Source organism: Escherichia sp. B1147, assembly GCF_001660175.1.
In the GTDB taxonomy this organism is placed as follows: domain Bacteria; phylum Pseudomonadota; class Gammaproteobacteria; order Enterobacterales; family Enterobacteriaceae; genus Escherichia; species Escherichia whittamii.
Map to the genome: position 1 here is coordinate 57,084 of NZ_LFHY01000018.1, position 57,671 is coordinate 114,754.

Annotated in this window: 55 protein-coding genes (2 of these 55 cut by a window edge); 30 read left to right on the top strand and 25 right to left on the bottom strand. The window is 50.2% G+C overall.

What is annotated here, in order from left to right:
• Both A9180_RS19075 and A9180_RS19080 read right to left on the bottom strand, forming a co-directional pair.
• A protein-coding gene (locus A9180_RS19075) for a glycyl radical protein (RefSeq protein WP_064530122.1) crosses the window boundary here: on the bottom strand, window positions 1–1,928 show its 5' portion. It extends 505 nt beyond the left edge of the window; 1,928 of the gene's 2,433 nt are visible here — the first part of the coding sequence; the start codon lies at window positions 1,926–1,928; the stop codon falls past the left edge of the window.
• A 5-nt stretch (window positions 1,929–1,933) separates the two neighbouring features.
• Window positions 1,934–2,833 carry a glycyl-radical enzyme activating protein gene (locus tag A9180_RS19080; protein ID WP_064530123.1) on the bottom strand — a complete coding sequence of 300 codons (900 nt, stop codon included), beginning with the start codon at window positions 2,831–2,833 and terminating at the stop codon, window positions 1,934–1,936.
• 129 nt (window positions 2,834–2,962) lie between these two features.
• Here A9180_RS19080 and fsa point away from each other — a divergent pair, with 129 nt between their 5' ends.
• On the top strand, window positions 2,963–3,625 hold the full coding sequence (gene fsa / locus A9180_RS19085; RefSeq protein ID WP_064530124.1) for a fructose-6-phosphate aldolase: 663 nt from the start codon (window positions 2,963–2,965) through the stop codon (window positions 3,623–3,625).
• A 189-nt stretch (window positions 3,626–3,814) separates the two neighbouring features.
• On the opposite strand, the gene moeB is transcribed toward fsa, so the two are convergent.
• A complete protein-coding gene (gene moeB, locus A9180_RS19090) occupies window positions 3,815–4,564 on the bottom strand; it encodes a molybdopterin-synthase adenylyltransferase MoeB (protein WP_064530125.1) in 750 nt (249 codons plus the stop codon).
• Window positions 4,564–5,799 carry a molybdopterin molybdotransferase MoeA gene (gene moeA, locus A9180_RS19095; protein WP_064530126.1) on the bottom strand — a complete coding sequence of 412 codons (1,236 nt, stop codon included), beginning with the start codon at window positions 5,797–5,799 and terminating at the stop codon, window positions 4,564–4,566. The genes moeB and moeA overlap by 1 nt, the downstream gene beginning before the upstream one ends.
• 203 nt (window positions 5,800–6,002) lie before the next feature.
• On the opposite strand from moeA, the gene iaaA reads away from it, so the two are divergent.
• The 7 genes from iaaA (at window position 6,003) to A9180_RS19130 (ending at window position 16,098) form a co-directional block, all read left to right on the top strand.
• The gene (gene iaaA, locus A9180_RS19100; RefSeq protein ID WP_064530127.1) at window positions 6,003–6,968 is read left to right on the top strand and encodes a beta-aspartyl-peptidase; all 966 of its coding nucleotides are present in this window, start codon (window positions 6,003–6,005) and stop codon (window positions 6,966–6,968) included.
• Complete coding sequence (gene gsiA, locus A9180_RS19105; protein WP_064530128.1) at window positions 6,955–8,826, top strand: glutathione ABC transporter ATP-binding protein GsiA; 1,872 nt, start codon at window positions 6,955–6,957, stop codon at window positions 8,824–8,826. The genes iaaA and gsiA overlap by 14 nt, the downstream gene beginning before the upstream one ends.
• A gap of 19 nt (window positions 8,827–8,845) precedes the next feature.
• A complete protein-coding gene (gsiB, locus tag A9180_RS19110; protein ID WP_064530129.1) occupies window positions 8,846–10,384 on the top strand; it encodes a glutathione ABC transporter substrate-binding protein GsiB in 1,539 nt (512 codons plus the stop codon).
• A gap of 17 nt (window positions 10,385–10,401) precedes the next feature.
• Complete coding sequence (gsiC, locus tag A9180_RS19115) at window positions 10,402–11,322, top strand: glutathione ABC transporter permease GsiC (RefSeq protein ID WP_064530130.1); 921 nt, start codon at window positions 10,402–10,404, stop codon at window positions 11,320–11,322.
• 2 nt (window positions 11,323–11,324) lie between these two features.
• Entirely contained in the window at window positions 11,325–12,236 is a 912-nt protein-coding gene (gene gsiD, locus A9180_RS19120) for a glutathione ABC transporter permease GsiD (RefSeq protein ID WP_064530131.1), read from the top strand.
• A gap of 177 nt (window positions 12,237–12,413) precedes the next feature.
• A complete protein-coding gene (locus A9180_RS19125; protein WP_064530132.1) occupies window positions 12,414–14,762 on the top strand; it encodes an EAL domain-containing protein in 2,349 nt (782 codons plus the stop codon).
• Window positions 14,763–14,769: 7 nt separating this feature from the next.
• On the top strand, window positions 14,770–16,098 hold the full coding sequence (locus A9180_RS19130) for a GGDEF domain-containing protein (protein WP_064530133.1): 1,329 nt from the start codon (window positions 14,770–14,772) through the stop codon (window positions 16,096–16,098).
• A 47-nt stretch (window positions 16,099–16,145) separates the two neighbouring features.
• Here the strand turns inward: A9180_RS19130 and rimO are convergent, their stop codons facing one another.
• The 3 genes from rimO to A9180_RS19145 all read right to left on the bottom strand — a co-directional run bounded on the left by rimO (window position 16,146) and on the right by A9180_RS19145 (window position 20,171).
• A complete protein-coding gene (gene rimO / locus A9180_RS19135; RefSeq protein WP_001558886.1) occupies window positions 16,146–17,471 on the bottom strand; it encodes a 30S ribosomal protein S12 methylthiotransferase RimO in 1,326 nt (441 codons plus the stop codon).
• A gap of 127 nt (window positions 17,472–17,598) precedes the next feature.
• Complete coding sequence (locus A9180_RS19140) at window positions 17,599–18,834, bottom strand: oligosaccharide MFS transporter (RefSeq protein WP_064530134.1); 1,236 nt, start codon at window positions 18,832–18,834, stop codon at window positions 17,599–17,601.
• 254 nt (window positions 18,835–19,088) lie between these two features.
• Window positions 19,089–20,171, bottom strand: a complete 1,083-nt coding sequence (locus A9180_RS19145; RefSeq protein WP_064530135.1) for a LacI family DNA-binding transcriptional regulator — start codon at window positions 20,169–20,171, stop codon at window positions 19,089–19,091.
• Window positions 20,172–20,404: 233 nt separating this feature from the next.
• Between A9180_RS19145 and A9180_RS19150 the strand changes: the two genes are divergently transcribed.
• The 3 genes from A9180_RS19150 to yliI all read left to right on the top strand — a co-directional run bounded on the left by A9180_RS19150 (window position 20,405) and on the right by yliI (window position 24,173).
• Window positions 20,405–22,459: a beta-galactosidase gene (locus A9180_RS19150; RefSeq protein ID WP_064530136.1), complete on the top strand. Its 2,055-nt coding sequence runs from the start codon at window positions 20,405–20,407 to the stop codon at window positions 22,457–22,459.
• A gap of 104 nt (window positions 22,460–22,563) precedes the next feature.
• Window positions 22,564–22,947: a biofilm formation regulator BssR gene (gene bssR, locus A9180_RS19155; RefSeq protein WP_064530137.1), complete on the top strand. Its 384-nt coding sequence runs from the start codon at window positions 22,564–22,566 to the stop codon at window positions 22,945–22,947.
• 110 nt (window positions 22,948–23,057) lie between these two features.
• The gene (yliI, locus tag A9180_RS19160; RefSeq protein ID WP_064530138.1) at window positions 23,058–24,173 is read left to right on the top strand and encodes an aldose sugar dehydrogenase YliI; all 1,116 of its coding nucleotides are present in this window, start codon (window positions 23,058–23,060) and stop codon (window positions 24,171–24,173) included.
• Here the strand turns inward: yliI and gstB are convergent.
• Complete coding sequence (gstB, locus tag A9180_RS19165; protein WP_064530139.1) at window positions 24,170–24,796, bottom strand: glutathione S-transferase GstB; 627 nt, start codon at window positions 24,794–24,796, stop codon at window positions 24,170–24,172. The genes yliI and gstB overlap by 4 nt on opposite strands.
• Before the next feature lie 246 nt (window positions 24,797–25,042).
• On the opposite strand from gstB, the gene dacC reads away from it, so the two are divergent.
• Window positions 25,043–26,245: a serine-type D-Ala-D-Ala carboxypeptidase gene (gene dacC, locus A9180_RS19170; protein WP_064530194.1), complete on the top strand. Its 1,203-nt coding sequence runs from the start codon at window positions 25,043–25,045 to the stop codon at window positions 26,243–26,245.
• Window positions 26,246–26,292: 47 nt separating this feature from the next.
• Here dacC and deoR read toward each other — a convergent pair whose 3' ends face one another.
• Together deoR and ybjG are read right to left on the bottom strand one after the other, a co-directional pair.
• Window positions 26,293–27,051: a DNA-binding transcriptional repressor DeoR gene (gene deoR, locus A9180_RS19175; RefSeq protein WP_064530140.1), complete on the bottom strand. Its 759-nt coding sequence runs from the start codon at window positions 27,049–27,051 to the stop codon at window positions 26,293–26,295.
• Window positions 27,052–27,108: 57 nt separating this feature from the next.
• A complete protein-coding gene (gene ybjG / locus A9180_RS19180) occupies window positions 27,109–27,705 on the bottom strand; it encodes an undecaprenyl-diphosphate phosphatase (RefSeq protein WP_064530141.1) in 597 nt (198 codons plus the stop codon).
• Window positions 27,706–27,990: 285 nt separating this feature from the next.
• Here ybjG and mdfA point away from each other — a divergent pair, with 285 nt between their 5' ends.
• Window positions 27,991–29,223, top strand: a complete 1,233-nt coding sequence (gene mdfA, locus A9180_RS19185; RefSeq protein ID WP_064530142.1) for a multidrug efflux MFS transporter MdfA — start codon at window positions 27,991–27,993, stop codon at window positions 29,221–29,223.
• Window positions 29,224–29,263: 40 nt separating this feature from the next.
• On the opposite strand, the gene ybjH is transcribed toward mdfA, so the two are convergent.
• The 3 genes from ybjH to A9180_RS19200 form a co-directional block, all read right to left on the bottom strand.
• On the bottom strand, window positions 29,264–29,548 hold the full coding sequence (gene ybjH, locus A9180_RS19190) for a protein YbjH (RefSeq protein WP_074399644.1): 285 nt from the start codon (window positions 29,546–29,548) through the stop codon (window positions 29,264–29,266).
• An 84-nt stretch (window positions 29,549–29,632) separates the two neighbouring features.
• The gene (gene ybjI, locus A9180_RS19195) at window positions 29,633–30,448 is read right to left on the bottom strand and encodes a 5-amino-6-(5-phospho-D-ribitylamino)uracil phosphatase (protein ID WP_064530144.1); all 816 of its coding nucleotides are present in this window, start codon (window positions 30,446–30,448) and stop codon (window positions 29,633–29,635) included.
• Window positions 30,448–31,656: an MFS transporter gene (locus A9180_RS19200; RefSeq protein WP_064530145.1), complete on the bottom strand. Its 1,209-nt coding sequence runs from the start codon at window positions 31,654–31,656 to the stop codon at window positions 30,448–30,450. Before A9180_RS19200 ends, ybjI begins: the two co-directional genes overlap by 1 nt.
• 83 nt (window positions 31,657–31,739) lie before the next feature.
• Here A9180_RS19200 and rcdA point away from each other — a divergent pair, with 83 nt between their 5' ends.
• A complete protein-coding gene (gene rcdA, locus A9180_RS19205) occupies window positions 31,740–32,315 on the top strand; it encodes a DNA-binding transcriptional regulator RcdA (protein ID WP_064530146.1) in 576 nt (191 codons plus the stop codon).
• A 135-nt stretch (window positions 32,316–32,450) separates the two neighbouring features.
• On the opposite strand, the gene A9180_RS19210 is transcribed toward rcdA, so the two are convergent.
• The gene (locus A9180_RS19210) at window positions 32,451–34,136 is read right to left on the bottom strand and encodes an aspartate:alanine antiporter (RefSeq protein ID WP_064530147.1); all 1,686 of its coding nucleotides are present in this window, start codon (window positions 34,134–34,136) and stop codon (window positions 32,451–32,453) included.
• Window positions 34,137–34,403: 267 nt separating this feature from the next.
• Here A9180_RS19210 and A9180_RS19215 point away from each other — a divergent pair, with 267 nt between their 5' ends.
• Complete coding sequence (locus A9180_RS19215; RefSeq protein ID WP_064530148.1) at window positions 34,404–34,781, top strand: inner membrane protein YbjM; 378 nt, start codon at window positions 34,404–34,406, stop codon at window positions 34,779–34,781.
• Between the two features lie 30 nt (window positions 34,782–34,811).
• Here the strand turns inward: A9180_RS19215 and A9180_RS19220 are convergent, their stop codons facing one another.
• Window positions 34,812–35,069, bottom strand: coding sequence for a GrxA family glutaredoxin (locus tag A9180_RS19220; RefSeq protein WP_064530149.1), 258 nt, complete (start codon window positions 35,067–35,069; stop codon window positions 34,812–34,814).
• Between the two features lie 159 nt (window positions 35,070–35,228).
• On the opposite strand from A9180_RS19220, the gene A9180_RS19225 reads away from it, so the two are divergent.
• From A9180_RS19225 to A9180_RS19290, 13 genes are all read left to right on the top strand, one after another.
• A complete protein-coding gene (locus A9180_RS19225; RefSeq protein ID WP_064530150.1) occupies window positions 35,229–35,516 on the top strand; it encodes a DUF1418 family protein in 288 nt (95 codons plus the stop codon).
• Window positions 35,500–36,222, top strand: a complete 723-nt coding sequence (gene nfsA, locus A9180_RS19230) for a nitroreductase NfsA (RefSeq protein WP_064530151.1) — start codon at window positions 35,500–35,502, stop codon at window positions 36,220–36,222. Before A9180_RS19225 ends, nfsA begins: the two co-directional genes overlap by 17 nt.
• 60 nt (window positions 36,223–36,282) lie before the next feature.
• Window positions 36,283–37,185 (top strand): 30S ribosomal protein S6--L-glutamate ligase, encoded by a 903-nt coding sequence (rimK, locus tag A9180_RS19235; protein WP_064530152.1) that lies wholly within the window; start codon window positions 36,283–36,285, stop codon window positions 37,183–37,185.
• An 87-nt stretch (window positions 37,186–37,272) separates the two neighbouring features.
• On the top strand, window positions 37,273–37,749 hold the full coding sequence (locus A9180_RS19240) for a YbjN domain-containing protein (RefSeq protein WP_000203025.1): 477 nt from the start codon (window positions 37,273–37,275) through the stop codon (window positions 37,747–37,749).
• 350 nt (window positions 37,750–38,099) lie between these two features.
• Window positions 38,100–39,212, top strand: coding sequence for a spermidine/putrescine ABC transporter substrate-binding protein PotF (gene potF, locus A9180_RS19250; RefSeq protein WP_064530154.1), 1,113 nt, complete (start codon window positions 38,100–38,102; stop codon window positions 39,210–39,212).
• A 94-nt stretch (window positions 39,213–39,306) separates the two neighbouring features.
• Window positions 39,307–40,440, top strand: coding sequence for a putrescine ABC transporter ATP-binding subunit PotG (potG, locus tag A9180_RS19255; protein WP_064530155.1), 1,134 nt, complete (start codon window positions 39,307–39,309; stop codon window positions 40,438–40,440).
• 9 nt (window positions 40,441–40,449) lie between these two features.
• Window positions 40,450–41,394, top strand: a complete 945-nt coding sequence (gene potH, locus A9180_RS19260) for a putrescine ABC transporter permease PotH (protein ID WP_064530156.1) — start codon at window positions 40,450–40,452, stop codon at window positions 41,392–41,394.
• Entirely contained in the window at window positions 41,391–42,236 is an 846-nt protein-coding gene (gene potI / locus A9180_RS19265; protein ID WP_064530157.1) for a putrescine ABC transporter permease PotI, read from the top strand. Before potH ends, potI begins: the two co-directional genes overlap by 4 nt.
• A 59-nt stretch (window positions 42,237–42,295) precedes the next feature.
• Window positions 42,296–42,784, top strand: coding sequence for a YbjO family protein (locus tag A9180_RS19270; protein ID WP_064530158.1), 489 nt, complete (start codon window positions 42,296–42,298; stop codon window positions 42,782–42,784).
• A gap of 40 nt (window positions 42,785–42,824) precedes the next feature.
• Window positions 42,825–43,952: a 23S rRNA (uracil(747)-C(5))-methyltransferase RlmC gene (gene rlmC / locus A9180_RS19275; protein WP_064530159.1), complete on the top strand. Its 1,128-nt coding sequence runs from the start codon at window positions 42,825–42,827 to the stop codon at window positions 43,950–43,952.
• Window positions 43,953–44,231: 279 nt separating this feature from the next.
• Window positions 44,232–45,575: a PTS sugar transporter subunit IIC gene (locus A9180_RS19280; RefSeq protein ID WP_064530160.1), complete on the top strand. Its 1,344-nt coding sequence runs from the start codon at window positions 44,232–44,234 to the stop codon at window positions 45,573–45,575.
• 21 nt (window positions 45,576–45,596) lie between these two features.
• Window positions 45,597–45,917, top strand: a complete 321-nt coding sequence (locus A9180_RS19285; RefSeq protein WP_064530161.1) for a PTS sugar transporter subunit IIB — start codon at window positions 45,597–45,599, stop codon at window positions 45,915–45,917.
• 11 nt (window positions 45,918–45,928) lie between these two features.
• Window positions 45,929–47,410 carry a sulfatase gene (locus A9180_RS19290; RefSeq protein ID WP_064530162.1) on the top strand — a complete coding sequence of 494 codons (1,482 nt, stop codon included), beginning with the start codon at window positions 45,929–45,931 and terminating at the stop codon, window positions 47,408–47,410.
• Window positions 47,411–47,460: 50 nt separating this feature from the next.
• On the opposite strand, the gene artJ is transcribed toward A9180_RS19290, so the two are convergent.
• The 6 genes from artJ to A9180_RS19320 all read right to left on the bottom strand — a co-directional run bounded on the left by artJ (window position 47,461) and on the right by A9180_RS19320 (window position 52,074).
• Entirely contained in the window at window positions 47,461–48,192 is a 732-nt protein-coding gene (gene artJ, locus A9180_RS19295) for an arginine ABC transporter substrate-binding protein ArtJ (protein ID WP_064530163.1), read from the bottom strand.
• Between the two features lie 280 nt (window positions 48,193–48,472).
• Window positions 48,473–49,141 (bottom strand): arginine ABC transporter permease ArtM, encoded by a 669-nt coding sequence (artM, locus tag A9180_RS19300; RefSeq protein WP_000464489.1) that lies wholly within the window; start codon window positions 49,139–49,141, stop codon window positions 48,473–48,475.
• Window positions 49,141–49,857: an arginine ABC transporter permease ArtQ gene (gene artQ / locus A9180_RS19305; protein ID WP_064530164.1), complete on the bottom strand. Its 717-nt coding sequence runs from the start codon at window positions 49,855–49,857 to the stop codon at window positions 49,141–49,143. Before artQ ends, artM begins: the two co-directional genes overlap by 1 nt.
• Before the next feature lie 6 nt (window positions 49,858–49,863).
• Window positions 49,864–50,595, bottom strand: coding sequence for an arginine ABC transporter substrate-binding protein ArtI (gene artI, locus A9180_RS19310; RefSeq protein WP_064530165.1), 732 nt, complete (start codon window positions 50,593–50,595; stop codon window positions 49,864–49,866).
• 17 nt (window positions 50,596–50,612) lie between these two features.
• The gene (gene artP / locus A9180_RS19315; RefSeq protein WP_000027211.1) at window positions 50,613–51,341 is read right to left on the bottom strand and encodes an arginine ABC transporter ATP-binding protein ArtP; all 729 of its coding nucleotides are present in this window, start codon (window positions 51,339–51,341) and stop codon (window positions 50,613–50,615) included.
• Between the two features lie 217 nt (window positions 51,342–51,558).
• Entirely contained in the window at window positions 51,559–52,074 is a 516-nt protein-coding gene (locus tag A9180_RS19320; protein ID WP_064530166.1) for a lipoprotein, read from the bottom strand.
• Between the two features lie 125 nt (window positions 52,075–52,199).
• Between A9180_RS19320 and A9180_RS19325 the strand changes: the two genes are divergently transcribed.
• Window positions 52,200–52,523, top strand: coding sequence for a heavy metal-binding domain-containing protein (locus A9180_RS19325; protein ID WP_001160732.1), 324 nt, complete (start codon window positions 52,200–52,202; stop codon window positions 52,521–52,523).
• Complete coding sequence (gene amiD, locus A9180_RS19330; RefSeq protein ID WP_064530167.1) at window positions 52,520–53,350, top strand: N-acetylmuramoyl-L-alanine amidase AmiD; 831 nt, start codon at window positions 52,520–52,522, stop codon at window positions 53,348–53,350. The genes A9180_RS19325 and amiD overlap by 4 nt, the downstream gene beginning before the upstream one ends.
• On the opposite strand, the gene A9180_RS19335 is transcribed toward amiD, so the two are convergent.
• From A9180_RS19335 to poxB, 4 genes are all read right to left on the bottom strand, one after another.
• Complete coding sequence (locus tag A9180_RS19335) at window positions 53,347–54,360, bottom strand: NAD-dependent epimerase/dehydratase family protein (RefSeq protein WP_064530195.1); 1,014 nt, start codon at window positions 54,358–54,360, stop codon at window positions 53,347–53,349. The genes amiD and A9180_RS19335 overlap by 4 nt on opposite strands.
• A 99-nt stretch (window positions 54,361–54,459) precedes the next feature.
• Window positions 54,460–55,890, bottom strand: coding sequence for an SDR family oxidoreductase (locus A9180_RS19340; protein WP_064530168.1), 1,431 nt, complete (start codon window positions 55,888–55,890; stop codon window positions 54,460–54,462).
• Between the two features lie 10 nt (window positions 55,891–55,900).
• Window positions 55,901–56,902, bottom strand: coding sequence for a low-specificity L-threonine aldolase (gene ltaE / locus A9180_RS19345; RefSeq protein ID WP_064530169.1), 1,002 nt, complete (start codon window positions 56,900–56,902; stop codon window positions 55,901–55,903).
• Window positions 56,903–56,939: 37 nt separating this feature from the next.
• Window positions 56,940–57,671: the final stretch of a ubiquinone-dependent pyruvate dehydrogenase gene (gene poxB, locus A9180_RS19350; RefSeq protein ID WP_064530170.1), read on the bottom strand. 987 nt of this gene lie beyond the right edge of the window; 732 of the gene's 1,719 nt are visible here — the last part of the coding sequence; its start codon lies off the right edge, out of view; its stop codon occupies window positions 56,940–56,942.

The window sequence follows — 57,671 nt, forward strand, 5'->3', positions numbered from 1 at the left end:
TACTGTTTCAGTTCGTCGATATAGGTCTGATAAGCGCGAGCCAGCAGCGTATCGACGCTATCATCGTCATTGCCGTACTTCGGCGCGCCGTTAATAAGACGCTGACGCAACTGCTCGTGAGTCAGACCGTCGAAGTCTTCCGCCAGTGCGGTAGCCAGTTGTTGCTGACCAATCGCACCCTGTTCAAATACCAGTTTCTTCACTGCCGCCAGGCTGTTGCCGAGGTTAGCAATACCGACCTGTAAGCCAGATACCCAGTCATATTTTGCGCCACCTTGCTTAATACTCTTCGCCCGCTCAATACAGTCATCCACCAGCGCCGAGCAGAGAATATCGTGCACGTTTTCTTCCAGCATGGTATCGACGACATATTCGATTTCGATTGATTTGCGGGTGTAGTAACGGATTTGTGTATCCCACGCGTCCATTACTTCATCGAAGTTGTTGAAGTTACCCGCTGACAACGCTTTTTCTTGTGGCAGGAACACTTTGCCGCTGGTGGCATCACGACCGCCTTCCAGCGCCGCCAGCATTACGCGGGCGAAGTTGATAAAGCTCATGCCGGTGCAGCGATAGCCCCATTTACCGCCGACGGCGGTTTCGATACAGCCAATCGCTGCGTAGTCGTAAGCGTCCTGCGGTTCAATACCGAGTTTGATAAATTCTGGGATCACGATTTCATCGTTGTTGAACGCGGGCATCCCGAAGCCGCAGCGGATCACCTGCACGCAGGCGTCGAGGAAATCGTTGCTCATTCCCGCGTGGTAGCGCACGCTGAGGTTAGGCTGCGTCGAACGTAGGCGACCGCAGGATTCGAGGATCGCGTAAGAGAGTGGATTCACTGCGTCCATCGGCTGACCATCAACCAGATTTTGCCCACCAATGGTGACGTTCTGATACAGCGGGCTTCCCGCAGAGGCTTTTGAGTGCGAGCCGGAGCGGATCTTGTTCACTTCCAGCAGTTTCAGCCAGCAACTATGTAGCATTTCGATGGCGTGTTCACGATCCAGCGTCTGGTTGAGTTCAACGTCGCGACGATAGTACGGATAGAGATACTGGTCCATACGACCAAACGACACCGAGTGACCGTTAGATTCAATCTGCAAAATCAACTGGATGAAGTAGCACAGTTGCAGCGCCTGCCAGAAAGTCTGCGGCGGCTGGTGGGCGATAAGGTCGCAGTTTTCTGCTATCGCCAGCAGTTCATCGCGACGGCTTTCGCGGGTTTCGGTGGCGGCCATTTCACGCGCCAGAGCAGCGAAACGTTCAATGTGTTCACTGACGGCCACCAGTACGATATCTATAGCTTTCAGGAACTGCTCGCCATGCAAATCTTCCAGCACTGTCAGGTTAATACGCGAGCGACGCTCCGCCACTTTCTCGCGCAGACCATCAAGCCCTTTTTCCAGCAACAGCGGGAAATTGACTGCCAGGTGCGCGTCGCCGGAAGTCATATTGCCTTCCGCTTTAATGATTCCGGTCGCCAGTAGGCCTTTTTGCTCATCGGTAAACATGCCATAGCAGCGATCCTGTACGGTCTGACCGCGCCACCACGGGCATACTTCATGCAGAACACGTTTGTTCTCTTCGCTCACTGCAAAACCAGCGCCGGGACGATCCGCCAGATCATCAATCTCTTTTTCGATCCACGACACGGTATATTCCGGGAAGATCGGCGCGGCGCGAACTTCGCTTGCCTGGTTGCCGATGATCAACTCATCGTGTTTGATCCAGATGGTGCGGTTAGCCAGGTGGTGTGCCAGCGCCAGCGCGCGACGTACCGGGATTGGCTTATCGAGATGTTGTTGATACATCTCGGTATAGTGCTGCGCGCGTTCGGTACAGACCGGCGGTTTCACAATATGCACCAGCGCGTTTTTGTGCGCTTTAATGCGGTCGCTGAGGGTGTCCAGTTTCAGTGTTGTCATGATTGTTATCCTCGTAAGGTCGCGGTTAACCCTTTCTGGCAGGCATACTGCTGGGCAAAGTCGAGCAGTTCTGGCGCATCAAGCGGTTTTTCCGGGGCGTCATAGGGCAGATTAAGTAAGTGATATTTGTTGATGCCCAGCGTGTGGTAGGGCAAGAAATGGATTTCGTTAACGTGCAGTTCACTGGCGGCAAAATCAGTAATGGCTTTCACCGCGGCTTCATCGGCATTAAAGCCTTGAATCAGTGGCACGCGAATAATGATTTTTTTGCCCGCCGCCGCGAGTTTTTTCAGGTTATCCAGTACTCTCGCAGCATTGCCGTCGGTCCACTGTTTAAACGGCACGTCGGCAACGTGTTTTAAATCGGCAAGAAACAGATCAATATACGGCAGAGAAGGGGCGATATATTTCCACGGCACATGCAGACAGGTTTCTACCGCAGTATGAATACCAGCCTCGTGGCTGGCTTGCAGTAGTGCCATTGCCATTTCCGGCTGCATAAACGGCTCACCACCGGAAAGCGTTAAGCCACCGCCGCTGCGATCGTAAAACGGTTTGTCGCGCAGAACGGTCGCCATGATCTCCTCAACGCTTTTCGCTTCACCGCACACGGTTAATGCCTGAGTCGGACAGCAGTCGGTCAGTGCCGTCAAATGTTCAGGCGTTAATTTTTCCCTATGAATAAGCAAGCCATTCAGCGCGCGCTCAATCACTTCCGGCGCGGTCTTCGAGCATAGTTCGCAACCTTCCAGGCACAGACGCGCGTCATATAGCAGGTCCTGCGTGCGGGCGCGGCTTTCCGGGTTCTGACACCAGCGGCAGCCCAGTGAGCACCCCTTAAGAAAAACTACCGTGCGGATACCGGGACCGTCGTGGGTCGAATAGCGCTGAATATTGAAAATCATAGAAGCCCTCTCTTTTCGTTCAAGCATTAAAATACTTTCGAATGAAAGTTAGATTGATGTGCGTCAACTGTTCAGAGAGTTTTCTCGTGATAGTCTGCATTCAGACAAAAGTAGATTTAGAGGATGACTATGGAACTGTATCTGGATACTTCAGACGTCGCCGCAGTGAAGGCGCTGGCGCGTGTTTTTCCGTTGGCGGGCGTGACCACTAACCCAAGTATTGTGGCGGCAGGTAAGAAGCCTCTGGAAGTTTTACTTCCTGAGTTACATGAGGCAATGGGCGGACAGGGGCGTTTGTTTGCCCAGGTCATGTCTACTACTGCTGAAGGTATGGTGAATGATGCGCGTAAACTGCGCTCTATTATTACGGATATCGTGGTTAAAGTACCTGTGACTGCCGAAGGGCTGGCAGCGATTAAGCTATTAAAAGCGGAAGGTATTCCGACGCTGGGTACGGCGGTGTATGGCGCAGCGCAAGGGCTGTTGTCGGCGCTGGCAGGTGCGGAGTATGTTGCGCCTTACGTCAACCGAATTGATGCCCAGGGCGGAAGTGGTATTCAGACGGTGACCGACTTACACCAGTTGCTGAAAATGCATGCGCCACAGGCGAAAGTGCTGGCAGCCAGTTTCAAAACCCCGCGTCAGGCGTTGGACTGCTTACTGGCAGGATGTGAATCAATCACGCTGCCGCTGGATGTTGCGCAACAGATGATTAGCTATCCGGCAGTTGATGCCGCTGTAGCGAAGTTTGAGCAGGACTGGCAGGGGGCTTTTGGCAGAACGTCGCTTTAACAGGGCGCTTGTCATCCTCATAAATTAATTATGACCTGGCGGAGGGCAACAATGCCCGATGCGGCGCTGTCGCGTCTTATCAGGCCTGGAAATCTGTGTTCGAACCGTAGGTCGGATAAGGCGTTTACGCCGCATCCGACATCAGGAACACATTGCCGGATGCGGCGCCTGGCGCGTAACAGATGGCAATTACTGCCCGCACACCTCACATCCCGGATTGCGCATCAGTTTCATTTCACGGAACTGACAGGTCATCGCATCGTACATAACGATTTTTCCGCTGGCAGGTTTGCCATAACCGGCCAGCAGTTTAATCGCTTCCATTGCCTGTAATGAACCAATCACCCCAATCAACGGTGCCATCACGCCCGCTTCTACGCAGGTTAACGCGTTTTCGCCAAACAGACGACTCAGACAACGGTAACATGGCTCGCCATCCTGGTAAGTAAAAACGGTGATTTGACCTTCCATACGAATTGCCGCGCCGGAAACCAGCGGCACCTTTGCGGCAAAACAGCCTGCGTTAAGTTGATTACGTACCGCAACGTTATCCGTACAGTCGAGCACCAGATTGTGCTTTGCAATCAACGCAGCAAGTTCAGCGTCATCAAGCAGCGCATTTACCGGCGTAATAGAAATATGCGGATTGATACGCGCCAGGGCGTCACGGGCGGATTCCACCTTCGGTTGCCCGACCGTGGCATCACTGTGCAGCGTCTGGCGTTGCAGATTTGAGAGCGAAACCGTGTCGAAGTCGAGCAGCGTCAGGTTGCCGACGCCTGCGCTTGCCAGATATTGCGAGGCAGCACAGCCGAGGCCGCCCAGGCCGACGACCAGCACACGCGCCTCTTTCAACGCCTCCTGACCGTCAAAATCAAAACCACGCAGGATGATTTGCCGGTTGTAGCGCAGCATCTCCTGATCGCTGAGTTCCGCCATTACAGGCCTCCGAACAACGCGTTAAAGGGCTCGACTTCCACCCATTCGCCCGCTTCAACATTGCCGCGATCGCGTTCCAGTACGATAAAGCAGTTGCCGAGGCTAAAGGAGCTAAATATATGTGAACCCTGATGCCCGGTGGTCGTGACTTCTAGCTCGCCGTCGGCGTTGCGTTGCAGCACGCCGCGCTGGAAATCAAGACGTCCGGGGGATTTCTTCAGGCGAGAAGCCGTGCGTACACGCTGACGCGCAGGCAGGCCGCTGGCGGTATTGCCGCTTAATTTTGCCAGTAACGGTTGTACCAGTTGGTAGAAAGTCAGCGTCGCTGAAACCGGGTTGCCCGGCAATCCGCAGAACCAGCTATTAGAGAGTTTACCAAACGCGAACGGTTTGCCAGGTTTAATCGCCAGCTTCCAGAATGCGATTTCGCCCAGCTCTTCGAGAATGGTTTTGGTGTAATCCGCCTCACCGACCGAAACACCGCCGGAACTGATCACCACATCCGCCTGGCTGTCTGCTTCAATAAATGCCGCACGTAACGCGTTCGGGTCGTCACGGATAATCCCTAAGTTGATTACCTCGCAACCTAACTGTTCCAGCATCAGATGCACGGCCAGACGGTTGGTATCGTAGATTTGCCCGTCGCCCAGTGGCTGACCGGGTAGCTGGAGTTCATCGCCCGTGGAAAATAGCGCCACTCGCACTTTACGAATCACCGGAACTTCGGCAATCCCTAGCGAAGCAATCACTGGCAGTTCAGCGGTAGTCAGGCGAGTGCCTGCAGGGAAAACTACTGCGCCCGCAGAAATATCTTCACCGCGATGACGAATATTTTGCCCGCTACGCACTTCAGCGGTAAAACGCACGCCATTGTCCGTGAGTTCAGTCTGTTCCTGCATTACCACCGCTTCACAGCTTTCCGGCACCGGCGCGCCAGTCATAATGCGAATGCAGGTGCCAGCGGGCCACTCGCCATGATAAGGCTGACCGGCAAACGACTTCCCGGCAACGGGCAGCGGTTGTCCGGAGGCGATATCGGCCAAACGTACCGCGTAGCCGTCCATTGCAGAGTTATCAAACCCTGGGACATCCAGCGGCGAAATCACATCGCTCGCCAGAATACGGCCAAAACACTGTACCAGTGGCAGCGTTTCCTGGGCGGTCAGTGGGGTAACGCGAGAAAGCATCTCATTAAGCGCGGTGTCGAGCGACATCAATCCGGTGGTAAATTCCATGAAAACACTCCTGCGGAGGCAAAATCGAATTCGCCTATTATGTCAGAAAAACGTTTCAGACTGTATGCCACCTCGGTCGTAGAGCAGACGCTCGCCTTTACATGCGATATACATCTTTCTATATTCAAAAATTGAATGAGTAATTCATAAAAATTCTGATATTTATAGCAAAAGTGGCGAGCCACCCTTAATGGACGAAGACTATGGGCAAAGCAGTCATTGCAATCCAAGGCGGCGCAGGCGCAATTAGCCGCGCACAGATGAGTCTGCAACAGGAATTACGCTACATTGAGGCGCTGTCTGCCATTGTTGAAACCGGACAGCAAATGCTCGAAGCAGGCGAAAGCGCGCTGGATGTGGTGACAGAAGCGGTGCGCCTGCTGGAAGAGTGTCCGCTCTTTAACGCTGGAATTGGCGCCGTTTTTACGCGTAATGAAACCCATGAACTGGATGCCTGCGTGATGGATGGCAACACACTGAAAGCGGGGGCGGTGGCGGGTGTTAGCCATCTGCGCAACCCGATTCTTGCAGCCCGTCTGGTAATGGAGCAAAGCCCGCATGTGATGATGATTGGCGAGGGGGCGGAAAACTTTGCTTTTTCTCATGGCATGGAGCGCGTCTCGCCGGAGATTTTCTCCACGCCTTTGCGTTATGAACAGCTGCTGGCGGCGCGTGAGGGAGGGGAAACCGTCCTCGACCATCGCGGCGCTCCGCTGGATGAAAAACAGAAAATGGGTACGGTGGGAGCCGTGGCTTTGGATTTACACGGCAATCTGGCGGCAGCTACGTCCACGGGCGGAATGACCAATAAATTACCCGGGCGAGTGGGCGACAGTCCTTTAGTTGGAGCCGGATGCTACGCCAATAACGCCAGTGTGGCGGTTTCTTGTACCGGTACGGGCGAAGTCTTCATTCGCGCGCTGGCGGCGTATGACATCAGCGCGTTAATGGATTATGGCGGTCTAAGCCTCGCGGAAGCCTGCGAGCGGGTGGTGATGGAAAAACTCCCTGCGCTTGGCGGCAGCGGTGGCTTAATCGCTATCGACCACGAAGGTAACGTTGCGCTACCGTTTAATACTGAAGGAATGTATCGCGCCTGGGGCTACGCAGGCGATACACCAACCACCGGTATCTACCGTGAAAAAGGGGACACCGTTGCCACACAGTGATGAACTTGATGTCGGTGAAGTACTGGCGGTCGATAATCTCAATATTGCCTTTAGGCAGGACCAGCAGAAAATGGCTGCAGTGCGCAATCTTTCTTTTCGTTTGCGACGCGGTGAGACGCTGGCCATTGTCGGGGAATCAGGTTCCGGTAAATCCGTCACAGCACTGGCATTGATGCGTCTATTGGAACAAGCAGGCGGTCTGGTGCAGTGCGATAAAATGCTGTTGCGGCGACGCAGTCGTGAAGTGATTGAGCTTAACGAGCAGAGTGCCAGGCAAATACAGCATGTGCGCGGTGCAGATATAGCGATGATTTTTCAGGAGCCGATGACCTCGCTGAATCCGGTATTTACCGTCGGCGAACAGATTGCCGAGTCAATCCGTTTGCATCAAAACGCCAGTCGTGAACAGGCGATGGTAGAGGCGAAGCGGATGCTGGATCAGGTTCGCATCCCGGAAGCACAAACCATTCTTTCGCGTTATCCGCATCAACTCTCCGGCGGAATGCGCCAGCGAGTGATGATTGCAATGGCGCTGTCATGTCGTCCGGCGGTGCTGATTGCCGATGAGCCGACCACCGCGCTGGATGTCACCATTCAGGCGCAGATCCTGCAATTAATCAAAGTATTGCAAAAAGAGATGTCGATGGGCGTCATCTTTATCACTCACGACATGGGCGTGGTGGCGGAGATAGCCGATCGGGTGTTGGTGATGTATCAGGGCGAAGCGGTCGAAACGGGCAGCGTCGAACAGATTTTTCATGCGCCAGAGCATCCTTATACCCGCGCGCTGTTGGCTGCCGTACCGCAGTTGGGGGCGATGAAAGGGCAAGATTATCCTCGCCGTTTCCCGCTGATATCGCTTGAACATCCGGAAAAACAGGAATGGCCTGTCGAGCAGAAAACGGTGGTTGACGGCGAACCTGTTTTACAGGTGCGTAATCTGGTGACCCGTTTCCCTTTACGTAGCGGCTTACTGAATCGCGTAACGCGAGAAGTGCATGCGGTTGAGAAGGTCGGTTTTGATCTCTGGCCGGGCGAAACGTTGTCGCTGGTGGGCGAGTCCGGGAGTGGCAAATCAACCACCGGTCGAGCGTTGCTGCGCCTGGTTGAATCCCAGGGCGGCGAAATCATCTTCAAAGGGCAGCGAATCGATACCCTTTCACCTGGCAAACTGCAGGCATTGCGTCGCGACATCCAGTTTATTTTTCAGGATCCTTACGCCTCGTTGGACCCGCGCCAGACGGTTGGCGATTCGATAATGGAACCGCTGCGTGTGCACGGTTTATTGCAGGGTAAAGAAGCTGCTGCACGCGTTGCGTGGTTGCTGGAGCGCGTTGGCCTGTTACCTGAACATGCGTGGCGTTACCCGCATGAGTTTTCCGGCGGTCAGCGCCAGCGCATCTGCATTGCTCGCGCGTTGGCGCTGAATCCGAAAGTGATCATTGCCGATGAAGCCGTTTCAGCGCTGGATGTTTCTATCCGCGGGCAAATCATCAACTTGTTGCTCGATCTCCAGCGTGATTTTGGCATCGCCTTTTTGTTTATCTCCCATGATATGGCCGTTGTAGAGCGGATCAGTCATCGCGTGGCGGTGATGTATCTCGGGCAAATCGTTGAAATTGGTCCACGGCGTGCGGTCTTTGAAAATCCGCAGCACCCTTATACACGTAAGTTACTGGCGGCAGTTCCGGTCGCTGAACCGTCCCGACTACGACCGCAGCGCGTGCTGCTGTCAGACGATCTTCCCAGCAACATTCATCTGCGTGGCGAAGAGGTTGCAGCCGCCTCGTTGCAATGCGTCGGGCCGGGGCATTACGTCGCACAACCACAATCAGAGTACGCATTTTTGCGTAGATAACATTCAGGCGGAGAATAAAATGGCAAGAGCTGTACACCGTAGTGGGTTAGTGGCGCTGGGCATTGCCGCAGCGTTGATGACATCTTGTGCATTTGCTGCCAAAGATGTGGTTGTGGCAGTGGGATCGAACTTCACTACGCTCGATCCATATGACGCGAATGACACGTTGTCGCAGGCAGTAGCGAAATCTTTTTATCAGGGGCTGTTCGGTCTGGATAAAGAGATGAAACTGAAAAACGTACTAGCGGAGAGTTATACCGTTTCCGATGACGGCCTTACTTACACCGTGAAATTGCGCGAAGGGATTAAGTTCCAGGATGGCACCGACTTCAACGCAGCGGCGGTAAAAGCGAATCTGGACCGGGCCAGCGATCCGGCGAATCATCTTAAACGCTATAACCTGTATAAGAATATTGCCAAAACTGAAGCGCTCGATCCGACAACGGTGAAGATTACGCTCAAGCAACCGTTCTCCGCGTTTATTAACATCCTCGCTCACCCGGCGACAGCGATGATTTCACCTGCGGCGCTGGATAAATATGGCAAGGAGATCGGTTTTCATCCGGTGGGAACCGGACCGTATGAACTGGATACCTGGAATCAGACCGATTTTGTGAAGGTTAAAAAATTCGCTGATTACTGGCAGCCAGGCTTGCCCAAACTGGACAGCATCACCTGGCGTCCGGTGGCGGATAACAACACCCGCGCGGCAATGCTGCAAACCGGTGAAGCGCAGTTTGCTTTCCCCATCCCTTATGAACAAGCAGCGCTACTGGAAAAGAATAAAAATATCGAGCTGATGGCCAGCCCGTCGATTATGCAGCGTTATATCAGCATGAACGTGACGCAGAAACCATTCGATAACCCAAAAGTGCGTGAGGCGTTGAATTACGCTATCAACCGTCAGGCGCTGGTGAAAGTGGCCTTCGCGGGATATGCCGTTCCTGCCACTGGTGTGGTGCCACCGAGTATTGCCTACGCGCAAAGTTATAAACCTTGGCCTTACGATCCAGCTAAAGCGCGCGAACTATTGAAAGAGGCGGGATATCCCAACGGTTTCAGTACCACACTGTGGTCATCACATAATCACAGTACCGCGCAGAAAGTGCTGCAATTTACCCAGCAACAGCTAGCGCAGGTGGGGATTAAAGCCCAGGTAACGGCGATGGATGCCGGGCAGCGAGCGGCGGAAGTTGAAGGTAAAGGGCAGAAAGAGAGCGGTGTGCGAATGTTCTACACTGGCTGGTCGGCTTCGACTGGTGAAGCTGACTGGGCGCTATCGCCGCTGTTTGCCTCGCAGAACTGGCCGCCGACGCAGTTTAATACCGCGTTTTACAGCAATAAGCAGGTGGATGACGAGCTTGCCCAGGCGCTGAAAACCAACGATCCGGCGGAAAAGGCGCGCTTGTATAAGGCGGCGCAGGATACCATCTGGCAAGAGTCGCCGTGGATCCCGCTGGTGGTAGAAAAACTGGTGTCGGCCCACAGTAAAAAACTGAGCGGTTTTTGGATCATGCCAGACACCGGCTTCAGCTTTGAAGATGCGGATTTGCAATAAGCAACGCAGGGAGTGTAATGCTTAATTACGTTATCAAACGCTTACTGGGGTTGATTCCGACGCTGTTTGTCGTCTCGGTGCTGGTGTTTTTATTTGTCCATATGCTGCCCGGCGATCCGGCGCGATTGATTGCTGGACCCGAAGCTGATGCGCAGGTTATAGAACTGGTGCGTCAGCAGCTGGGGCTGGATCAGCCGCTGTATCACCAGTTCTGGCATTACATCACCAATGCTGTGCAGGGGGATTTTGGCCTGTCGATGGTGTCGCGTCGCCCGGTTGCCGAGGAGATTGCCAGTCGCTTCATGCCTACGCTGTGGTTGACCATTACCAGTATGACCTGGGCGGTGCTGTTCGGTATGGCGGCTGGTATTATCGCCGCCGTCTGGCGTAACCGTTGGCCGGATCGATTAAGTATGACCATCGCGGTATCAGGGATTTCATTTCCGGCATTTGCGCTCGGAATATTGCTGATTCAGGTTTTCTCTGTTGAACTTGGCTGGTTGCCTACCGTAGGTGCAGACAGTTGGCAGCACTACATATTACCTTCTCTGACGCTCGGCGCGGCGGTGGCTTCAGTGATGGCGCGTTTTACCCGCGCCTCGTTTGTCGACGTTTTAAGTGAAGATTATATGCGTACCGCGAGGGCGAAAGGGGTGAGCGAAACCTGGGTTGTCCTCAAACATGGTCTGCGCAATGCCATGATCCCGGTGGTCACCATGATGGGATTGCAGTTTGGCTTTTTGCTCGGCGGCTCCATCGTAGTGGAGAAAGTATTTAACTGGCCCGGACTTGGGCGTTTACTAGTCGATTCGGTAGAAATGCGTGATTACCCGGTGATTCAGGCAGAAATTCTGCTCTTCTCGCTGGAGTTTATTCTTATCAACTTAGTGGTGGATGTGCTTTACGCCGCCATTAACCCGGCTATCAGGTACAAGTAAGGATGCGATTATTTAACTGGCGACGTCAGGCGGTGTTAAACGCTATGCCACTGGTAAAAACTGACCAGGTACGTACACCGTGGCATGAGTTCTGGCGACGTTTTCGCCGTCAGCATATGGCGATGACCGCCGCACTGTTCGTCATTTTGTTGATTGTGGTGGCTATTTTCGCCCGCTGGATCGCCCCCTATGATGCTGAAAATTATTTCGATTATGACAACCTGAATAACGGGCCTTCTTTGCAGCACTGGTTTGGCGTCGACTCGCTGGGGCGTGATATTTTCAGCCGTGTCCTGGTTGGCGCGCAAATCTCGCTTGCGGCGGGGGTGTTTGCTGTCTTTATCGGTGCGGCTATCGGTACGCTATTGGGCTTACTGGCGGGATATTACGAGGGCTGGTGGGATCGGCTGATCATGCGTATTTGCGATGTGCTTTTTGCATTCCCGGGCATATTACTGGCGATTGCTGTCGTTGCGGTGTTAGGAAGTGGCATTGCTAACGTGATTATCGCTGTAGCCATCTTTTCCATTCCGGCTTTTGCCCGCCTGGTGCGCGGCAACACGCTAGTGTTGAAACAGCAAACTTTTATTGAATCGGCGCGCAGTATTGGTGCCAGTGATATGACCATCTTGTTGCGCCATATCTTGCCCGGGACTGTCTCTTCCATTGTCGTCTTTTTCACTATGCGTATTGGCACTTCGATCATCTCGGCTGCCAGCCTTTCATTTCTCGGCCTGGGGGCGCAGCCGCCGACACCAGAATGGGGAGCTATGCTCAATGAAGCGCGAGCGGATATGGTCATCGCCCCGCATGTGGCGGTTTTCCCGGCACTCGCTATCTTCCTGACCGTGCTGGCTTTCAACTTGCTGGGCGATGGCTTACGCGACGCGCTGGACCCGAAAATTAAAGCATAATCACAGCAGAATATTGCTTAATAATGTAATGGCGTCATAGGAAATTATTGCTATACGCAAGTGTTGTAACTTTCTGCCGATTTTGTAGAATCAGATTAATGGGTAAATATGCTGCTTTAAAAGTCTATTTATGCAGCGAGGCAGCGTGCTGATAGTTATTTTGTTACGTGTATTAACATGCTTAGTTTATACGAAAAAATAAAGATAAGACTGATTATTTTATTTTTGTTGGCTACGCTGTCATTTATTGGTCTTTTTTTCATCATTAACTATCAGTTGGTATCGGAAAGGGCGGTAAAACGTGCCGATAGCCGCTTTGAACTTATTCAAAAAAATGTAGGTTATTTTTTTAAAGATATTGAGCGTTCGGCCTTAACGTTAAAGGATTCGCTGTATTTATTGAAAAACAGTGAGGAGATTAAACGTGCCGTCATTCTGAAAATGGAAATGATGCCATTTCTGGATTCGGTAGGATTGGTACTGGATGATAATAAATATTATCTCTTTTCACGTCGGGCGAATGATAAGATCCTTGTTTACCATCAGGAAAAAGTAAATGGGCCGCTTGTCGATGAGGCAGGACGCGTCATCTTTGCCGACTTTAACCCGTCGCAGCGGCCCTGGTCGGTGGCATCAGACAACTCGGTCAGTAGCTGGAATCCGGCTTACAACTGCTTTGATCGCCCAGGGAAAAAGTGTATCTCTTTTACCCTACGAATTAATGGCAAAGACCGTGACTTACTGGCGGTTAATAAGATTCATGTCGACTTAAACTGGCGCTATCTGAATGAATATCTTGATCAAATCAGTTCGAATGATGAAGTGCTGTTTTTAAAACAAGGCCATGAGATCATCGCCAAAAACCAACTCGCCCGTGAAAAACTGATTATTTATAATAGCGAAGGAAATTATAACATTATTGATTCTTTCGACACGGAATATATCGCAAGAACATCTGAAGTTCCAAATAACGCGTTGTTCGAAATATATTTTTATTATCCAACAGGTAATTTATTTAACGCATCAGATAAACTCTTTTATCTACCATTTGCGTTTATTATTATCGTATTGCTATTGGTTTACTTAATGACCACGCGAGTGTTTCGGCGACAATTTTCCGAAATGACAGAACTGGTCAATACGCTGGAGTTTTTGCCCGATTCTACTGAACAAATGCAGGCGCTGAAAATCCGTGAAGGCGATGCGAAAGAGATTATCAGCATCAAAAATTCCATAGCGGAAATGAAAGACGCTGAAATTGAACGTTCGAATAAGCTGCTCTCGCTAATCTCCTACGATCAGGAGAGTGGTTTTATCAAAAACATGGCGATTATTGAATCTAATAATAGCCAGTATCTGGCTGTCGGGATCATCAAACTGTGCGGGCTGGAAGCCGTCGAAGCTGTGTTTGGCGTTGAGGAACGCAATAAAATCGTCAGGAAACTGTGTCAGCGAATTGCCGAGAAGTATGCGCAATGCTGTGACATCGTGACATTCAATGCCGATCTCTATTTATTATTATGCCGGGAAAATGTACAGACCTTTACCCGCAAAATAGCGATGGTAGATGATTTCGACAGCAGCTTTGGTTACCGCAATCTGCGTATACACAAATCTGCCATTTGTGAACCATTGAAGGGTGAAAACGTCTGGAGTTATGCCGAAAAACTCAAGCTGGCGATTTCCAGTATCCGTGACCATATGTTCTCTGAGTTTATTTTTTGTGATGACGCAAAACTCAACGAAATTGAAGAGAATATCTGGATTGCGCGCAATATTCGCCATGCGATGAAGAAAGGTGAACTATTTTTAGTCTATCAACCGATTGTTGATATTAAAACCAGAGACATTATCGGCGCAGAAGCATTATGCCGCTGGATCTCTGCGGAACGAGGAATAATCTCACCGCAGAAGTTTATTACGATTGCTGAAGATATTGGGTTTATCAATGAACTTGGTTATCAAATTATTAAAACCGCGATGGGTGAATTCAGGCATTTTAGTGAGCGTGCGGCCCTGAAGGACGGTTTCTTGCTGCATATTAATGTTTCGCCCTGGCAGTTAAACGAACCACACTTTCATGAGCATTTTACAACTATCATGAAAGAACATGATCTGCAGGCGAATAGTATTTGTATTGAGATCACTGAAACAGTGATCGAACGAATTAGTGAACATTTTTATCTCAATATTGCACAACTGCGTAAACAAGGGGTTGGGATATCGATTGATGACTTTGGCACAGGGCTGTCAAACCTGAAACGTTTTTATGAAATTAACCCTGACAGCATAAAAGTGGACTCGCAATTTACTGGCGATATTTTCGGCACCGCGGGAAAAATTTTACGCATTATCTTCGACCTGGCACGCTATAACCAGATTCCGGTGATTGCAGAAGGTGTTGAGAGCGAAGAGGTTGCACGTGAATTAATAAAATTAGGCTGTGTTCAGGCACAGGGATATCTGTACCAGAAGCCAATGCCATTCTCTGCCTGGGATAAAAGTGGAAAGTTAGTAAAAGAGTAGTTTAGGTATGTCCAGAATCAATAAATTCGTACTTACAGTCAGCCTGCTGATTTTTATTATGATTTCGGCAGTTGCCTGCGGGATCTACACCCAAATGGTGAAAGAACGGGTGTATGGCCTGAAACAGTCCGTTATTGATACTGCTTTTGCGGTGGCAAATATTGCTGAATATCGGCGTAGTGTGGCAATTGATCTCATTAATACGCTAAACCCTACGGAAGAACAATTGCTGGTTGGCTTACGCACAGCCTACGCCGATTCGATTTCTCCTTCTTATTTGTATGATGTTGGTCCTTATCTGATTTCCAGTGATGAGTGTATTCAGGTAAAGGAATACGAGAATAACTATTGTGCAAATATCATGCAGGTGGTTAAGTATCTGCATGTTAAGAATACGGGGTTTATCTCTTTTGACGGTAAAACCTTCGTCTATTATCTCTACCCGGTTACCCATAATCGCAGTCTGATATTTTTACTAGGGCTGGAGCGTTTTTCTTTACTGTCAAAATCGCTGGCAATGGACAGCGATAACCTGATGTTCTCACTTTTTAAGAATGGCAAATCGGTTACTGGTGATGAATATAATGCCAAAAACGCCATTTTCACTGTTTCGGAAGCGATGGAGCATTTCTCCTATTTGCCGACAGGATTGTATGTATTTGCCTATAAAAAAGACGTTTATGTTCAGGTGTGTACGTTGATCATCTTCTTTGCCGCATTGGTGGCGGTTATATCGGGTACCAGCTGCCTCTATCTGGTACGCAGAGTGATCAATTGTGGCATTGTTGAAAAAGAAGCCATTATTAATAACCATTATGACCGCGTACTGGACGGTGGACTTTTCTTCTCGGCGGCGGATGTCAAAAAACTCTACAGTATGTATAACTCAGCGTTTCTTGACGACCTGACGAAAGCGATGGGCAGAAAATCCTTTGATGAAGACTTAAAAGCTTTGCCGGAAAAAGGCGGATATTTGTGCCTGTTTGACGTCGATAAATTCAAAAACATTAACGACACCTTCGGTCATTTGCTGGGCGATGAAGTGTTGATTAAGGTTGTGAAAATCCTTAAATCACAAATTCCAGTGGATAAAGGCAAAGTCTATCGTTTTGGTGGCGACGAATTTGCTGTGATTTATACAGGTGGAACGCTGGAAGAGTTGCTATCGATATTAAAAGAAATCGTCAATTTCCAGGTGGGGAGCATTAATTTAAGCACCAGCATCGGCGTAGCGCATTCAAATGAATGTACCACCGTTGAGCGGCTGAAAATGCTGGCGGATGAGCGTCTGTATAAGAGTAAGAAAAACGGCAGGGCGCAGATTAGCTGGCAATAATGTTTATTAGCAGGCCGGGAAAATAATTTTGCCCGGCCTGACATTAATTAAACCCGGCTACCCCACAAATCGTATTCATCGGCATGCTCGACTTTCACACGCAGAATATCGCCCGGCTTAACGTTGGTTTCACCGTTGAGATAAACCGCGCCGTCGATTTCCGGAGCGTCTGCCATGCTGCGGCCGATTGCGCCTTCTTCGTCCACTTCGTCGATGATCACCAGAATTTCACGGCCCACTTTTTCCTGCAGACGTTCGGCAGAAATCTGTTGTTGCAGTTGCATGAAGCGATTCCAGCGTTCTTCTTTCACTTCTTCCGGGACCTGGTCCGGCAGAGCATTGGCATCTGCGCCTTCAACCGGGCTGTATTTAAAGCAGCCAACGCGATCCAGACGTGCTTCCTTCAGGAAGTCGAGCAGCATCTGGAAATCTTCTTCCGTCTCGCCAGGGAAGCCGACAATAAAGGTTGAACGCAGGGTCAGTTCCGGGCAGATTTCACGCCATTTTTTGATGCGTGCCAGTTGGCGATCCACCGAACCCGGGCGCTTCATCAGTTTGAGAATACGCGGGCTGGCGTGCTGTAACGGAATATCCAGATACGGCAGGATTTTGCCTTCAGCCATCAGCGGGATAACGTCATCCACATGCGGATAAGGGTAAACGTAGTGCAGACGTGTCCAGATCCCCAGTTTCGATAACTGTTCGCACAGGCTGACCATGCTGGTTTTGACCGGCTCGCCGTTGTGGAAGCCAGTACGGTGTTTAACATCAACGCCATACGCGGAAGTGTCCTGGGAGATAACCAGAATCTCTTTAACGCCCGCATCAACCAGACGTTTCGCTTCGCTTAATACTTCGCCAATCGGGCGGCTCACCAGATCACCGCGCATTGAAGGAATAATGCAGAAAGTGCAGCGGTGGTTACAGCCTTCGGAAATCTTCAGATAGGCATAATGACGTGGAGTCAACTTCACACCTTGTTCCGGCACCAGGCTCAGGAACGGATTGTGTTTTGGTTTTGGCACGTAGTGATGAACGTGCTCCAGAACCTGTTCGTAGCTATGAGGCCCGGTGATTTCCAGTACTTTCGGGTGGACTTCGCGGATCTGATCTTCTTTTGCTCCCAGACAACCGGTCACAATCACCTTGCCATTTTCATTCAGCGCTTCGCCAATGGCTTCCAGAGACTCTTGCACCGCGCTATCAATAAAGCCGCAGGTGTTAACGATCACCATATCTGCGTCGTCATAACTCGGTACTACGTCGTAACCTTCAGTACGCAGTTCAGTCAGAATGCGCTCCGAATCGACAAGGTTTTTCGGGCAGCCAAGGGAAACAAAGCCGATTTTCGGCTGGGGAGTTACTTTGCTCATAGCTTAAAAAATATTCAGTTACAGGAAAGGTCAGGGCAGGGATTCTACAGAGTTCTGGATAAAATTTGTATCGTAATCTGGTCAACAGGCGAGGAAAACGCCCCAAATATCGGGGCGTAAATGGTTATCATGCTATTGGGTTTTCAGTTAGCGCCTTTGCAGGCTGGCTGCTGGATTTGTCTCGCAGCGTAAAGACCGAAATAAGCGTGAAGCAACCGGCAATAGCTCCCAGGATTAAATAGGTTTCAGCAAAGCCAATGGTGTCATACAGATAGCCGGCAATGGGGGAATAGATTGCCGTGGCGATGGATGCCACAAAAAGCACCAGCAGGTAGACCGTCGAAGAGAGTTTATGATCAAAGTTAGCCGCGATAAATTTAAACACAGATACCAGGATCAGTGGTTTTTCGATGGCGTGCATCATTTTAACGGCTGCAATCCACACCGGTCCCAGTTGGATTGCAGAACCAGCAATGCGTAACGACATAATGGTTCCGGCAATCACTAATGCCCATTTTGCGCCAGTGCGGTTAACAAACCACGGCATCAGACAGAGAAATAAGGTTTCTCCACAGACCTGGACAGAAGCCAGAATCCCGTACCAGCGATTGCCCTCTTCTGGCGTCGAAAATTGCAGCGAAAAATATTGTGCGAATTGTTGATCGTAGGTGTCATAAATTTGCGTGACGAACAGAGTGAACATCAATAAAAACCAGAACTGACTATTTTTCGCCAGTTCAAGCGCATGGATAGCTTTCAGCGAATTGGTTTTTTCAATTTCTGCCTCGGTCAGCTCAATTTTGGTAAACATAAAGCAGATTGCGGCGACCACAATGGCACAGCTTGCCAGCCAGAAAGAGAGATTAGGACTGGTATCAATGTATTTACCCACAATCCACGCGGCGGCGGCCCATCCCAGAGAGCCCCACATTCTTACGCGACCATATTCAAAATGATAACGACGCGAAACTTTATCTATCCAGGAATCCAGAACGCCACAGCCAGAATTAAAAATGATCCCCAGGTAAACGCCACCCAAAACAGCGCCCAGCCAGAAGTTATGAACCAGAAGCGGGGCGTATACATAAATAAAGAATGGGCCTACGGGAAGTAATAATGCGACGAGGATCCAGATGAGTTGTTTCTTAAGACCAAATTTATCGGAGATGAAACCGAAGAACGGCTGCATTAATAACGCAATGAAAGCATTAACGGAATAAAGTAATCCTGTGCGTGTGGCGGTAATTTCCAGATGCTGTGTCGTCCATATGACAAAAAATGCCATCGTTGCCGACCAGGCAAAGAGGTACAGGAAATCGAAAATACTGAGCAAAATATAATTACGTTTACCGGGCAATAACATAGCCATATCCTCAATCACTGGCGTTGGGTCATTTACCGTTGGCACAGGCATTCGCTGTGCTTACTGGTTATTGTTTTGGTATGCATCTCCGGAAAATGTCATACGTTAACAATTTCATTTTTACTCTGACCCTGACAGCGATGATTAGGCAATGTATTAAATGAATGTTTGCGATTTGCATCACAATTATTGCTGGTAATAAAAAAGATTTAGCGAAATAGATCACTAAATCTTTTTATGAGAACGTATTACTTTTATGCCTTGCGTGTTAGTTCATCCGCCAGTGTGCGAAGGTGTTCGGCAATATTCATCAGATCAGTCTGTGGTGAGTGCAGAGGGCCAGCAGAGTTACGCACGACCAGGCGACTGGGAAGGATGGTTGAAGAGCGGAGCATCGCGTGTTCATCGTCCGGCTGTAAAATTTGTTGAACGGCAATTTTTCCTTGTAAATCAAAGTCAATTGCGACGGTCGTCAGTGAGGGTTCAAAAAACGCACTCTCATAGGTGTCGTCATAGCCAATGACAGAAATATCTTGCGGGATTTTACGTTTTTGTTGATGTAAGGCGCTTAACGCCCCCAATGCCATCTGATCATTGGCGATCAGAAGAGCGGTCGCCTGTGGCGTTTCACGTAGCATCTGTAACGTCGCCAGATAGCCACTTTGAGCGTCCCAACTACCGTAATGAATGGCCAGCGGCGTCAGTTGGAGTGAGGCGAGAGTATCGCGCCAGGTATTGAGTCGTAGCCGCGCCGGTACTGAGTTTTCTGGGCCGGAGATCAGGCAAAATTGACGATGCCCCAAATCGTAAAGATATTTCACGCTGGCGCGTGCACCTTCTGCAGGATTAAAAGTGACGTTAAATACCGGGCTATAAGGGTCCACGTCGAGAAACAGACACAACACATCGCTGTTTTCAGCAACCAGATTTTCAGCCAATGCCGTTTCCAGCGGTGCGTTGATAATAATCTTTGTTACCCGTTGTGCTTTTAAGTCATTAATTGCAGCCTGAATACCTTTAATATCAACATCATCGATCATGGATATCAGCACCTGATATCCCTGTTCTCCGGCATATTTTTTCACTGCTGCCGCAATTTGCGAGGGGGCATGTAGGGCGAGCGAAGTTGTAACCAGCCCGACCGTTTTGCTCTCTTTCCCTACCAACTGTTGAGCTACGCGATTTGGAACGTATTTAAGTTCGGCAATGGCTTGTTCAATTTTTTGACGTGTTTTGGCAGACACGTTCGCTGAATTGTTAAGCACCCGCGACACTGTCTGATAAGAAACATTGGCATGACGGGCAACATCGGCAAGGGTTGCAGCTTTGGTTTTCATATTCGCCCCGGCTAAAAGATTTGTCACAGTATACCGCAGTGAATGTCATACGTATCACGCTCACTTGTCTCACTGCCGGTAAGCTGAACCGCCGAAGCTATTTGAAGGGAAAAACGCGTACTTGATCACATTCCTGCCGGGCATTCCTTGCATAACGAAGCAATTAATTACTAGATGACAGCATTGTGAACGAATAACATTTTTTGTCTGTTTAAAACAATTCAGGAGTCAGCATGGACAAGCATCCACCGATCATTCCCAGAGCCCCGTGGTTACTTCATGGTGCCGATTACAATCCGGAGCAGTGGTTACATGTTCCCGGGATTCTGGAGAAAGATATCGCCATGATGCAACAGGCTGGTTGTAACACCATGTCGGTGGGTATTTTTAGCTGGTCAATGCTGGAACCCACAGAGGGGGAATATTGCTTTGACTGGCTGGATGAGGTGCTGGATAAACTTCATGCTGGTGGGATCTCTGTCTTCCTGGCAACACCAAGCGGAGCCAAACCCGCCTGGCTAGCTGCTCGTTATCCAGAGGTTCTGAGAGTTAGCGCCTCACGCGAGAAAATGCTTCACGGCGGTCGCCATAATCACTGCCTTTCTTCGCCAGTGTATAAAGATAAAGTGACGCAAATTAACCGTAAACTGGCGCAGCGATACGCCAATCATCCGGCGGTTCTGGGATGGCACATCAGTAATGAGTATGGCGGAGAGTGTCATTGTAATGGATGCCAACAGGCGTTTCGCCGTTGGTTGCAGACTCGTTACACCACTCTTGAGGCGCTTAATCAGGCATGGTGGACTGGCTTCTGGAGCCATACATACAGTGACTGGGCACAAATTGAATCTCCTTCCCCATTAGGTGAGATGTCTAACCACGGTTTGAATCTTGACTGGCGGCGCTTTGTCACATCGCAGGTAAAAGAGTTCTATCAAATGGAGATCGCGCCGTTAAAAGCAGAACGCCCCGATTTACTTGCGACGACCAATTTTATGTGGTATTTCAATGACTACAACTACTGGGCATTAGCTGAAGTGGTTGATTTTGTGAGCTGGGATAGCTATCCCATGTGGCATAAACAGGAAGATGAACGCGCTGTTGCCTGTAAAACAGCGATGTATCACGACCTGATGCGTACCTTGAAAAATAAACCGTTTATTCTGATGGAATCCACGCCCAGCCAGACAAGCTGGCAGCCAACCAGCAAATTGAAAAAGCCGGGAATGAATATTCTTTCTTCCTTACAGGCCGTCGCTCACGGCGCAGATGGCGTGCACTATTTTCAGTGGCGTAAGAGTCGTGGTGCCGTGGAGAAGTTTCATGGTGCGGTGGTTGATCACGTCGGTCATCTGGAGACGCGTACCGGGCGCGAAGTCATACAACTGGGGCAACGACTGGCACATCTTAAACAATTGGTTGGGACGAAAACGCAGGCAAAAGTTGCCATTATTTTCGACTGGGAAAACCGCTGGGCGGTCAATGATGCTGCCGGGCCGCGCAATTGCGGTATCCACTACGAGCAAACGGTAGTGGAGCATTACCGACCTTTCTGGGAGCAGGGCGTGGCGGTCGATGTTATCAACGCAGATTGTGATCTTACGGATTATCAGTTAGTTATCGCCCCAATGCTCTATATGGTTCGCGATGGATTTGCTGCTCGTGCTCGTGCCTATGTCGAAGCTGGAGGCAATTTTGTCACTACTTACTGGTCCGGGATTGTCAATGAAACCGATTTATGTCACCTGGGCGGTTTCCCTGGCCCGTTGCGTGATCTGATGGGCGTGTGGGCTGAAGATATTGATAGCCTTAATGATTATCAGCATAACGAAGTTGTCTGCGAGCCGAATGCGTATGGACTGCAGGGGCAATGGCAGGCACGGGAATTATGTGCGGTCATTCACGCCGAAGGCGCACAGGTTCTGGCGCGCTATGGTGAGGATTTTTATGCAGGTACGCCGGCGTTAACGGTAAATCACGTCGGACAAGGTCGTGCTTTCTATGTGGCTTCGCGTAATGATGCGTCATTTCATCAAGCGTTTGCCGCGATGTTGATCAATACACTTCATCTCCCAAAAGCACTTGCTACTGAACTTCCTGTTGGCGTTATTGCAACGCGTCGGACAGACGGCAATCAGGAATGGGTTTTTGTACAAAACTACACTGCTCATGTACAAAATGTTGTGCTTCCTGGAGCGTGGCGGGTGGCAGAAACGGGCAAGGCTTGTTCACAAGACTTAGAACTGGCGCCGTGGGGATGTGAGGTGCTGGAAAGAGAAATAATGTAAATTCTTATTAATAAGTTGTGAAATATTGATCCCTGACAGCATTTTGTACAAAAAGTAGCCATACTATTTAATTGCAACAAGGCTGGAAAGAGGAGGATCGAAGTATGTTCGTTGACAGACAGCGAATCGACCTGCTGAATCGGTTGAAAGACGCACAAGTTGACCTCGCTGCGTACGTGCATCTGAGGAAGGCTAAAGGATACATGTCCGTCAGCGAAAGCAATCATCTACGAGATAACTTTTTTAAACTGAATCGCGAACTGCACGATAAATCGCTGCGGTTGAATCTTCATCTGGATAAGGATGAGTGGAGTGCTCTTCATCACGCTGAAGAAGCATTAGCGACAGCCGCAGTATGTTTGATGAGTGGGTATCATGATTGCCCAAATTTTATTACCGTCAACGCCGATAAGCTTGAAAATTGTCTGATGAGCTTAACGCTGAGTATCCAGAGTCTTGAAAAGCACACCATGCTTGAGCAGGCCTGAAAACTAAGGGGGAGAAAGCATCTCCCCCTTCATGTTTAAGTTTTTGTAAAAATGAATTTGCCATCTCCTCCACTGACTACGCTTTAAGCCAGAGTCAATCCGGAGGCGTTATGCATCGACAATCCCTTTTCCTTGTGCCCTTTCTCTGTGTTTCTTCCGCTCTTTGGGCGGCGCCTGCAACGGTAAATGTCGAAGTACTGCAAGACAAACTCGATCACCCGTGGGCGCTGGCCTTTTTACCCGATAATCACGGCATGTTAATCACCCTGCGCGGCGGCGAGTTGCGTCACTGGCAAGCAGGAAAAGGATTATCTGCGCCGCTTGCCGGAGTGCCGGAAGTCTGGGCGCACGGGCAGGGCGGTCTGCTGGATGTGGCTTTAGCACCTGATTTTGCCCAGTCTCGCCGCATCTGGTTAAGTTATTCCGAAGTTGGCGATGATGGCAAAGCCGGAACTGCCGTCGGTTATGGCCGCTTAAGTGATGATCTCTCACAAGTGACCGACTTCCACACCGTCTTTCGGCAGATGCCAAAACTGTCTACCGGTAACCATTTTGGCGGGCGGTTGGTATTCGACGGTAACGGTTATCTTTTTATTGGTCTGGGGGAAAATAATCAGCGCCCGACGGCGCAGGATCTCGACAAATTACAGGGTAAATTAGTGCGTCTGACCGACCAGGGCGAGATCCCGGATGATAATCCCTTTGTGAAGGAATCCGCTGCACGAGCTGAGATCTGGTCTTACGGCATTCGTAATCCGCAAGGGATGGCGATGAATCCGTGGAGTAATGCACTGTGGTTGAATGAACATGGCCCGCGCGGTGGTGATGAAATAAATATTCCGCAAAAAGGCAAAAACTACGGCTGGCCGCTGGCGTCCTGGGGCATCAATTACTCGGGATTTAAAATACCGGAAGCGAAAGGGGAAATCGTTGCCGGAACCGAACAACCGATTTTCTACTGGAAAGACTCACCGGCGGTGAGCGGTATGGCCTTCTATAACAGTGACAAATTCCCCCAGTGGCAGCAAAAATTATTTATTGGCGCGTTAAAAGACAAAGATGTCATCGTGATGAGCGTCAAAGGCAACAAAGTGACGGAAGATGGCCGCATATTAACGGACAGGGGGCAGCGAATTCGTGATGTTCGCACTGGACCCGACGGTTATTTATACGTCCTGACCGACGAGTCCAACGGGGAATTACTAAAAGTTAGCCCGCGTAATTAGCTAACGGGGATCATCACCACTTTACGTACTGCGGGGCGTTCGGTGAGCTGTTGATACCAGCGTTCCAGATTGGGACGTGGTGTCCAGGTCAGACCGACGTTAAACAAATTGTAGATAAACGGTGCAATAGCGATATCACCCACGCCAAATTTATCACCAGAGAACCATTTCACTTTTGCCAGTTCCGCATCAAGAATGGCAAACAAGGCGTCGCATTCCTTGCAACTGGCATCAATGGCTGCCTGGTCACGCTCTTCAGGCGGTGTTCTGACTAATCCCATCAGGATCCCGCGATGGGCATTACTAAGCGTCTGGTTTGCCCAGTCCATCCATTTTTCCGCTTCTGCGCGACGTGCTGGCGAGTCAATCCACAAGCGGTTTTGCCCGTACTGTGCTGCCAGGTAGCGGACAATGGCGTTCGACTCCCAGAGAATTAAATCACTTTCGTCGTCACGCAACAGTGGCACCAGCCCGTTGGGATTCATCGCCAGAAAGTCGGCGTCATGGTTTACCCCAAACTCACGGCCCGCGAGAATTTGCTCATAAGGTAGATCCAGTTCTTCGAGTGTCAGCAACACTTTTTTTACGTTGGTTGAATTATTCCGACCCCACAGCGTAATCATACTCACCCCTTTTTACACAGGCAGCCACAGGCTGAACAGGATTCCGATGGTGAAGTAAAGTTAACTTTTAAGCAACAGTTGGCAAAAAAATGACGCCAGAAGCAGCGAAGCGGCGGGATATTGCATAAACTTTAAAAACTTTACCAACTTACGGTTTCTTTAAGTTTGTGTGTGCGTTATTAATCACCGAACTTATCATACGGCGATATAACGTATTTTTTTTGAATGGATACTCGGGTGGCATTTATGACGCAATTCTCCTCTCTCCTTCGTGGTCTTACAGCGGGTTCTGCATTTTTATTCCTTTTTGCCCCAACGGCATTCGCAGCTGAACAAACCGTTGACGCGCCGAGCGTGGATGCGCTTGCATGGATTTTAATGGATTACGCCAGCGGTAAAGTGCTGGCAGAAGGCAATGCGGATGAGAAACTTGACCCAGCCAGTCTGACCAAAATTATGACCAGCTATGTGGTTGGGCAGGCGCTCAAGGCCGATAAGATTAAACTCACCGATATGGTGACGGTCGGTAAAGATGCCTGGGCAACGGGCAATCCGGCGCTGCGTGGTTCGTCGGTGATGTTCCTTAAACCGGGCGATCAGGTTTCGGTGGCCGATTTAAACAAAGGCGTGATCATTCAGTCCGGTAATGACGCCTGTATTGCGCTGGCTGATTACGTTGCGGGCAGTCAGGAGTCATTTATTGGTTTGATGAATGGTTATGCTAAAAAATTGGGCCTGACCAACACCACCTTCCAGACGGTGCACGGCCTCGACGCACCGGGGCAGTTCAGTACCGCGCGCGATATGGCTTTGCTGGGCAAAGCGTTAATCCACGATGTACCGGAAGAGTATGCCATTCATAAAGAGAAGGAATTTACCTTCAACAAGATTCGCCAGCCTAACCGTAACCGTCTGCTATGGAGTAGTAATGTCAATGTCGATGGCATGAAGACCGGTACTACGGCAGGTGCCGGTTACAACCTGGTGGCCTCCGCGACCCAGGGCGACATGCGTTTGATCTCTGTTGTACTGGGAGCGAAAACCGATCGTATCCGTTTTAATGAGTCCGAAAAGTTGCTCACCTGGGGCTTCCGTTTCTTTGAAACCGTGACACCAATTAAACCTGATGCCACCTTTGTGACCCAGCGAGTCTGGTTTGGCGATAAGAGCGAAGTGAATCTCGGTGCTGGCGAAGGCGGATCGGTGACTATTCCGCGCGGACAACTGAAAAACCTGAAAGCCAGTTATACATTAACGGAACCGCAGCTCACCGCACCACTGAAAAAAGGGCAGGTTGTCGGAACCATTGATTTCCAGCTTAATGGCAAGTCTATTGAACAGCGTCCATTAATCGTAATGGAGAATGTAGAAGAGGGTGGATTCTTTGGTCGGATGTGGGATTTCGTGATGATGAAATTCCATCAGTGGTTTGGCAGCTGGTTCTCTTAATCTTTAGTTGACCGGATGGCGCGTAGACGTCATCCGGTGATGCTTAGTTAATACATTAACTTAATGCGCTGCGTTTGCGCGTACTTCACATACTCATCTTCCGGACAACAATCGCTCACTACGATATCAAAGCGTTTCAGGTCGCCCATGCGCGCCGGACGTACCTTACCAAACTTACTGTGGTCGACAACCAGCACATGCTTTTGCGCCATCGACATGGCCCAGTGTTTTACCGGCAACTCTTCAATATTAAAACAGGTTGCGCCTTTTTTGATATGTACACCCGCAGCGGAATAAAAAGCGATATCCGGACAAAAATTATTCAGCGTTTGTTGAAAATCGATAGGTTTGAAAATGGCGTTGCTGGCGTGAAATTCACCACCGCTCAGAAACGCCCGGCAGTGTGGTTTCTCTTGCAGCGCCAGAAAGGTATTCAGTGAATAACAAACGGCGGTGAAAGGGATTTCATTATCAATCGCTTCAATAATCCAGGGCGTAGTGGTGCCACAGTCAAAAAAGAGGGTCTGATCGGGTTCTACCAACGTTGCGGCCAGTTTTGCGGCGCGGCGTTTTTCTTCCACCAGACGGGATTTTTGGTCACTTAGCAGGTAATGGCTGGCGCTGCGTGGTTCGAGAACGATATAGCCGCCGAGTAATACGACGGGGGCGCTGTTGTTATTCAAGTCGCGACGAATCGTCATCTCTGAAACCCCAAGTAGAGCGGCGGCGTCCTTCAGATGCAACTTATCGCTGCGTTTTAATTCCTGGAGTAATTGCCCGATACGCTCTTCGCGACGTGTTTCCATATTCCCTCTGAATAGTTATTGAAGCGAGCCGCCTGATATTACACGTTTTATCCGAAATCAGCCACGTACCCAGCCTTTACGGATCGGTAAGGCGAAGCAGAAGCGATACCACGATTGCAGTCGCTGGTAGAGCATTGTCCCCACAGCTTGCCAGATAATCTGCGCGCTAAGGCAACCAATCATTCCCGCCAACAATCCACCAAGCATATCCAGTGGCCAGTGGACGCCAAGGTAGACCCGCGACCAGGCAATAATTACGGCCAGTGCCATGAGAAGCGATCCGGACCACAAACGATGCCAGATTAAAAATGCCAGAGCGAAGGTGAAGATCACCGTGCCGTGATCGCTCGGGAAAGAGTCATCTGCCGCATGGTGCAGGAAGTTATAGCCGATATTCTCGACAAACGGGCGGTCGTGTGGAAATAAGTGACCCATCCCCCAGGAAACAAACAGACTTACAGCCAGTGCGATCGCCATTTTTATCACTACCTGCCGTTGCGCCGTACGCCCCCACAGCCAAAGTACCCCGGTCAGTAGCGGCACCACGGTAATCAAATCTTTGGCAATAAAAATCGCCAACGAGATCATCCACGGAGAAGAATCTGGCGTGGCGTTAATTAGAGAGAATAATGAGTAATTGAGATTTTCCAGCATAACTTCCAGACTCATAAGGTGTTTAATGGAGAGCCGTCAGGCAAGGCGGTGAGAATAAGGTGCATGTTAAACAGGGTAAAGCGGCATCGTCTTATTTCTCATAAGTGGCCCGTATTACGTTAAGTAATGGTAACGCGCGGTAGTTAAATAAAGCTTAAAAAAAGAGAGTCTAAACGCCGATTAATGTAAGAATGTGCTTAACGGCGGTTTCAGGGGCAAAAATTGCTTTCTCGTTAGCCGCGCTTTTATTAAACTTTGCGCGATTATTCTTGGCGAAGAAATTGCATGCAAAATAGATTAGCTAATGGTGCCAGACTCGGACGTCAGGCATTACTTTTCCCTCTCTGTCTGGTGCTCTACGAATTCTCAACTTATATCGGTAACGATATGATTCAGCCCGGTATGTTGGCCGTGGTGGAACAGTACCAGGCGGGCATTGATTGGGTTCCTACCTCGATGACCGCGTACCTGGCGGGTGGGATGTTTTTACAGTGGCTGCTGGGGCCATTGTCGGATCGTATTGGTCGCCGTCCGGTGATGCTGGCGGGCGTAGTGTGGTTTATCATCACTTGTCTGGCGATTTTACTGGCGCAAAACATTGAACAATTCACGCTGTTGCGCTTCTTGCAGGGTATAAGCCTCTGTTTCATTGGCGCTGTAGGTTATGCCGCGATTCAGGAATCCTTCGAAGAGGCGGTTTGTATCAAGATCACCGCGCTGATGGCGAACGTGGCGCTGATTGCTCCGCTACTCGGCCCGCTGGTGGGGGCGGCGTGGATCCATGTGCTGCCCTGGGAAGGGATGTTTGTATTATTTGCCGCGTTGGCAACTATCTCCTTCTTCGGCCTGCAACGTGCCATGCCAGAAACCGCTACGCGTATTGGCGAGAAATTGTCACTGAAAGAGCTTGGGCGTGACTACAAACTGGTGTTGATGAATGGTCGCTTTGTTGCAGGGGCGTTGGCACTGGGATTTGTCAGTCTGCCGTTGCTGGCGTGGATTGCCCAGTCGCCGATTATCATCATAACCGGCGAGCAGTTGAGCAGCTATGAATATGGTTTGCTGCAAGTACCCATTTTCGGCGCATTAATTGCGGGGAACTTACTGCTGGCGCGGCTGACCTCGCGTCGCACCGTACGTTCGCTGATCATTATGGGTGGCTGGCCGATTATGACTGGTCTGCTGGTTGCCGCTGTGGCAACGGTCATCTCATCGCACGCGTATTTGTGGATGACCGCCGGGTTAAGTATTTATGCTTTTGGCATTGGCCTGGCGAATGCGGGGTTGGTGCGTCTGACGCTGTTTGCTAGCGATATGAGTAAAGGTACTGTCTCGGCGGCAATGGGGATGTTGCAAATGCTGATTTTCACTGTCGGTATTGAGATCAGTAAACACGCGTATCTGAACGGTGGCAACGGTCTGTTTAATCTCTTCAATCTTGCCAACGGAATTTTGTGGCTGCTGCTGATGTTTATTTTTCTAAAAGATAAACAGGTAGGAAATTCACACGAAGGTTAAAAAAATGCCTGATTGCACAATGCAATCAGGCATTTTCGAATTAATGGTGATGGTCATCGATCTGATGTTCGATAACCATCCCTTCGCCAACGCTGGCAAGGTGACGAACATACGGATGCGGACGGTAAGCCGGAGCGGGAGTCGGGGCCACATAGACGGTTTGCGGCACGGTAGCAACGCTGACGGCTTGCGGAACGCTGACAGAATCAGGTACCACAACCACTTTGTATCCACTCGGCACATCGACGGTAACACTTTGCGCCATCGTTGCACCCGCAAAACTCATGAGAAACGCGCCCAGCAAAACATAATTCTTCATAATCATTTCGCCTGAAATAATCCGGTGAGTTAATTTCTGCGAATTATGCAGCCTTCATGCAGGCGTTGTGTTGCCGGGCGTGCTGCCGTTTTATTGATTAAATGGCGCTTCGTGTTTAAGAACTTTATCGATCACGTCCAGTACGCCTTCACAGTTATTGGAACCTGCACGGTACTTCGCTGCTGCAACAACCGCACTGCCGGCATTTTCCATTGCGAAGCTGAACCCTGCCTGGCGCAGCATCTCAATATCGTTACCGCCATCGCCAAAGACCACTACTTCGCTGTCGTCTATTCCCCATAATTTCTGGAGTTGACGTAGGCCATTGGCTTTATGTACGCCAGGGATGATTAGATCGATGCTGCCGTTGCCGGTATGCACTGGCACCATAATATCGCCGATGGCTTCATGTAATGCTTTTTGCACTTGCGGAATCAGTTCATCGGAAAGATTCAGGCCAAACTTAAAGAAGATATCTTCTAAGTTGTCAAAGCTATCGACGTATTCCAGACGGTGATAATACATTTCCGCCACAGTTTTCATGGCATCGTCATATTTTTTGAGGGTATAGGCGCTATTTTTTCCGCAGGCAATAATTTCCACTTCCGGGCGCGTCAGTAAATGTTTCACGACAGTGGTAAATGCATCTTTCGACAGCTCGCCATTAAAAACATCTTTGCCTTCGCTCACTACCCAACCGCCGTTTTCTGCCACAAAGGCAATTTCATCGGCAATTTCGGGGAAGAAAGAGATCAACTGATAATATTGATTCCCGCTGGCGACGACAAAACGAATCCCTTGTGCTTTCATCTGCTGATACTGGGCCATAAACCGCTCGCGGTTATAGGTTTTTTGATCGCTTAAGAAAGTACCATCCATGTCTACCGCAATTAATTTAATGCTCATCAACTATTCTCCATCGCCGTCTGCGTTTTGGTATCGGGTTTGGCGACGGCCTTCGCGACAATAGCCGCGAGAATAACCAGCGCCAGTACAACCAGCATTGCACTACGTAATCCATAATGTTCGCCGAGATAGCCCAGAAGTGGAGGCCCGACGAGGAAAGCCAGATAACCGGTCGTTGCCACTACGCTGACACGGGTCGGCGCATCGGGGCCGGTATCACTGGCGGCTGAAATGGTCAGTGGGAAGCCCAGAGAAGCCCCCAGTCCCCAAAGAACGACAGACACCCCAGCGACCCAGGTGCTATCAACAAAAATAATCAGCCCGATACCCAACGCACCCATGAGCGCACTGGCGCGTACCACGGCAACGCGGCTGTAGCGATCAATAAACCAGCCGCCGGTAAAACGTCCAACGGTCATCCCCAATGTGAAACCTGCGTATATCAATGAACCGGACGTGGGGCTAAATCCGTGACCATCAACCATTAATAAGGGTAACCAGTCGTTGGCAGAACCTTCGGCGAAAGCCATTGCCAGCACCACGACACCAATTAACAGCAACTGAATATCGCGATAAAAAGGAACTCCTTTTTCACCATGCTGCGTGCCATCGGCAGCATTTTTTCCCGTACCGTCAGGGATAGCCTGAATAGCGATACAAATAGGCGCGATGCCCACCAGCGCCGCCAGCAAAATGTGCACAGTTGCCGGAACGCCAAAGGCCGTCAGCGCCATCCCCACACCAGCCCCCGCCAGCGTACCGAGACTGTAGAAGCCATGCATCATCGGTAAAACCGTTTTATTTATTTCTCGCTCAACGGCAGCACCTTCAACGTTTATCGCCACTTCTGCGGAACCAAAACTGGCCCCAAAAACGCCAAGACCGATGGCAAAGAGCACAGGAGATGTCAGCCAGAGTGCCAGACTTAATATCATCATCCCGATCAATGCGCAGGACATCGTGACCAGGATGACATTACGCGTCCCAAAGCGTTTCACTAACCACGCCGAACAGAGAATACCGCTCATCGAACCGATTGACAGGCCAAAGAGCACGCCGCCCATTTCAGCGATAGAGACAGAAAGAATGTCGCGGATAGCGGGCGTACGGGTTGCCCAGGAAGCCATTAGAAGGCCCGGCAAAAAGAAGAACATAAACAGCGCCCAGGTACGACGTTTCAAGGCATTACGTGAAGAATTTACGGTCATAGATCACGTCAAAAAAAGAAGAGGGAAGACAACCTTAGCAAGGTTGTGTACATTTGTACACAATTGTACAGAGAGGAAATGACATGCGTCGCGCTAATGATCCGCAACGGCGAGAAAAAATCATCCAGGCCACTCTCGAGGCGGTAAAACTTTACGGAATACATGCCGTGACGCACCGTAAAATAGCCACCCTTGCCGGGGTACCGTTAGGGTCGATGACCTACTATTTTTCAGGAATTGATGAGCTATTGCTGGAGGCGTTCAGTAGCTTTACGCAGGCTATGTCACGGCAATATCAGGCATTTTTTCACGATGTCAGTGATGCCCCTGGTGCCTGCCAGGCCATAACAGACATAATCTACAGCTCGCAGGTTGCAACGCCGGACAACATGGAGCTGATGTATCAACTCTACGCGCTGGCCAGCCGAAAACCATTATTAAAAACAGTGATGCAAAACTGGATGCAGCGCAGTCAGCAAACGCTCGAACAATGGTTCGAACCTGGAACGGCCCGGGCTCTGGATGCTTTTATTGAAGGGATGACGCTGCATTTTGTCACTGACCGTAAGCCGCTAACGCGCGAGGAGATTTTACAGATGGTGGCGCGAGTGGCGGGGCAGGAGATAAATTTCAGGCAACAAAAAACCCATCAACCTTGAACCGAAATGGCGGGGTTGATGGGCTCCACAAAATGGGGACATCAAAGAAAAGCAGTGGCACTAATTAAGACTGATGCCCCGAAGAAAAGTTCGGTGATTGTACAAAAAAATTTCATTTTCAGGGCAACTTCAGTTTTATCCGAGTCCGGGCCATACCATGACAATGATTGTCCCGGCTAGCGTCAGCAGTACGTTAGCTATTGCATAAGTGCCCGCATAACCTAAGGCCGGGATGTTACTGCGTGCGGTGTCGCTGATGATCTCCATTGCCGGAGCACAGGTACGCGCACCCATCATCGCACCGAACAGGAGCGCGCGGTTCATACGCAGTACATAGGCACCAAACAGGAAACAGATAACTACCGGCACCAGACTGACAATCAATCCGGCAATCAACATCTGACCGCCGATCGCACCCAGGCCGTTATTAATGCCGCTACCGGCGCTTAAACCAACGCCTGCCATAAATACCATCAGGCCGAACTCTTTCACCATGCTTAACGCACCCTGCGGAATGTAACCGAAGGTCGGGTGGTTAGCGCGCATAAAGCCCAACATAATGCCGGCGAATAACAAGCCAGCAGCGTTACCCATGCCGAAACTAAATGTGCTGAACTGGAAGGTGATCATCCCGATCATCAGGCCAATAACAAAGAACGCGCAGAATGCCAGCAGGTCTGTGACCTGGCTGTGAATCGAGATAAAGCCGATGCGGTCAGCAATGGTCTTCACGCGACGGGCATCGCCGCTCACCTGCAAAACATCACCTTTGTTAAGCACAACGTTGTCATCAATTGGCATCTCAATCTGGCTGCGGATGACGCGGTTAAGGAAGCAACCGTGATCGGTCAACTTCAGTTGTGCCAGACGTTTACCGACAGCGTTATGGTTTTTGACAACAACTTCTTCAGTGACGATACGCATGTCGAGAAGGTCACGATCAAAAACTTCTTTACCGTTACGGAAGCTGGGATCAAGGCGGGCGTGGGCGTCAGGATATCCCACTAACGCTATCTCATCGCCCATTTGTAGTACGGCGTCGCCATCCGGATTTGCCAGAATCCCGTTACGACGAATACGTTCAATGTAGCAACCGGTTTGACGATAAATACCCAATTCACGTAGATTTTTGCCGTCGGCCCAGGCGACCAGTTCCGGGCCGACGCGGTAGGCGCGAATTACCGGCAGATAGACTTTACGGCTGGCATCGGTGTCCAGACCACGTTCGCGAGCGATTTGTTGGGCGCTGGTCTGTAAATCCTGATGCTGCAACTTCGGTAAATAACGTGCACCGACAATTAAACTCACCAGACCAATTAAATAGGTTAACGCATACCCGAGGCTTAGATTATCCAGTGCTGTGGAGAGCTGTCCGCTTTCCATACCGGAATGACGCAATGTGTCGCCAGCACCAACCAGGACAGGTGTTGAAGTCATGGAGCCTGCTAACATACCGGCCGTCAGACCGATATCCCAGCCAAACAGCTTACCCAACCCTAAGGCGATCGCCAGCGCACTGCCAACCATTACCAGAGCTAACATTAGGTAATTTTTCCCATCGCGAAAAAAAATGGAAAAAAAGTTGGGGCCGGCTTCGACTCCGACGCAGAAAATAAACAACATAAAGCCAAGATTAAGTGCGTCGGTGTTAATGCTGAAATGTTGTTGCCCTAATAGTAACGATACGACTAAAACGCCAATGGAATTACCCAGTTGGATTGAACCAAGTCGTAATTTTCCTAGACATAGTCCAAGCGCAAGGACTACAAATAATAACAGAATGTAATTCCCATTTAACAATTCGGCGACGTTTATATTCACGGAGACTAACTTCTTGTTTACGAGTAAGCTGTTGAAAGAAATGGTAATTTACGATAATGTTTTTACCTGAAATCAGGGCGCGAATTCATTCAGCGCACCTAAGCAATAGTAAAGAAACAATATATTTTACTAGTGTAATCACATTAAGTACCAACGGCTATAAAAATTGCGTTGGCCTATATTAGCATGGAATGCGAAGCGGCTTTATCTTACTGAACGCCATAGTGGCGAAAATGTGTTCGATAGAGGCAGTGTCAGGAGGGGCGAGTGAAACATAAACAACGTTGGGCGGGGGCAATCTGCTGTTTTGTCCTCTTCATTGTAGTGTGCCTGTTCCTGGCGACGCAAATGAAAGGCGCTTTTCGGGCTGCCGGGCATCCTGAAATCGGCTTGCTGTTTTTCATTCTTCCTGGAGCGGTTGCCAGCTTTTTTTCGCAGCGTAGAGAAGTCCTTAAACCGCTGTTTGGCGCAATGCTGGCGGCACCGTGTTCAATGTTAATTATGCGATTGTTTTTTTCACCGACACGTTCATTCTGGCAAGAGCTGGCGTGGTTGTTGAGTGCAGTGTTCTGGTGTGCGCTGGGGGCATTGTGTTTCTTGTTTATCAGCAGTTTGTTCAAGCCACACCACAGAAAAAATGAATAAAGCCCTCAATACAGAGGGCTTGTCAGGCGATCATGCGTCCAGATTTTCTTTCACCCACGCAGCAAAATCGGTAAAGCCGCCAATATGTTGTTGATCGATAAAAATCTGCGGTACGGTTTCTACTGGTTTACCCGCTTTCTGTTGTAAATCTTCTTTGCTTATCCCTTCCGCACGAATATCAACATACTGATATTCAAAATCATCGCGTTCATTACTCAGTTTGTCTGCCAGATCTTTAGCACGCACGCAGTAAGGGCACCCCGGACGACCAAAAATAACGGTTTGCATTGTTTCTCTCCTCATCTGTTTATGTCCGTCATGATCACGCCAAAACTTATTCGCTGAAAGTAGGTTTAACCTGTTGCATCGATTGACTAAAGCTATAACTGTTAAGCACAACGCAACGAAAGGTTTTAAAATAGCTATTCACTTTGCAGAGGGAAGATTATGCGCGCGATCGGTAAATTACCTAAAAGCGTGTTGATACTGGAATTCATCGGCATGATGTTACTGGCGACGGCGCTGCTGTCGTTAAGCCATTACCTTTCGCTTCCGGCGCCGTTTTCGACACCAGAGGTACAAATTCTGATGATTTTTCTCGGTATTTTGCTCATGCTTCCCGCTGCGGTGGTGGTTATTCTTCAGGTGGCCAAACGGCTTGCCCCACAACTGATGAACCGTCCACCGGAATCTTCACGTTCTGAAAGAGAAAAAGATAATGACGCCAACGATTGAACTTATTTGTGGCCATCGCTCCATTCGCCATTTCACTGATGAACCCATTTCTGAGGCGCAGCGTGAGGCGATTATCAACAGCGCCCGAGCGACTTCCAGTTCTAGTTTTTTGCAATGCACGAGTATTATTCGCATTACCGATAGAACGTTGCGTGATGAACTGGTAACGCTGACCGGTGGGCAAAAACATGTTGCGCAAGCGGCGGAGTTTTGGGTGTTCTGTGCCGACTTTAACCGTCATTTACAAATCTGCCCGGATGCCCAGCTTGGCCTGGCGGAACAACTGTTGCTCGGTGTCGTTGATACGGCGATGATGGCGCAAAATGCGTTAACTGCAGCGGAATCTCTGGGATTGGGCGGAGTATATATTGGTGGACTGCGCAATAATATCGAAGCAGTGACGGAACTGCTGAAGTTACCGAAGCATGTTCTGCCGCTGTTTGGTCTGTGTCTTGGCTGGCCTGCGGATAAACCGGATCTCAAACCGCGTTTACCGGCCTCCATTTTGGTGCATGAAAACAGCTATCAACCGCTGGATAAAGACGCTCTGGCGCAGTATGACGAGCAACTGGCGGAATATTATCTCACCCGTGGTAGCAATAATCGTCGGGATACCTGGAGCGATCATATTCGTCGGACGATTATCAAAGAAAGTCGTCCTTTTATTCTCGATTATTTGCATAAACAAGGTTGGGCGACGCGCTAAAACCGTAACGCCGATGTATTATACGCGGGCTTTTGACCAGGTCTGACAGAGAGGTGCAGGGTGAAAATTGCCATATTGTCCCGGGATGGAACGCTCTATTCGTGTAAGCGGCTGCGTGAAGCCGCCATCCAGCGCGGTCACCTGGTTGAAATTCTCGATCCGCTTTCTTGCTATATGAACATTAATCCTGCGGCGTCTTCTATTCATTATAAAGGCCGCAAGCTACCCCATTTTGACGCGGTGATCCCGCGCATTGGCACCGCCATTACCTTTTATGGGACGGCGGCGCTACGTCAGTTCGAAATGCTGGGGAGCTATCCGTTGAATGAATCGGTCGCGATTGCCCGTGCGCGTGACAAATTGCGGTCTATGCAACTGTTAGCGCGACAGGGCATTGACCTGCCTGTAACAGGCATTGCGCATTCGCCGGATGATACCAGCGACTTAATCGAGATGGTCGGTGGTGCGCCGCTGGTGGTCAAGCTGGTCGAAGGCACGCAGGGGATTGGTGTGGTGCTGGCGGAGACGCGTCAGGCAGCAGAAAGCGTGATTGACGCTTTTCGCGGTCTTAATGCGCATATCCTGGTGCAGGAATATATAAAAGAAGCAAAAGGGCGTGATATCCGTTGTCTGGTCGTTGGCGATGAAGTGGTTGCGGCAATTGAACGGCAGGCGAAAGAGGGCGATTTTCGTTCCAATTTGCATCGCGGCGGCGCGGCAAGCATTGCCAGTATTACGCCGCAGGAGCGTGAAATCGCCATAAAAGCCGCGCGAACGATGGCGCTGGATGTTGCTGGTGTGGATATTCTGCGTGCAAATCGCGGACCGTTGGTGATGGAGGTGAATGCGTCGCCCGGTCTGGAAGGGATAGAGAAAACCACCGGTATCGACATCGCGGGTAAAATGATCCGCTGGATTGAGCGCCACGCTACGGCAGAATATTGCTTAAAAACCGGTGGTTAGTCGCAATAACGTGACTGATCATGGTTTTGCCTGCGCTTTTTGCGTAAGCTGTGCCAGTCTTTTTATCGGAAGAGGTTGTACAAAATTATGACATCGCTGGTCGTTCCTGGTCTGGATACGTTGCGTCAATGGCTCGATGACCTGGGGATGAGTTTTTTTGAATGTGATAACTGTCAGGCTCTACATCTGCCGCATATGCAGAATTTCGACGGTGTTTTTGATGCCAAAATCGACCTGATTGATAACACGATCCTGTTTTCTGCCATGGCGGAAGTCAGACCTTCAGCCGTGTTGCCGCTGGCGGCGGATTTATCGGCTATCAATGCCAGTTCGCTGACGGTGAAAGCATTTCTTGATATGCAGGATGATAATCTGCCAAAGCTGGTGGTTTGCCAGTCTTTATCCGTTATGCAGGGCGTAACCTATGAACAGTTTGCATGGTTCGTACGCCAGAGTGAAGAGCAGATTTCGATGGTCATCCTTGAAGCCAATGCCCATCAACTGCTGTTGCCGACTGACGATGAAGGGCAAAATAACGTTACCGAAAACTATTTCCTACACTGATAACTCTTTTTGTGCACGCAGTCGCTGCCGCAGTGACTGCGCATCATAATATTTCCTGCTGAATTTAACCTTTCATTAAAGATTTTTTCACTTGTCTTATGCCGAATTGGCTTTATCACATAGAGCAAATACGCATAAAAATTTGTTAAATACTGTTTTTTAATTACAGCTATAGTTTCAAACCCTGGCTAAAGTTATTCTTGCGAGGCTTTTATATAGCGAGCAATGCTGGCCGGGAGAGAGTTCTCTTTTCTTGCGCCGCGCCGATAAAAAATATGCACGTTTATTGCATATCTTTCAGTGTGACAACTTTTGTTCGTTTGTTAACGAACTTTCAGAAGGAAAGAGATATGACTGCCTTAAATAAAAAATGGCTATCGGGTCTGGTTGCAGGTGCTCTGATGGTCGTCTCTGTCGGCACGCTCGCGGCTGAACAAAAAACACTCCACATCTATAACTGGTCTGATTATATCGCCCCGGATACGGTGGCAAATTTTGAAAAAGAGACGGGTATAAAAGTCGTCTACGATGTTTTCGATTCCAACGAAGTATTGGAAGGCAAGTTAATGGCGGGGAGCACCGGCTTTGATCTTGTCGTTCCGTCAGCCAGTTTTCTTGAACGCCAGTTGACTGCCGGTGTATTCCAGCCGTTGGATAAAAGCAAATTGCCAGAATGGAAGAATCTCGATCCAGAACTGCTGAAGCTGGTGGCAAAACACGATCCCGACAATAAATTTGCTATGCCGTATATGTGGGCGACCACCGGAATTGGCTATAACGTCGATAAAGTCAAAGCCGTACTAGGCGAAAACGCGCCAGTCGATAGCTGGGACTTGATCCTCAAACCTGAAAATCTGGAAAAACTGAAAAGCTGCGGTGTCTCTTTCCTTGACGCACCGGAAGAAGTTTTTGCTACCGTGCTGAATTATCTCGGCAAAGACCCCAACAGCACTAAAGCGGATGATTACACTGGCCCGGCAACCGATCTGCTATTAAAGCTGCGTCCAAATATTCGTTATTTCCATTCATCTCAATACATTAACGATCTGGCGAATGGCGATATCTGCGTCGCTATTGGCTGGGCGGGCGATGTGTGGCAGGCATCTAAGCGCGCGAAAGAAGCGAAAAACGGTGTGAATGTTTCTTTCTCGATTCCTAAAGAAGGAGCGATGGCATTCTTTGATGTGTTTGCTATGCCTGCTGATGCTAAAAACAAAGACGAAGCCTATCAGTTTCTGAATTATCTGCTGCGTCCGGATGTGATAGCGCATATTTCCGACCATGTGTTCTATGCCAACGCCAACAAAGAAGCTACGCCGCTGGTGAGTGCGGAAGTCCGTGATAACCCAGGAATTTATCCTCCGGCGGATGTTCGCGCCAAAATGTTCACACTACAAGTGCAGGACCCGAAAATTGATCGGGTGCGCACTCGCGCCTGGACCAAAGTGAAGAGCGGAAAATAATCTGCTGTTGTAGAAGCCGGGCGGGAGCACCATTCCCGCCGGCAATTCGCACCATTAAGGTGCGCTTGCACACATTAAATGCCGGAGAGCAGCCGTGAATGACGCTATCCCTCGCCCGCAGGTGAAAACCCGTAAGGCGCTGACGCCGCTATTAGAAATCCGCAATCTGACCAAATCTTATGATGGTCAACATGCGGTCGATGATGTCAGCCTGACCATCTATAAAGGCGAAATATTTGCACTGTTGGGCGCATCCGGCTGTGGTAAATCCACGCTGCTGCGTATGCTGGCAGGTTTTGAACAACCTTCTGCCGGGCAGATTATGCTTGATGGCGTCGATTTGTCACAGGTGCCGCCTTACCTGCGCCCCATCAATATGATGTTTCAGTCTTACGCGCTGTTTCCGCATATGACCGTGGAACAGAACATCGCTTTTGGCCTGAAACAAGACAAACTACCGAAAGCGGAAATTGCCAGCCGGGTCAATGAGATGCTCGGGCTGGTGCATATGCAGGAGTTCGCCAAACGCAAACCGCATCAGCTTTCCGGCGGTCAGCGTCAACGTGTGGCCCTGGCCCGAAGCCTCGCCAAACGCCCGAAACTATTACTGCTCGACGAACCGATGGGGGCGCTGGATAAAAAGCTGCGTGACCGGATGCAGCTTGAAGTGGTGGATATTCTGGAGCGCGTCGGCGTGACCTGCGTAATGGTTACTCACGATCAGGAAGAGGCGATGACCATGGCGGGGCGTATCGCCATTATGAATCGCGGAAAATTTGTTCAGATTGGCGAGCCGGAAGAGATTTACGAACATCCGACTACCCGCTACAGCGCCGAGTTTATTGGTTCAGTCAACGTCTTTGAAGGGCTACTAAAAGAGCGTCAGGAAGACGGTCTGTTGCTCGATTCACCGGGGCTGGTCCATCCGCTAAAAGTAGACCCGCTGGCGTCAGTAGTCGATAACGTGCCGGTACACGTGGCGCTGCGCCCGGAAAAAATCATGCTTTGCGAGGAGCCTCCCGTCAATGGCTGTAACTTCGCGGTAGGGGAGGTGATACATATTGCCTATCTCGGGGATCTTTCGGTGTATCACGTTCGTCTGAAAAGCGGGCAGATGATTAGCGCCCAGCTACAAAACGCGCATCGTCACCGCAAAGGGCTACCGACCTGGGGTGATGAAGTTCGTTTATGTTGGGAAGTGGACAGTTGTGTGGTGCTGACGGTTTAAGGAGCAAAGATGAGTACACTTGAACCACCTGTCCAGCCGGGCGGGTTAAAACAGTGGCTTACGCAGTGGCAGATGAAGCACGGGCGCAAACTGGTGATTGCGCTGCCGTATATCTGGTTGATTTTGCTATTTCTGCTGCCATTTCTGATCGTCTTTAAAATAAGCCTTGCAGAGATGGCGCGCGCCATTCCGCCTTATACCGAACTGATGGAGTGGGCCGACGGGCAATTGTCGCTCACCCTCAATCTTGGTAATTTCCTGCAACTGACCGACGATCCGCTCTATTTCGATGCTTATCTCCAGTCGTTACAGGTGGCAGCGATTTCGACAGTTTGTTGTTTACTGCTTGGTTATCCGCTGGCGTGGGCGGTAGCGCACAGTAAACCATCTACCCGCAATATCTTATTGCTGCTGGTGATCCTACCGTCGTGGACCTCGTTTCTGATCCGCGTTTATGCCTGGATGGGGATATTAAAAAACAATGGCGTGCTGAATAACTTCCTGCTGTGGCTGGGCGTTATCGATCAACCGCTGACCATTCTGCATACCAACCTGGCAGTCTATATTGGCATTGTTTACGCCTATGTGCCGTTTATGGTGCTGCCTATCTACACCGCGTTGACGCGTATTGATTATTCGCTGGTGGAAGCAGCACTGGATCTTGGCGCACGACCGATGAAAACCTTCTTTACTGTCATTGTGCCACTCACTAAAGGCGGAATTATTGCCGGATCGATGCTGGTCTTTATTCCTGCGGTTGGCGAGTTTGTGATCCCGGAACTGCTCGGCGGCCCGGATAGCATCATGATTGGCCGCGTGTTGTGGCAGGAGTTCTTCAATAACCGTGACTGGCCCGTAGCTTCGGCAGTGGCGATTGTCATGTTGTTGCTGTTAATCGTGCCTATTATGTGGTTCCACAAGTATCAGCAAAAAAGTGTGGGAGAACACGGATGAATAACTTACCGATCGTTCGTTCGCCCTGGCGGATTGTAATTTTACTGCTGGGCTTCACCTTTCTTTATGCGCCGATGCTGATGCTGGTTATCTATTCATTTAACAGCTCGAAGCTAGTGACGGTGTGGGCGGGTTGGTCAACGCGTTGGTACGGTGAGTTATTGCGCGATGACGCAATGATGAGTGCAGTTGGTTTAAGTCTGACAATTGCTGCCTGTGCGGCAACGGCGGCGGCAGTTCTCGGAACTATTGCGGCGGTGGTGCTGGTACGCTTTGGACGGTTTCGGGGATCAAACGGTTTTGCTTTTATGATAACCGCGCCGTTAGTCATGCCGGATGTGATCACGGGCTTGTCGCTATTGCTATTGTTTGTCGCGCTTGCACACGCCATTGGCTGGCCAGCGGATCGTGGCATGCTCACCATCTGGCTGGCACATGTCACTTTCTGTACCGCCTATGTGGCGGTCGTAATTTCTTCGCGCCTGCGGGAACTTGATCGCTCTATTGAAGAAGCGGCGATGGATCTCGGTGCGATGCCGCTAAAAGTGTTTTTTGTCATTACGCTACCGATGATTATGCCGGCGATCATTTCTGGTTGGTTACTGGCTTTTACCCTGTCGCTCGATGATCTGGTGATCGCCAGCTTTGTTTCCGGCCCAGGAGCCACAACGCTGCCGATGCTGGTCTTCTCCAGCGTACGGATGGGGGTGAATCCGGAAATTAACGCACTTGCAACGTTAATTCTCGGCGCGGTCGGAATTGTCGGATTTATCGCCTGGTATCTGATGGCGCGCGCAGAAAAGCAGCGGATACGCGATATCCAGCGTGCAAGACGTGGCTGAAGACACTAAAATTTGCCCACCTGGCTACATAATGCCGCCCATGTCGCGGCATTGTTTTCATGGAAGACGAACCGTTGGGATTTTTTAAGAAAACATCTTCATCACATGCTCGTCTGAATGTGCCTGCGCTGGTGCAGGTGGCGGCGCTCGCCATTATTATGATCCGTGGCCTCGACGTGCTGATGATTTTCAATACGCTGGGCGTGCGCGGCATTGGCGAGTTCATTCATCGCAGCGTACAAACCTGGAGTTTAACGCTGGTCTTTTTAAGCAGTCTGGCGCTGGTTTTTATTGAGATCTGGTGTGCGTTCTCGCTGGTGAAAGGGCGTAGTTGGGCGCGCTGGCTGTATCTGCTGACACAAATCACTGCGGCCAGTTATCTGTGGGCGGCCTCGCTCGGTTATGGTTATCCGGAGCTGTTCAGCATTCCCGGTGAATCGAAACGTGAAATCTTCCATAGCCTGATGCTGCAGAAGCTGCCGGATATGCTCATCCTGATGCTGCTGTTCGTTCCCGCGACCAGTCGGCGGTTCTTCCAGTTGCAATAATGTGTATAATCGTCGCCCCTGATGATGTGAAGGTCAATGTATGCAGTGCGCACTTTACGACGCGGGTCGCTGTCGGTCCTGTCAGTGGATAACGCAGCCGATTCCAGAGCAACTTTCCGCTAAAACCGCCGATCTTAAAAATCTGCTCGCCGATTTTCCGGTCGTGGAATGGTGTGCGCCGGTGTCTGGCCCGGAGAGAGGGTTTCGTAATAAAGCCAAAATGGTGGTGAGTGGTAGCGTAGAAAAACCACTGCTCGGTATGCTGCATCGCGACGGCACGCCGGAAGACCTTTGCGACTGCCCGCTTTATCCTGCCTCATTTGCACCCGTTTTTGCGGCGCTGAAACCGTTTATCGCCCGTGCGGGGCTAACGCCTTATAACGTGGCGCGTAAGCGTGGCGAACTGAAATACATTCTGCTGACCGAAAGCCAGACAGACGGCGGTATGATGCTGCGCTTTGTACTGCGTTCTGACACCAAGCTGGCGCAACTGCGTAAGGCGCTGCCGTGGTTACAGGACCAACTGCCGCAGCTGAAAGTTATTACCGTCAACATTCAGCCGGTACATATGGCGATTATGGAAGGGGAGACGGAGATCTACCTTACGGAACAACAGGCACTGGCGGAGCGTTTTAACGATGTGCCGCTGTGGATCCGCCCGCAAAGTTTCTTCCAGACTAATCCGGCGGTCGCCAGTCAACTGTACGCCACCGCGCGCGACTGGGTACGGCAACTGCCGGTCAAACATATGTGGGATTTGTTCTGCGGCGTGGGCGGTTTTGGTTTGCATTGCGCGACGCCAGAAATGCAACTCACGGGCATCGAAATTGCACCTGAGGCGATTGCTTGTGCCAGACAGTCGGCTAACGAACTGGGCTTAACGCGACTGCAATTTCAGGCGCTGGACTCTACCCAGTTTGCCACCGCTCAGGGGCAAGTGCCGGATCTCGTGCTGGTCAACCCACCGCGTCGCGGCATTGGTAAACCACTGTGTGATTATCTCTCACAGATGGCACCGCGCTTTATCATCTACTCCAGCTGTAACGCCCAAACGATGGCGAAAGATATCCGGGAACTGCCTGGCTACCGCATTGAGCGGGTACAGCTTTTCGATATGTTCCCTCACACCGCGCATTATGAAGTGCTGACACTGCTGGTGAAAATTTAAATACATCACGGTAATAAATCTTTCAGCAACAACTATTCACTCAAAATAATAATCGTGATCGATCGATTAATAATAACCGATCGATCACGATTATATATCGCTCTATTTTTGCAAATCAAATCACAAATAATCAAATAAGATCTTTAATTGAACTGTTTTGATTACTACAGTGCGTTTACCAAATACATGCAGAGGCATCGCTTAGCGAAACACAAAATTTCCTGAAACTTTATTAACGTCAGCAGAAGGTTCATGCATTGACAACGGAAATGTACGCTTATGGAGGGCGTTCCGACGATGTTTGCCAAATTCATAGATGTTATTCAAACGTTTTTAACTGAACCGGCAATTTTAATTGGTTTGCTGGTGGGTATTGGTTATGCCCTTGATAAGAAATCGCCAATAAAAATTATTACCGGCATGGTAAGCGCCATGGTGGGATTAATGATGGTGTTATTTGGTGGTTTCCAGTTTTCCGCAACATTTAAACCGGTAGCAGAAGCTGTAAGTAAAGCCTATGGTGTTCACGGATATTTAATGGATTCCTACGCGATGAAAGCGGCAACGCAAATTGCGTTGGGAGATAATTTTGGTTACGTAGGTTATGTATTTGTTCTGGCATTTTTTACCAACCTGCTGCTGGTATTATTTGGTCGGTATACTGGTGCCAAAGGGATATTTTTGACAGGGAATACCGGTGTTTCACATTCTCAGGCGGTATTATGGTTGATTGTCTTTTGGCTGGGTTTTAGCTGGACTACATCCATCATTATTGCCGGAGTATTAACGGGGGTATTCTGGGCTTTCTCCACCACGCTCATTGTTAAGCCCATTGCCAAAGTGACCAAAGATGCTGGTTTTACCATTGCTCATAACCAGATGTTGGGATTGTGGTTTTTCTCCAAATTTGCGCATAAATTTGGTGACCCTGAAAAGCACGATGCTGAAAACCTGAAACTCCCCGGTTGGCTGGCGATTTTTAACCATAACGTAACGGCTATCGCCATTGTGATGACGCTGTTTGTTGGTGGTTTCTTGCTCTCAACGGGTATCGATAATGTCCAGTTAATGGCGAAAGGTAAGCCCTGGTATATCTATATTATCAACCTCGGTTTACAGTTTTCGATGTACATGGTCATCCTTCTACAAGGTGTGCGGATGATGGTGGGCGAAATTAACGGTTCGTTTAAAGGCTGGCAAGATCGCTTTATTCCTAACGCTATCCCTGCTGTCGATGTCGCCGCGCTGCTACCATTTTCACCAAACGCGGCGACGTTAGGCTTCGTCTTCTGTACTTTTGGCACCATTTTCTCGATGGGGATCTTATTACTGATCCACAGCCCAATTATGGTATTGCCTGGCTTTGTACCGTTATTTTTCTCAGGCGGTCCGATTGGTGTATTAGCGAACCGAATGGGCGGATACCGTTCCGTTATTATCTGTACATTCTTGCTGGGTATTATTCAGACCTTCGGTACGGTGTGGGCTATTCCGTTAACCGGACTTGCTGAAAATGGCGTCGGCTGGACAGGAATATTTGACTGGGCAACCGTATGGCCTGCTATTTGTGAAGTTCTGAAATTTATTGCTGCAACATTCCATCTTGGTCCTTACGCGGGTTAATTAAATATTAAGGGTTTAAAAATGAAAGATACAATTAATATTCTGTTTGTCTGTGGTTACGGTGTCGGTAGTAGCGTTATGTTACAAACGGTAGTTAAAAAAGCGCTGACCAAATATGATTTCAAAGTTGAAATGGAACATACCGCCGCAGGCGAAGTAGGCGGATTTACCGACTGGGCGGATATTTTCGCCATTTCGAAAAAGTTACTCGATGTGGTTAGTCTTGACCCGAAACATGGCCAATATTTAATCCCGATTGAAAATATTATGGATGGTGAAACTATTGGTCAGCAAATTTACGAAGTGGTTCAGCAACATTATCCACATCTAATTAATCAATAAGGTAGGGCGTAATGAGAGCGATTATTCTGCTGTTCGATAGTCTGAATAAACGTTATCTGCCACCTTATGGCGATGCGTTAACCAAAGCGCCTAATTTCCAACGTCTGGCGGCTCATGCCGCCACCTTTGAAAACAGTTACGTCGGCAGTATGCCGTGTATGCCTGCCCGACGTGAATTGCACACTGGCCGCTGTAACTTCCTGCACCGGGAATGGGGGCCGTTGGAACCTTTTGATGACTCTATGCCGGAGCTACTCAAAAAAGCAGGTATTTATACCCATTTAATCAGCGATCATTTGCATTATTGGGAAGATGGGGGCGGAAATTACCATAATCGCTATTGTTCATGGGAAATTATCCGTGGTCAGGAAGGCGATCACTGGCAGGCGAGTGTAGCGGAACCGCATATTCCCGAGGTGTTACAGGTGCCGCAAAAACAGACCGGCGGCGGCGTTTCTGGCCTGTGGCGGCATGACTGGGTCAACCGGGAATATATTCAACAGGAAGCGGATTTTCCTCAAACTAAAGTGTTTGATGCGGGCTGTGCCTTTATCCACAAAAATCACGCGCAAGATAATTGGTTATTGCAGGTCGAAACGTTTGATCCACACGAGCCGTTCCACACAACGATTGAGTATCTTTCCTTGTATGAAGATAACTGGGACGGGCCGCATTATGACTGGCCGCGTGGTCGGGTGCAGGAGAGCGCCGAGGCCGTGGAGCATATCCGCTGCCGCTATCGCTCGCTGGTATCGATGTGCGATCGCAACCTGGGGCGCATTCTCGATCTGATGGACCAGCACGATCTGTGGCGAGATACCATGCTGATTGTCGGCACTGACCACGGTTTTTTACTCGGTGAGCATGGCTGGTGGGCGAAGAACCAGATGCCTTATTACAACGAAGTTGCCAATAATCCGTTGTTTATCTGGGATCCGCGCAGTGGTGTAAAAGGCGAGCGGCGACAAGCGCTGGTGCAAATGATTGACTGGGCGCCAACGTTGTATGACTTTTTTCAACAGCCAGTGCCGCCAGATGTGCAGGGGCAACCGCTGGCGAAAACGGTCAGCCATGATGAACCGGTATGTAGTGCGGCGATGTTTGGTGTCTTCAGTGGTCATGTTAACGTAACCGATGGGCGTTACGTCTATATGCGTGCCGCGCTGCCGGGGCGTGAGGATGATATTGCTAATTACACGTTAATGCCTGCCAAAATGAACAGTCGCTATCCGGTGGATGAGATGCGGGCTTTATCGCTGGTCCCGCCGCTTCGTTTCACCAAAGGATTACAGGTGTTACGCATTCCGGCACAGGAGAAATATAAAGGGCTGAATCAATTTGGTCATTTGCTGTTTGATTTGCAAGACGATCCGCAGCAGTTACATCCGATTCATGATGATGCGATCGAGTCCCGGATGATCGAATTGCTGATTCAGTTGATGAAAGACAATGATGCACCGCCAGAGCAGTTCCAGCGTTTGGGGCTGGCGTAGAAAGGTGATCTTGCCGGAGTTGGCGTTCGCCCACTCCGGCTTATTAATATTTACTGCGGGAACCACTGGTCGCTAATTTTCTGATATGTACCGTCTGCTTTAATTGCCGCCAGGGCGTTATTCAGTTTTTCCAGCAGGGATTTGTTATCTGGACGTACAGCAATGCCAAGGCCGGTGCCGAAGTACTGCGGATCGGTCACTTTCTCAGTTGCAACGCCCAGTTGTGGATTGGTTTTCAGCCATTCATTAACCACCGCAGTGTCGCCAAATACGCCATCAATACGGCCATTTTTCAGATCGATAAAGGCATTTTGGTAACTGTCATAGGAGACAGTTTTCACTTCCGGGTGCTGATCTTGAATATATTTCTGGTGCGTAGTGCCGTTTTCCATCCCAATGCGTTTGCCTTTCAGGTCAGCAAACGTTTTGTAGGTATCTTTTTTGGCAATGACGACAGCTGAGTTTTCGTAGTAGGGCGTGGTAAACGATACCTGCTTGCTACGCTCTGGCGTGATATCCATACCAGAGATAACGGCGTCATATTTCCTGAATTTCAGTGACGGGATCAGGCTGTCGAAAGCGTGATTGGTGAAAGTACATTCTGCCTGCATCTGTGTGCATAACGCTTTTGCCAGGTCGATATCAAAGCCGACGATCTGGTTATTGGCATCCATCGACTCGAACGGAGGATAGGTCGCTGATACGCCAAAATTGATTTTCTCTGCGGCAGAAGCGCCGAACGCACAGGATGCGAGTAAAGCGGCAAGAACTAACTTTTTCATGATGGAACTCCCGTCTGTCAATCTTATGGTTATTGGCCGTGTCTGCGGCATGGGGTTACAATGCCATCAAATGAATTTATATGCAATAAATGTGACTAAATAATTTTTAAAGCATAAAAAAAGACGGACAACTTAGTGGGTTATCCGTCTTGATGATAAAAACTTATGCACTATGCAGGCCGGATAAGGCGTTCACGCCGCATCCGGCACTGGCACCGTGCAGGTGTCTGATGCGACGCTGGTGCGTCTTATCAGACCTACAAAACCGTACGCAGCTACATTAATTCCGCCGCTCGAACGCCAGCGCTTTGCGCTCAATAAGACGCATCATCAGCGTCAGCAGACCATTAACGATCAGGTAAATAATCCCCGCTGCGCCAAATACCATCACATCGTAGGTGCGCCCGTACAGTAACTGGCTGTAACCCATCACTTCCATCAGCGTAATGGTGTAAGCAAGCGAAGTACTTTTGAACACCAGCACCACTTCGTTGGAATAAGAAGAGAGTGAGCGTTTAAAGGCATACGGCAGCAGGATCGCCAGCGTATCTTTTTTGCTCATTCCCAGTGCGCTACAGGATTGCCATTGACCTTCCGGGATCGCGCGAATGGCACCGTAAAACAGCTGCGTGGTATACGCCGCACTGTTCAGCGATAACGCAATCAGCGCACATAACCACGGTTCTGACAACAGATGCCATAGCGCCGGATATTCCTGCAACGTCGGGAACTGACCTGGACCGTAGTAAATCAGGAAGATCTGCACCAACAGCGGTGTACCGGTAAACAGCGTGATATAGCCACGCACCAGCCATACCAGCACCGGCGTTTTCAGCGTCAGAATGATGGTAAAAATCAACGCCAGAATCAGCGCCACAATCAGCGAGGCAACGGTTAGCGTCAGGCTGGTATGCAGCCCTTTCATTAGTTCGGGTAAATACTCAAACATCAGCCAGGCCTCCGCTCAAAACGTGTCGCGCGCAGGTCAATGCGTTTGAGAATGTACTGACTCAACAGAGTAATCACCAGGTAAATCGCCGCCGCCACAATGTACCAGGTAAATGGCTCCTGGGTACGAGTGGCGATGCTTTTGGTTTGCAACATTAAGTCATTCACACTGATTAAACTGACCAGCGCGGTATCTTTCAGCAGCACCAGCCACTGATTACCGAGGCCAGGCAACGCATGACGCCACATTTGTGGCATCACCAGACGAAAGAAGATAGCCGATTTTGACAGCCCCAGCGCCTGACCAGATTCCCACTGGCCAACTGGCACCGCTTTTAATGCACCACGCAGCGTTTGCGATGCATAGGCGGCATATAGCAGCGATAGAGCGATGACACCACAAAGGAACGGACTGACGTCAAAGTTCTCGATGTCCATCTGCACCGGGATCTGTATGATCCCAAGATTGATGGTGAAGCCATCCGCAAGCGTCAGCAGCAGCTGTGAGGAACCAAAATAGATAAACAGCACCACCAGAATTTCTGGCAGGCCGCGCAGGACCGTCACCAGCGCTGAACCTGCCCACGCGACAGGGCGCCATTTTGCCGACTCCCACACCGCAAAGAACATCGCCAGTGCCAGTCCGACAATTAATGCACAAACGGCAAGGCCGACGGTCATCCCGGCGGCGCTTGCTAAAGGGAAAAATTCATTCATCAGGAATTACTTCTGGAACCATTTGTTGTAGATGGTTTCGTAAGTGCCATCTTTCTTCACTTTTTCCAGCGCAGCATTGAATTTCTGCTGCAATTCAGTGTTGCCCTGACGTACTGCAATGCCGAGGCCAGTGCCGAAGTAATCTTTGTCGGTCACTTTATCGCCCACAGCCGCCAGTTTCGGGTTGTCTTTCAGCCATTCAGTTACCACTGCGGTGTCACCGAATACGCTGTCGATACGACCGTTTTGCAGATCCAGTTTTGCGTTCTGGTAGCTGTCATACGGCACGGTGGTGATTTCCGGGTGCTTATCCATAATGAATTTCTGGTGCGTCGTCCCGTTCTGTACGCCGACTTTTTTGCCTTTCAGCTGATCAACGCTGGTGTATTTACCTTGCTGACCCACAAACAGTGCGGAGTTGTCATAGTACGGCGTCGTAAACAGCACCTGCTTTTCACGCTCCGGGGTGATATCCATCCCGGCCATCACCGCTTCTACGCGACGAAATTTCAGGCTTGGGATCAGGCTGTCAAACGCCTGGTTAGAGAAAGTGCAGGTCGCATCAATTTCTTTACACAGTGCCTGTGCCAGGTCGACGTCAAAACCGACGATCTGGTTATTCGCATCCATCGATTCAAACGGAGGATAAGAGGCTTCGGTAGCAAAACGAATGGTTTCGGCGGCTGTGGCGGAAAGGCTAAAACCTGCAATTAACGCGGCAATCAGAACTTTTTTCATTGTTGTTATCCCGAATCTTAGTGAGAGAGATAGTTTTTAAATGCTTCGGTCTGCGGCTCGGTAAAGCAGCTCGCGTCGCCTTGTTCTACGATGTGACCGTTTTCCATATACACCACACGGCTGGCGGTTTTACGCGCCACTTCAACTTCGTGGGTGACGATCACCTGGGTAATGTTAGTTTCCGCCAGCTCACGAATAATGCTGACGATTTGTGCGGTAATTTCCGGATCCAGCGCGGCGGTCGGTTCATCAAACAGCAGTACCTGCGGTTCCATCATCAGCGCGCGGGCGATAGCAACACGTTGCTGCTGGCCACCAGAAAGATGCAGCGGGTAACGATCGCTATAAGGTTTGAGACGCAGACGTTCCAGCAGTTTTTCTGCACGGGCCAGCGCCTGATCTTTACTCAAGCCGAGTACGCGGCAGGGCGCTTCAATCAGGTTTTGCTGCACGGTGAGATGCGGCCACAGATTGTATTGCTGAAACACCATACCGACGTTACGGCGCAGCTCGCGGATCGCTTTGTCAGATGGCGTTTTAGTGAAATCGAAATGGTTGCCTGCAATGTTGAGCGTACCGGAGCGCGGCATCTCTAGCAGATTGAGTACACGCAGCAGCGAGCTTTTCCCCGCGCCGCTGGGGCCAAGTAACACCAGCGTTTCGCCTTGCGGGCAATCCAGCGTGATATCGAACAGCGCCTGGTGTGCGCCGTAGAAGCAATTAATGCCGTTTAATTGAATACTCATTGACACTCGTATACTGGCAGTCGGATAGCTATTGAAGTCGAAGATACTACCTTTGACAGAATAATTATGCAATATTTCTGCTTTAAAAGTTAAAAGCAAAGCGCATTATTCAATAAACATAGCACAAAATAACGGCGGCGAAGGGCGGCGAGCATAAATGTCGGCATTCTTCACAGAATGCCAGACAATTTATGGGGGTTATAATCTAATCAAGGGATTAACGGTTCTCAACGGACTGACGTAATGTCCCTGCTTTGGCGTGAACGCTGCCGCCTAAATAGCGCACATCGTCGATCACCCAACACTGTCCTTCCTGAATCATCAGCACTTCATCCTGCCAACTCTGGTCGCCTTGTTTCAGATCCACCCGCAGCGGAATATTGCGCGCATCGCGATTTGGGATGGTCGAGGCGCTGGCAACTTGTGCGCTGTCAGGCAAGGTGGTGCGACTGGAGAACGGATCGCTGCTTAATAATTCGCGATGGCTGTTATCGCGGCTGGCATCACTCAGCAAAGTTGCCAGTTTGTCACTTAAATATGGGCGCAGAGCGGTAATGTCGTTACTGCGGTGCGAAATGCGATAGTCATAAAACTGCTGGGCCACGCTGTCAGGTCCGCCCTGGACGCAAGAACCTGTGCGGGAGCCGTTGTCTTTATAGGCTGGTGTGACGGTGGTACAAGCACTGAGTAGCAGTGCGCAAGGGATAATCATGGTCAATTTGCTGTAGCGCATAATCATTTCCTTATAAGCGATCGCTCTGAAAGCGTTCTACGATAATAATGATATCCTTTCAATAATAGCGTATCAGTCCGATAATGCTTTGAAGATCGAAGGCTTAGAAAACAAGGAGATCGATCATGCAATTTTCCACAACCCCAACACTTGAAGGCCAGACCATCGTTGAATATTGCGGTGTGGTGACCGGCGAAGCGATTTTAGGCGCTAACATTTTTCGCGATTTCTTTGCAGGGATCCGCGATATCGTTGGCGGACGTTCCGGTGCGTATGAAAAAGAACTGCGTAAAGCGCGGGAGATAGCCTTTGAGGAGCTTGGTGAGCAGGCGCGAGCGCTGGGGGCTGACGCCGTGGTCGGCATTGATATCGACTACGAAACGGTCGGGCAAAATGGCAGTATGCTGATGGTTAGCGTCAGCGGAACGGCGGTGAAAACGCGTCGATGAGGAGAGTCTTCTGGCTGGTTGCCGCCGCTTTGTTCCTGGCTGGGTGCGCAGGCGAAAAAGGCATTGTCGAGAAAGAGGGATACCAGCTTGATACCCGGCGCCAGGCGCAGGCGGCGTATCCGCGCATTAAAGTTTTGGTGATCCACTACACGGCTGAGGACTTTGATACGTCACTGGCGACACTGACCGATAAGCACGTGAGTTCGCATTATCTGGTTCCTGCCGTGCCACCACTTTACAACGGCAAGCCGCGTATCTGGCAACTGGTACCGGAACAGGAACTGGCCTGGCATGCGGGGAGCAGCGCCTGGCGTGGCGCGACACGAATTAACGACACCTCTATAGGTATTGAGCTGGAAAATCGCGGCTGGCAAAAATCAGCGGGGGGCAAATATTTTGCGCCATTTGAACCGACACAAATCCAGGCGCTCATTCCACTGGCGAAGGATATTATCGCCCGCTATCACATCAAACCAGAAAACGTGGTAGCACATGCGGATATTGCCCCACAGCGCAAAGATGATCCCGGGCCGTTATTTCCGTGGCAACAACTGGCGCAGCAGGGGATTGGTGCCTGGCCAGATGCGCAGCGGGTGAACTTTTATCTTGCCGGGCGTGCGCCGCATACACCGGTAGATACCGCCTCATTGCTGGAACTGTTGGCCCGTTACGGCTATGACGTGAAACCAGAAATGACTCCAGGCGAACAGCAACGAGTGATTATGGCTTTCCAGATGCACTTCCGCCCGACGTTATATAACGGCGAAGCGGATGCAGAAACTCTGGCCATCGCACAAGCGTTGCTGGAGAAATACGGTCAGGATTAGCGCGGCAGTTTTCCGTGGTCGCGTAACCAGGCGGCAGTTTTCTCGATCCCTTCATCCAGCGTGATGACAGGCTGATAACCTAACTCTTCCTGTGCACGCGTAATATCCAGCGTAAAGTCAAAATTCAACTTGGAGACGCCGTAGTGAGTTAGCGGCGGCTCTTTCGCTGACTTGCGGCCTAAACGCTCCATACTGCGGGCGATCATATCCAGCATCGGGTAGGGAACAGAACGAATACGACAGTCAATATTCAACTCGTCGATCAGCTTCTGCACGATGCTGCGCAGTGTACGATGTTCGCCGTTGGTGATGTTATATACCCTGCCGGAAGGCAGTTTGTCGCAGTTTTCCTGGCTTGCCAGCCACATGGCATGCACGGCATTTTCGTAGTAGGTCATATCGACGAGCGCACTGCCGCCGTGCGGTAACAGAATGCTGCCGTAGTGGTGCATCATATGTGCCAGGCGGGGAATGAACACTTTATCGTGTGGCCCAAACAGACTTTGTGGACGCAGAATAGTAAAGCGTGTTTGTGGATTCGCCTGAGAGAGCATATTGATCACTTCTTCGCTGGCGGCTTTGCTGCGGGCAAATTCGTTGGCGAAGCGGTGAGGGCGAAAATCTTCTTTGATATCCCGGTGGTGATGATAATCGAAGTACAGTGAAGGCGAAGAAATGTGAATAAAGTTACGCACTCCCCAGGCGACGGCCCATTCGCCCAGGCGACGCGTGGCGCGAACGTTGGCCAGATCGAAAGCCTGCTGCGTTCCCCAGGGCGAGGTAAAGCTGGAGCAGTGCCACAGCGTATCAATGCCGGCGAGCATCACTTTAGCCTGCGATGAGACAAGTTCGGTCAGATCCGCCCGGACAAACTCTGCGCCCATTTTTTCCAGCAATTTGCCCATCGCTTCGTTGCGACCGGTCGCTCTCACGCTGATACCTTTCTGGCATAAAAACTCAACCGCGTTTCGACCTAAGCCGCTGGTGGCGCCGGTAACCAGTACCTTCATATCATTCCACTGTTGTTTATAAGACGACGTGCGCATTCTTTCGTGATTTCCCCCTTGATGCAATGGGAAACATGAAAGAATCACGCAGGTTTTTTTCGATTAATCTGTGATTTGTTCTGCAAGTCTGGCGATTCGTTTTGCCATGCCGCGAAAAATAAACAGATGCGCGGGGATCATGAAAAGCCAGTAAAACAGGCCTGGCATGCCGTGCGGATGCCAGAAAGCGCGAACGTCTATGGTGCGGTAGTCGCCTTTATCCTCCAGCGTAAAACAAAGTCGTCCCAGTCCCGGCGCTTTCATACCAAATAACAACGTAAGTTGTTTTTCCGGTTCAACGACAATCACTTTCCAGCTATCTACCGTATCGCCCGTCTGCAAATATTCCCGCTCAGGGCGACCTTTCGCCAGTTTATGACCGATCGCGCGGTCCATCAGCGCCCGGGTCTGCCACAAAATATTTCCAAAGAAGTAACGTTCTTTTCCGCCGATTTGATTGACCACGCGCCATAGTGCCTGAAGACTGGCGGAAGTTTTAACCGTAAAACCGGCCTGTTTGGCGAAATAACCGTATTCTGGTCGCCAGCGAGCAAAAGCCTGCGCGTCATATCCCCAGTCGCTGGAGTTGACCAGTTTTTCTTCCTCTTTCAACGTGCTACGTACCGCGTCATCGAAAGCGATCAACGGTTGTGGAATGAGTGCACGTAACCCGGTGTCATCTGCCAGCAGATCGTGTTTCAGCCCCTGAATCAACGCTTTGGCAGTAGTAGAGGGAACGGAGGTAATCACATTGAGAAACCACACCGAAATCCAGCGGGTGGGAAAGGGGATGGGGATCAACCAGCGGCGTTTACCGCTCACGGTCATAAAATGTTCGAATTGTTGTTGATAACTGAGCACCTCTGGCCCGGCGGCTTCGAATATCCGATGTTCGCTGGCCGGATGGTCTAACAGCGCCACCAGATAGTGCAGCAGGTTTTCCAGCGCGATGGGCGTGGTGCGTGAACGTACCCAGCGTGGTGGCGTTAATACCGGCAGGTTGTAAACCATATCGCGCATCACTTCGAACGCTGCGGAACCTGCTCCAACGATAATTCCGGCACGTAATTCAGTAACTGGCACACCGGCTTCACGCAAGATATCCGCCGTAGCCTGGCGGGCGCGCAGATGATCCGACTGCTCGTGGGGCGGGGCCTGCAATGAACTGAGAAAGATTAATTGCTTCACTGGCACTTCGCGCAGAGCATCACGGACGTTGAGAGCAACCTGCCGCTCCTGAGCGATAAAATCACCGCCTTCGCCCATGCTGTGCACCAGAAAATAGACGGTATCGATATCCTGCAACAGGGCCGGAAGATTATCCGGCCAGCTAAGATCAACATTATGGCAACTGACGTTTGCCAGTTGCAGCTTTGTGAGCCTGTCGACATGACGTGCCGCAGCCAGAATCTGGTGCCCTTGCTGGCTGAGTGCCTGCACCAGATGCTGACCAATGTAGCCACTGGCACCGAGAACTAAAATGCGTTGCGGCACGTCTCCCTCCTTAACGTGCTAAGAAAGCGCGCCAGTGAGCAGCGACTTCAGCCAGTTGCTCGCGCGAAACGTCGAGATGCGTCACCAGGCGGACAATCGGTGAGGCGTTAATCAGCACATTTCTCGCTTTCATGTATTCGCCTAACGCGGCGGCATTCTCTTCGCCGACGCGGACAAACAGCATATTGGTATCCTGACGCATTACATCCGCGCCCGCTTCACGCAACTGCTCCGCCATCCAGGCGGCGTTATCGTGGTCTTCCTGCAAGCGTTCGACGTTATTTTTCAGGGCATACATCCCGGCGGCAGCCAGAATGCCGGACTGGCGCATCCCACCACCCGTCATTTTCCGCCAGCGGATGGCTCGCTTAATGTAGTCACGGTTACCAACCAGTAACGAACCGACTGGCGTACCAAGACCTTTCGACAGACAAATGGTGAACGAATCACAATATTGCGTGATCTCTTTCAGTTCGCAGCCGTAAGCCACTACGGCGTTAAAGATGCGTGCGCCGTCAACGTGCAGCGCCAGATTGCGCTCGCGGGTAAATTCCCATGCCTGTTTCAGGTATTCACGCGGTAACACTTTGCCGTTGTGGGTGTTTTCGAGACTGAGCAATTTGGTGCGGGCGAAGTGAATATCGTCGGGTTTGATTTTCATCGCCACTTTATCCAGCGGTAGCGTGCCGTCGGCAGCTGCGTCGATGGGTTGCGGTTGAATACTGCCCAGTACCGCTGCGCCACCGGCTTCAAACAGATAGTTATGCGCTGCCTGACCGACAATATACTCTTCGCCGCGTTCGCAGTGACTGAGCAGAGCGACCAGGTTGGCCTGAGTGCCGGTAGGCAGAAAAATGGCGGCTTCTTTACCGGAAAGTTCTGCCGCATAGTCCTGCAGAGCATTAACGGTAGGGTCGTCTCCGTAAACATCGTCCCCAACCGGGGCGGCCATCATCGCCTCGAGCATGGCGCGGCTCGGTCGGGTAACGGTATCACTGCGTAAATCAATCATGGCATGTCCTTATTTATGACGGGAAATGCCACCCTTTTTACCTTAGCCAGTTTGTTTTCGCCAGTTCGATTACTTCATCGCCACGTCCGCTGATGATTGCGCGCAGCATATACAGACTAAAACCTTTTGCCTGTTCGAGTTTGATCTGCGGCGGAATGGCTAATTCTTCTTTTGCAACCACCACATCCACCAGCACCGGACCGTCGATGGAGAAGGCGCGTTGCAGGGCTTCATCGACTTCAGACGCTTTTTCCACGCGAATACCCGTAATACCGCACGCTTCAGCAATGCGGGCAAAGTTGGTGTCGTGCAGTTCGGTGCCGTCAGTCAAATAGCCACCAGCTTTCATCTCCATCGCCACGAAGCCCAGCACACTGTTGTTAAAGACGATAATTTTCACCGGCAGTTTCATTTGTACCACCGAGAGAAAATCACCCATCAGCATACTGAAACCGCCATCACCGCACATGGCGACCACCTGACGTTCCGGCTCTGTTGCCTGTGCTCCCAGCGCCTGAGGCATGGCATTGGCCATCGAACCGTGGTTAAACGAACCTAACAGGCGGCGTTTTCCGTTCATTTTCAGATAACGTGCCGCCCATACCGTAGGTGTGCCAACATCACAGGTAAAGATGGCGTCATCGGCAGCAAAATGGCTAATTTGCTGCGCCAGATATTGCGGGTGAATCGCTTTCTCGCTGGGTTTGGCTAAATCATCCAGCCCTTTACGGGCATCGCGGTAATTTTCCAGCGCCTTATCAAGGAATTT

Bases quoted from the DNA above. Each gene is read 5' to 3' on its own strand.
- amiD (WP_064530167.1), top strand. From the start codon at position 52,520: ATGAGGAGAGTCTTCTGGCTGGTTGCCGCCGCTTTGTTCCTGGCTGGG.
- A9180_RS19280 (WP_064530160.1), top strand. From the start codon at position 44,232: ATGGAGGGCGTTCCGACGATGTTTGCCAAATTCATAGATGTTATTCAA.
- artM (WP_000464489.1), bottom strand. From the start codon at position 49,141: ATGTTTGAGTATTTACCCGAACTAATGAAAGGGCTGCATACCAGCCTG.
- A9180_RS19240 (WP_000203025.1), top strand. From the start codon at position 37,273: ATGACATCGCTGGTCGTTCCTGGTCTGGATACGTTGCGTCAATGGCTC.
- A9180_RS19200 (WP_064530145.1), bottom strand. From the start codon at position 31,656: ATGACCGTAAATTCTTCACGTAATGCCTTGAAACGTCGTACCTGGGCG.
- gstB (WP_064530139.1), bottom strand. From the start codon at position 24,796: ATGATTACGCTGTGGGGTCGGAATAATTCAACCAACGTAAAAAAAGTG.
- ybjI (WP_064530144.1), bottom strand. From the start codon at position 30,448: ATGAGCATTAAATTAATTGCGGTAGACATGGATGGTACTTTCTTAAGC.
- potF (WP_064530154.1), top strand. From the start codon at position 38,100: ATGACTGCCTTAAATAAAAAATGGCTATCGGGTCTGGTTGCAGGTGCT.
- artQ (WP_064530164.1), bottom strand. From the start codon at position 49,857: ATGAATGAATTTTTCCCTTTAGCAAGCGCCGCCGGGATGACCGTCGGC.
- A9180_RS19150 (WP_064530136.1), top strand. From the start codon at position 20,405: ATGGACAAGCATCCACCGATCATTCCCAGAGCCCCGTGGTTACTTCAT.
- moeB (WP_064530125.1), bottom strand. From the start codon at position 4,564: ATGGCGGAACTCAGCGATCAGGAGATGCTGCGCTACAACCGGCAAATC.
- artJ (WP_064530163.1), bottom strand. From the start codon at position 48,192: ATGAAAAAGTTAGTTCTTGCCGCTTTACTCGCATCCTGTGCGTTCGGC.
- gsiC (WP_064530130.1), top strand. From the start codon at position 10,402: ATGCTTAATTACGTTATCAAACGCTTACTGGGGTTGATTCCGACGCTG.
- A9180_RS19325 (WP_001160732.1), top strand. From the start codon at position 52,200: ATGCAATTTTCCACAACCCCAACACTTGAAGGCCAGACCATCGTTGAA.
- gsiD (WP_064530131.1), top strand. From the start codon at position 11,325: ATGCGATTATTTAACTGGCGACGTCAGGCGGTGTTAAACGCTATGCCA.
- ybjG (WP_064530141.1), bottom strand. From the start codon at position 27,705: ATGCTGGAAAATCTCAATTACTCATTATTCTCTCTAATTAACGCCACG.
- A9180_RS19285 (WP_064530161.1), top strand. From the start codon at position 45,597: ATGAAAGATACAATTAATATTCTGTTTGTCTGTGGTTACGGTGTCGGT.
- nfsA (WP_064530151.1), top strand. From the start codon at position 35,500: ATGACGCCAACGATTGAACTTATTTGTGGCCATCGCTCCATTCGCCAT.
- A9180_RS19125 (WP_064530132.1), top strand. From the start codon at position 12,414: ATGCTTAGTTTATACGAAAAAATAAAGATAAGACTGATTATTTTATTT.
- A9180_RS19270 (WP_064530158.1), top strand. From the start codon at position 42,296: ATGGAAGACGAACCGTTGGGATTTTTTAAGAAAACATCTTCATCACAT.
- ybjH (WP_074399644.1), bottom strand. From the start codon at position 29,548: ATGATTATGAAGAATTATGTTTTGCTGGGCGCGTTTCTCATGAGTTTT.
- A9180_RS19225 (WP_064530150.1), top strand. From the start codon at position 35,229: ATGCGCGCGATCGGTAAATTACCTAAAAGCGTGTTGATACTGGAATTC.
- artP (WP_000027211.1), bottom strand. From the start codon at position 51,341: ATGAGTATTCAATTAAACGGCATTAATTGCTTCTACGGCGCACACCAG.
- potH (WP_064530156.1), top strand. From the start codon at position 40,450: ATGAGTACACTTGAACCACCTGTCCAGCCGGGCGGGTTAAAACAGTGG.
- bssR (WP_064530137.1), top strand. From the start codon at position 22,564: ATGTTCGTTGACAGACAGCGAATCGACCTGCTGAATCGGTTGAAAGAC.
- deoR (WP_064530140.1), bottom strand. From the start codon at position 27,051: ATGGAAACACGTCGCGAAGAGCGTATCGGGCAATTACTCCAGGAATTA.
- artI (WP_064530165.1), bottom strand. From the start codon at position 50,595: ATGAAAAAAGTTCTGATTGCCGCGTTAATTGCAGGTTTTAGCCTTTCC.
- dacC (WP_064530194.1), top strand. From the start codon at position 25,043: ATGACGCAATTCTCCTCTCTCCTTCGTGGTCTTACAGCGGGTTCTGCA.
- fsa (WP_064530124.1), top strand. From the start codon at position 2,963: ATGGAACTGTATCTGGATACTTCAGACGTCGCCGCAGTGAAGGCGCTG.
- A9180_RS19290 (WP_064530162.1), top strand. From the start codon at position 45,929: ATGAGAGCGATTATTCTGCTGTTCGATAGTCTGAATAAACGTTATCTG.
- rlmC (WP_064530159.1), top strand. From the start codon at position 42,825: ATGCAGTGCGCACTTTACGACGCGGGTCGCTGTCGGTCCTGTCAGTGG.
- gsiB (WP_064530129.1), top strand. From the start codon at position 8,846: ATGGCAAGAGCTGTACACCGTAGTGGGTTAGTGGCGCTGGGCATTGCC.
- iaaA (WP_064530127.1), top strand. From the start codon at position 6,003: ATGGGCAAAGCAGTCATTGCAATCCAAGGCGGCGCAGGCGCAATTAGC.
- moeA (WP_064530126.1), bottom strand. From the start codon at position 5,799: ATGGAATTTACCACCGGATTGATGTCGCTCGACACCGCGCTTAATGAG.
- rcdA (WP_064530146.1), top strand. From the start codon at position 31,740: ATGCGTCGCGCTAATGATCCGCAACGGCGAGAAAAAATCATCCAGGCC.
- potI (WP_064530157.1), top strand. From the start codon at position 41,391: ATGAATAACTTACCGATCGTTCGTTCGCCCTGGCGGATTGTAATTTTA.
- A9180_RS19335 (WP_064530195.1), bottom strand. From the start codon at position 54,360: ATGAAGGTACTGGTTACCGGCGCCACCAGCGGCTTAGGTCGAAACGCG.
- A9180_RS19130 (WP_064530133.1), top strand. From the start codon at position 14,770: ATGTCCAGAATCAATAAATTCGTACTTACAGTCAGCCTGCTGATTTTT.
- yliI (WP_064530138.1), top strand. From the start codon at position 23,058: ATGCATCGACAATCCCTTTTCCTTGTGCCCTTTCTCTGTGTTTCTTCC.
- A9180_RS19140 (WP_064530134.1), bottom strand. From the start codon at position 18,834: ATGTTATTGCCCGGTAAACGTAATTATATTTTGCTCAGTATTTTCGAT.
- rimO (WP_001558886.1), bottom strand. From the start codon at position 17,471: ATGAGCAAAGTAACTCCCCAGCCGAAAATCGGCTTTGTTTCCCTTGGC.
- A9180_RS19080 (WP_064530123.1), bottom strand. From the start codon at position 2,833: ATGATTTTCAATATTCAGCGCTATTCGACCCACGACGGTCCCGGTATC.
- A9180_RS19220 (WP_064530149.1), bottom strand. From the start codon at position 35,069: ATGCAAACCGTTATTTTTGGTCGTCCGGGGTGCCCTTACTGCGTGCGT.
- A9180_RS19145 (WP_064530135.1), bottom strand. From the start codon at position 20,171: ATGAAAACCAAAGCTGCAACCCTTGCCGATGTTGCCCGTCATGCCAAT.
- mdfA (WP_064530142.1), top strand. From the start codon at position 27,991: ATGCAAAATAGATTAGCTAATGGTGCCAGACTCGGACGTCAGGCATTA.
- ltaE (WP_064530169.1), bottom strand. From the start codon at position 56,902: ATGATTGATTTACGCAGTGATACCGTTACCCGACCGAGCCGCGCCATG.
- A9180_RS19320 (WP_064530166.1), bottom strand. From the start codon at position 52,074: ATGCGCTACAGCAAATTGACCATGATTATCCCTTGCGCACTGCTACTC.